This window comes from Blautia sp. LMAG:36 (genome assembly GCF_008680535.1).
Taxonomy (GTDB): Bacteria; Bacillota; Clostridia; order Lachnospirales; family Lachnospiraceae; genus Blautia_A; species Blautia_A fusiformis.
Window position 1 is genome coordinate 1 of the sequence record NZ_NALB01000003.1, and the last position, 57,671, is coordinate 57,671.

Genomic DNA, 57,671 nt, shown 5'->3' on the forward strand with positions numbered 1-57,671 from the left:
ACAGATGAAGATGGATATGAAGAATCTGGAAACTCAGATCAGACAGAAACAGCCGGAACTGGATGGTAAAATTGCAAAATTGCAGGCAAAAATAGAAAGAAATCTGGAATACCGGAAACGAGCATATGAACAGTTTATGGATGAAGTACTTTCCAAAGAGGAATATCTGGAATTAAAACAGATGTATGAAACAGAGAATCAGAAATATCAAAAAGAATTATCAGAACTGAACCATGAAGAGCAAAGGCAGCGGGCGGCGGTCAATGAAACAAAGATATGGTTGGAGCACTTTAATCGCAGAAGAATAACGGTAAAGCAGCTTACCAGAGAAGCGCTTGTGGAGTTAGTTGATAAAATTTATGTATATCCAGAGCAGAAAATAGATATATATTTTAAGTTTGCTTCAGTAGAGAGTTCACCAGATAGAATACTTGAGAAAGATGGGGTGATATGATGTATCAGATGGGTGTATATTGTCGTCTGTCGAAGGATGATGGAGAGAATAAAGTTAGTGAGAGTATTGAAAATCAGATGAAACTGATTCGTGAGTATGTGACTAAATCAGAGGATCTGGAAATCGCAGATATTTATATTGATGACGGTTATTCGGGGCTTTATTTTGCGAATAGACCGGAATTTCAGCGGATGATGGAGGATATCTACAAAGGGAAAATTCAAGGCGTTATTACGAAAGATATTTCCCGGCTTGGGCGTGAACATATTGAAACCAGTAACTATATTGAGCGTGTTTTTCCATCTTTGGGTGTGCGTTATATTGCAATTTTGGATGGCGTGGATTCTGTTCATCACAGTAATGAAGAATTGGCACAGTTTAAGACGTTGTTTAATGATATGTATAGTCGTGATATATCTAAGAAAATCAGAGGTGCATTGACCGCCCAGAAGAAACGGGGACAGTTTATGTCTGGGTTTGCCCCATATGGATATGTAAAAGATCCGGCAGATAAGCATCATTTTCTTGTAGATGAAGAAGCAGCTAAAGTGGTACGGAGAATCTTTTATATGAGTTTGGAAGGATATTCCAGGGATGGTATTGCAAAGAAACTGAATCAGGAAGGAATTCTGACACCGTCAGAGTATAAGAGAAAGGTGCAGGGATTGAAATATGCCAATGCATTAGAAAAAGCGGGTGCAAAGGGCTGGGCATATCCTACGATCAATGTAATTTTGCGAAACAGAGTTTATACAGGGGCTATGGTACAGCATAAATCAGAAAAGATATCCTATAAAGTGGAAAAGTATCAATATATTCCAGAGGAACAGCAGTATATTGTGGAAGGAATGCACGAAGCAATTATTAGCAAAGATACTTTTGAGCAGGTACAGGAACTTATGAAGAAAAGAACACGGACACCGGGATTTAATAGCGAAGTGAGAAAGGTAAATCCATACGCAGGAATTATTGTTTGTGGAGATTGCGGATATAATTTCCAGAGGGTTACTTGTCGGGACGGTTATGAGTGCGGTACCTATCACAAAAAAGGAAACACAGTTTGTTATTCTCATTTCATTAAAAAAGAAGTATTGGATTCTATTGTAAAAAATGAAATCCAAAGACAAGCGGAACTGGCACTGAAAGAAAGTGATAAGGATGAAATATTAAAAGTAGCAGATAGGAAGAAGGAGGTGCAGAGACGATGTGCAGAAGCAGACCAGCAGATTGAACGGTTACAAAAAGAACTTGCGGCTGTCCAAAAGTATAAAAAGAAAACTTACGAAAATTATGTAGATGGTGTTCTGGATAAAGAAGAATATCTCTCCTATAAGGCAGAATATGAAAAGCAGGATAAAGATATCAGGGCGAAGATTCAGTTGGCAGAACAAGAGAAAGACAGCTTTGGAGAGGCAGAAGAATCTTATGAAAACTGGATAGAGAAATTTATCAAGTATGGAACATTATCCGAAGTGACAAGAGAAATTGTGACAGAATTGATTGAAAAAATTGTTGTGAATGGAGATAAGAGCATTGATATTGTATTTAAGTATCAGTCGCCTTATCCGGTAGAAAAACAGGCAGTGTAAAGACTGCAAATTTTTTTACAGTAATTTTCCCCTAGTTATAATGAACACACAGAGGGGATTCTCTTCTGGAAAACTATATTGATACAGTTGCGGCCATGGGGCGGACTGTGATCGTTACAGGAACCGGAAATAACGGCAGCCAGCCCTGGCATGCAGGAGGAATCCTGCAGCAGGGGAAAACAGAAGAAATCCAGTTGGCGGTGGGAGCTTTTGAGCCCACATTAAATGTACAGTTATGGAAGGATTATGAAGATGAGATGGAAATTTATCTGGAAAGTCCGTCCGGAGAACGGATCGGTCCATTATATGAAAGGCTGGGTCCACAGCGGCATCTGCTGGAAAATACAGAGCTTTTGATCTATTATGGAAAACCCGGTCCCTATCAGCTGTCCCAGGAAATCTACATAGATTTCATTCCTGAGGGTAATTATGTGGATAGCGGTGTCTGGAAAGTTCTTTTAAGTGGAAAACGTGTGCGCTCCGGACAGTATTTCCTCTGGCTGCCGGGTGGAAATGTACTGAATCGCGGAACCGGGTTTTATTCTCCGCGGGCTGTGGGAACTTTGACGATTCCTTCCACTGCCGGAAAAGTTATTTCTGTTGGAGCTTATGATTCCAGACAGAATGCCTACGCAGATTTTTCCGGAAGGGGAAGTCAGTTCCTGCCGATCCGGAAGCCTGACCTCGCAGCTCCCGGTGTATCCATCTCCGCCCCGGTTCCCGGCGGAGGCTACGCCACTGTCACCGGAACCTCCTTTGCGGCACCCTTTGTCAGCGGAAGCGCAGCTCTGCTTATGGAATGGGGGATCGTGAAAGGAAATGATCCGTTTCTTTATGGGGAAAAGGTGAAGGCGTATCTGAGGAAAGGCGCACAGAGTGTGGGCGGATATGAGGAATATCCGAATGTGGAGGTGGGATGGGGACGGTTGTGTCTGGCAGAGAGTATCCCATACGGTATATCCTGAACATATAGAAACGGACAGGATTTTCAGATACGAGCCTTATGATCCTGACATTGATATGAAGATGAATTCAGTTACTGTCAGAGATGCTAGTGCAAATGGCGAAGCATTCACGCATAATGTAGATAAACAAAAACACAAATATAAAAAGAAGGAGGATTGGGTATGGGATTATTTGATAAGAAGATCTGTGATATCTGCGGAGAGAAAATAGGTTTATTAGGCAACAGAAAACTGGATGACGGAAATCTGTGTAAGGATTGTGCAAAAAAATTGTCACCATGGTTTGAAGACCGGCGGCACAGTACGGTAGAGGATATAAAACGTCAACTGGAATATCGTGAAAAAAACAAAAAAGCCGTAATGGATTTTTGTATAACACGTCAGATCAATACCAGAAATTACAATGTTTTTATTGATGACAATAAGGGGAATTTTACTGTTGCACGGAAGCTGGATGTCAATGAAAATCCGGATATAGTTCCTTTATCCGCTGTTGTGCAGTGCAGAGTTGATGTAGAGCGACAGCAGAACGAGGAAACATATACAACAAAGGATGGAGAAACCGTAAGCTATCAGCCACCGGTATATAAGTATGAATTTGATTATACTATGCGTATTAAAGTAAAAACTCCATGGTTTGATGATATGGATTTTCGTTTGAATACTTTTTCCATAAGCAGCGATAACAGAGGTGAATTGATGGAAGTGGAGCAGACAGGTCATCAGATCATAGCCGCCCTGACACCAAATGCGGCTGGAATGCAGCAGCCCGGAATGAACATGAACAGCGGAATGCAGCAGTCCGGGATGTACATGAACAATGGAATGCAGCAGTCCGGAATGAACATGAACAATGGAATGCAGCAGCCCGGGATGAACATGAACAGCGGAATGCAGCAGTCCGGGATGTACATGAACAATGGAATGCAGCAGTCCGGAATGAACATGAACAGTGGAATGCAGCAGCCTGGGATGAATATGAACAACGGAATGCAGCAATCTGGAATGCAGATGAACAACGGAATGCAGCAGCCCGGCAGTTTATGGAAATGTCAGTGCGGTGCAGAGAATACCGGAAGGTTCTGCGAATACTGTGGCCAGCCAAGACCATTTTGAGTGATGATAGACAGAGTGGACAGAATTGTTCACTCTGTTTGTGATAACAGGGGTTGAGAATGGATGATTTCTCTGAAAACTATATAATAAAATAGAGTTTTATAGTATACTTATCACAGAGGTGTATTAATGAGAGAGGAATTTTCATGACATACAATAAAAAAAGGGCACTGTCGTATGGAGGAATCCTGATAAGTGTATTTCTGGCGTATTTCTGCAGGCTGGGAAGACCGGAAAATGTTTTTATGAGAAATCTCGCAGATCAGTGTCGTAACTGTATTTATCTGGGAATGTATTGTGCCTGGGTGATTTATCTGGAAAAGCATGTAGTGCATAGAAAAACGCGCAGATGTCTGACTGCAATTGGCTGTCTGATGGTCTTCTGGTTTTTTGTACGGACAGTAAAATTTCATATTTTTCATGATCCGCTTGGAGAACATATCTGCTGGTATCTGTATTATATCCCGATGATCCTGATCCCGGTCCTTGGACTGGCAGCAGCGATGTTTCTAGGGGAAAAGGATGGAGAGAAAACAGTCAGAAAAATTATTGCCTTGCTTGCTTTTGCGGTGGTTTTGATTATCAGTGTTTTTACAAATGATCTGCATCAGCTGGTGTTTCGGTTTTCCGGGCGGCCGCCGCTTTCAGATAGAGATTACAGCTATGGTATTCTTTTTATAGTAATCCAGGGATGGATCATATTTTGCCTGATATGGATGGAAATCATGCTGATCAGAAAAAGCAGGATTCCGGGAAGAAAGCAATTTTGGCTGCCGGTTATTCCGGGAATATTGCTTCTGGGATGGAATATCGGGAATTTACTCCGTCTGCCTCTGATCAAAACAATTGCCGGAGATATGACAGCGGTATGCTGCCTTTTGATGGCGGCAATTTACCAGGGATGTATATTATGCGGCCTGATACAGACGAACAATCGATATTTTGAATTATTCCAGACCTCCGGAGGACTGGATGCAGAGATTACGGATGATTCCTTTCAGCGTTATTATCATTCCGGTGATTTTCCTGAGCTGTCACCGGAACTGCGTAAAATTGTAATAAACAGATCAGCTGTACAGGAACAGGGAATCCGGATCAACCATATTCCTATAAGAGGAGGACATTTGTTCTGGTCAGAAGATATTTCGGTGCTTCTGGATCAGTATCAGGATATCCGGGAACAGCAGGAGGAGCTGACTGCCAGAAATCGTCTGCTGCAGAAAACCTATCAGAAAGAAGCTGAGCGGAGAAAAACAGAAGAACAGAACCGACTGCTGAACATGATACAGAATCAGACAGCCGGGCAGCTGGAATTGCTGTCACAGCTGATGGATGAGCTGGAAAGAACGGAGTCAAGGGAACACTATGACCGGATCCTGGGAAAAATCGTGGTTGTTGGTACATATTTAAAAAGAAGAAAAAATCTGGTATTGACACAATATGCATCAGACGGAAATCTGCTTACAATGGAGGATCTCAGACAGAGTCTTGCGGAATCTTGTGACAGCTTAAAATTATGTAAGATCCGGGCAGCTTATTATGTCGAAAATGGTGAAGTGCAGCTGAAGGCAGATGATATACTAAAATGCTATGATACCTTTGAATGGCTTGTGGAACGATTGTTTGATACAATGCAGTCTGTTTTTTACCGTGTGTCGCAGATCGATGATGCTTTGCGGATCTCGGTTCATATTGTAGCAGAAGCAGATCTTCGGGGATTAATGTCAGAAAGACCGGAATTAAATGTGCAGCAGGAAGATGAAAACGAATGGTTTATCGGATGTATCGTATTCAGAAAGAGAGGCGGAAGATGACTGATTTTGCGGAATGCAGTATGGCAATGCAGGATTTTTTGATGATCCTTCTTGAAATCTGCCTGATTCTGGAATTGATCCTTCTGTTGATCAGGATAACCTGTTTTTACGGGAAAAAGAAAATTATAACAGCAGTGACTGTTTTTGCAGTTTCTTTTATGCTTATGGGGTTCCTGATGAATGATCACAGATATTGCCAGGGGGAAAGCGCATATCAGCTAATGCTCCGGATGTGTCCGGTCAGTGTTTTGATGGCAGCGATGGTGGTATTGTTGCTTTATCTTTGCTGGGCAATCTGGAGAGAGAGACGCAGATATCACCATTCTCTGTCTTACTGGTCTGTGAATGAAGCTGTTGATGATGTTCCCTGTGGGGTGTGTTTTTCGGATCCTCTTGGAAGGATCGTTTTATGCAACACCAAGATGCATGAACTGAGCAGGATAATGATAGGCTCCTATCTGCAGGATTATGAGGCATTGCGGAAAGTAATAAATGGAGGATCCGAAGCAGAGGGACTTCGCAGATTAAACAGTGACAGTAATGTATTTTATTTTCCGGATGATTCCGTCTGGATGTTTCAGGAATATCGTCTGCAGGAGCCGGATTGTGCAGGATATCTGCAGACAGTGGCAGTTAATGTATCAGAAATTTATTACAATGGTGAAAAGATCAGAGCAAATAATGAAAAGCTGGAAATCCTGAATCATAAGCTAGAGGAAATGTATGAAAAAATCGGAGATAAAATAAGAGAGCAGGAGACACTTGCCATGAAAATGCAGGTTCATGACAATTTTGGCCGAAGCCTTCTGTCAATACGCAGGATATTGGAAAGAAAAGAAAATCAGGATAAAATGGATGAACAGCTATCTGCATTAAAGCATCTGGTCTATATTCTTACAGATTCTTCTGTTGAGAATATGGAAGAATTATGCGCGGATACGATCAGGCATGCAGAAGAACTTGGAATTTATGTTCAGATCAGCGGGAATTTTCCTCAACATCCCTCCTACAGGCTGCTGACAGACAGAGCGATCCGTGAATGTGTGACAAATTGTGCCAGACATGCCCATGGAAGTACAGTTCTGGTGAAGATAGAAAAAGGTGCAAATGAATACAGCATCCGGATAACGAATGATGGAGATGCACCTGAAAAAAATGCAGAAGAAGGTGGTGGTCTGTCTGCACTGAGAAAAGCTGCGGAGTCAGAGAAATGTATTATGCAGGTTTCTTTTTCGCCGGAGTTTTGTCTGGTGTTGAAAATGCCACTGACAGAAAGGATGGGAGTCTATGGTACGGATACTGATAGTAGAAGATCAGAGGATCATGCAGAAGTATTTTGAAAGTATTATTATGCGGGAACCGGAATTCCGACATGTCCAGACAGTTTCGGATGCCTGTGAAGCTGTAAAGATCTGCTCTTACTCGGCAATTGATCTTGTGCTTATGGATGTGCAGACATTTCATAATCATGATGGGCTGAGTGCCGGAAAGATCATCAGGGAAAAATATCCATATACAAAGGTATTGGTTGTTACTTCGCTGATCGATCCCAAGGTGCTGGAAAGAGCAAAGAGCGGATGTGCAGACAGTCTATGGTATAAGGATCACGGTGAAGAGGAAATACGGAGTGTGATCTACAGAACGTTAAATGGGGAGCATGTATTTCCGGATGTGGCACCGGAGGTGGAACTTAACTGGATCACAAGCGGTGATATCAGTCCCAGACAGCTGGAGATGCTGCGCCTGTATATTCACGGGATGTCATATTCCGAGATCGCAAGGAAAATGGACTGTTCTGCTTCTGGGGTGAGATGGAATTTTCAGGAAATGATCGCCAAGGCGGGATACAGCTGCAAAGAGGATCTGATAGCAGCTGCACTGGAAAGTAAACTGATCGTAACCACACTGAAATAGAAGATCCACAGAATGCAGAAACATATTCGGACAGAGGGAGTTTGGCGTGAGCTGACGGAGCATTCACAAATATAGCATAAGATTTTGAATAATAGGAAAGAGGAAATAGACATGAGCGATTTTTTGACAGAAAAAAATAAAAAAACAGGAATACTTGGGAAACTGAAATGGGTTCTTTGTGGCTTTTTTATACTTTTTTCCCTGGGAGCTATTGGCGCATCGGAGAAGTATATTGGTGAAGGGCGCTGGGGAATGGCAGCAACAGAGATCATACTTGGATTGCTGTTTCTGTATCCAACCTTCCGGGAAATTCAAAAAGCATTAAAGAAGAAAAAAGCTGGAGAAATTGCCTGCTGGTTTGAATCCTATGCCCAGAATACTGTCTCATTTGAAAAGTTTGAGCAGGAACTGGGAAAAGGTGCAGTGAAAAAGCTGGAAAAATTTATTGCGGGGGGATATATCCGGAATATCCAGATAGACAGAGAAGGAAATTATATTATGATCACTGCACCGAACAGACGCGTAAATGAGAAGATCTATATTACAGTTACCTGCCCCAGCTGCGGTGCAAAGAATCAGGTAATAAAAGGTCGTCTGAGCACCTGTGAATATTGCGGACAGCGTCTTACCCCATGACAAAAGACACCTGTCGGATCTGCCCTGTTAAAGATAAAATCCTTGTGCAATATGCTCAATGCATAAAAAGGATATTTTATAAACAAAATTATATAAGTTGCATATAACTAACGCATGCAGCATAACAGAAGTTGTACAAATATCCGTACATCCATAGACGATTGGGATGAAATCATAGAATAAATTTATAAAAATAGCTAATAAAACTGGATAATATGTTCAAATTATGGTACATTTATTGTAGCGGTCAGAGGAAATACTGCGGCCTTTTTTGGGACCGGGATTTTCGAAGGGCTGAACAAATGACAAAGAACTTATTTATTTGGTTTTATTGTTTCTTTCCTGGGAGTGCAGAGAAGGAGGGAACGGATAAGAGCAGATAATCATAAGGATATAATCTTTATAAGGAAGGTGAGCAATTGGAAAACTATACTAAGTACAAGCTGAAAAGCAGTGATGAGCTTGCATCAGTGCTGAACGGCAGGGACAATCTGTTTGTAATCGCCTGTAACAAGTGTTTCAAGGAATTTGAGACCGTTGACGAACCGGATTGCGAGGAATTCCTGAAATTTGCTGCGGAGCAGGGAAAAACCGTCACAGGCAGTGCGAAATTCGATTTTCTGTGCAACAAGATGCACACAGAAAGAAAATTACAGGATCTGCTGCCGGAAGGTACAGAGAATGTAGTTGTGATCTCCTGTGGTCTTGGTATCCAGACTGTTGCAGATCTGACCGGTAAGCCGGTGATCGCAGCAAGTAATACCCTTAACTACAGAGGCCATCACGGCATGGCACTTACCAAAAAGAGCTGTGATGCATGTGCACAGTGCTATCTGAACATTACCGGAGGCGTCTGTCCTATCGTCGACTGTTCCAAGAGTCTTGTGAATGGACAGTGCGGCGGAGCAAAGAACGGGAAATGTGAAGTGGATCCTAACAAGGACTGCGCATGGGAGAAGATCTACCAGAGACTGGCAAAACAGGGTCGTCTGGAAGAGTTCCTGAATCAGCCGGTACAGGTACGTGATTACTCCAAGGTTAACTTTAAGGTGATCAATGATTACGTGAAGTCTATCAGAGAGGATAGACTGAACGGATACTATGGTGGCGTTCATCCGTCAGAGCATAAGGAATTCAGCGAGCATATCGATCTGAAGAAATTCCCGGATCCGAAGACGGTTGTGATCTCCATGTCCCAGCATCTTGGTGCACCTGCCAACCCGATCGTGGAAGTAGGCGACACAGTAAAGGTTGGACAGAAGATCGGAGAAGCTGCCGGATTTATCAGCGCACCGGTACATTCTAGTGTAAGCGGAACCGTAGTTGCTGTTGAGCCACGTATGCATGGTACAAGAGGCAGTGAGGTGATGGCAGTTGTCATCGAATCCGACGGAAAAAATACTCTGCACGAATCCGTACAGCCACATAAAGCCCTGGACGAACTTACACCGGATGAGATCATTGAGATCGTAAAAGAAGCCGGAATCGTTGGTATGGGTGGTGCAGGTTTCCCGACCTGTGTCAAGCTGAAACCTGCAAAACCGGTTGATACCATCCTTCTCAACGGATGTGAGTGTGAGCCATATTTAACAGCAGACCATAAGGTTCTCCTTGAGTTTGCTGATGATATTATTTTCGGTCTGAAAGCGATCCTTAAGACAACAGGTGCTGAGAAGGGCATCATTGTCATCGAGGATAACAAGCAGGATGCGATCGAATTAATGCAGGAAAAAGTTGCCGATATCGGAAATATGGAAGTTTTTGTTGCAAGAACCAAATACCCGCAGGGTGCTGAGAAAACTCTCATCAAGCGTGTCATGGGCAGAAAGGTTCCAAGCGGCGGCCTTCCGGCAGATGTTGGCGTTATCGTAGATAATATCAGTACTGTAAAAGCGATCTCCGATGCGATCCAGAAGGGTATGCCGCTGATCGAGCGTGTTGCAACCGTAACAGGCGAGAAGATCAAGAATCCTGGCAACTTTATCATCAAGATCGGTACCAGCGTAAAAGAGCTGATCGATTACTGCGGTGGATTTACAGATGACGATGTTCTGGTCAAGATGGGCGGACCTATGATGGGATTCCCTCTGAACACTCTGGAGGTACCTATGATGAAGGGCTCCAACGGTATCATCGTCATTGATACAGACGAGACCAAAGAGCAGCCATGTATCAAGTGCGGACGCTGTGTGGACGTATGTCCGATGGAACTTTCTCCTCTGTATTTCGTAAAATATGCGAAAGAAGAGAACTGGCAGGGCATGAAGGACATGAATGTCATGGACTGTGTTGAGTGCAGATGCTGTCAGTATATCTGTTCTTCCAAGATTCCGATCATTAACAGTATCAAAGCCGGAAAAAATGCAGTAAGGGGGATGAAGTGATATGTTGATTACCCAGTTAAAAGCAAAAGAAACTATCGTATCACTGGCAGCCGGAAAGAAAGTTTTTATCATCAACTGCCATGGATGCAAGGAAGTTCGTTTTCCGGAAAAAGAAGCTGTTGAACTTCAGAAGGAGCTTTCCGCTGAAGGAAATGTGACAGGGATCATGACAACGGATTATATCTGTAATCCGGAAAATATGCAGTTACGTCTTCAGAAACACATGGATAAGATCAGAGAAGCGGATCTGGTCCTGGTATTCTCCTGTGGTGTTGGTGTACAGACCATCGCAGAATATCTGGAAGACAAGATGGTATGCGCAGCCTGCGATACATACCCGGTACCTGGTTTCCAGGGTGTAACACCGTTAGAATATAAATGTGACCAGTGTGGTGAGTGTTATCTGAACCTTACCGGCGGGATCTGCCCGATCACAGCATGCTCCAAGAGTCTTGTCAACGGCCAGTGCGGCGGTTCCAAGAATGGTAAATGCGAAGTGGACAGTGATATGGAGTGTGGATGGGAGCGCATCTACAGACGTCTGAAAGAGATCGGACGCCTTGACGCACTGAAATGCCCGACACAGATCCATAATTTCGCTACAGATGATGAAGTGAAATAATAAGCAAAGATTTATTAAGAAGCCAAATTAAATTATGATACGGTTTACCGGAAATATTCCGTAATGTATGCTGCAGAGCAGGTGGACCGTACCCCAAATTTTAAATGATTGGAGCAAATATAATATGAAAATGAAAGAATTATTCGACCGTGGTGAATTTGTAGTTTCTGCAGAAGTAGGACCGCCAAAAGGGATCCATGTAGATGAACTGGTAGAAGAAGCCAAAACTTATCTCAAAGGCGTTCATGCAGTCAATGTAACAGATAACCAGTCTTCTGTAATGCGTCTTGGATCTCTTGCAATGTGTAAAGTCCTCAAAGATGCAGGCATGGACCCGATCTTCCAGCTGGCATGCCGTGACAGAAACCGTATCGCACTGGAGTCTGATCTTTTAAGTGCAGCTATGCTTGGTATCGAGAATATCCTCTGCCTCACAGGTGACCACACAAAGATGGGCGACCATCCGCAGGCAAAACCGGTATTTGACCTTGATTCTGTATCTCTTCTTCATACAGTACAGCTTCTTGAGTCCGGTGTAGACCTTGGTGGAAACCAGCTCGTTGGTGAGCCTCCGAAATTCTCCAAGGGTGCCGTTGTATCTCCATGCAGCGATTCCGTTGACGCTCAGCTTGCAAAGATGGAAAGAAAGGTTGCTGCAGGTGCAGACTACTTCCAGACACAGGCTGTATTTGAGCCGGAGAAATTCATCAAATTTATGGAAAAAGCAAAACAGTTCGGAAAACCGGTACAGGTTGGTATCATCATTCCGAAGTCTGCTGGAATGGCTAAGTTCATGAACAACAACGTTGCCGGCATTCATGTTCCGGATGAGATGATCGAGGAGCTGAAAGCTGACAAAGAGAAGACAAAAGCTGGTATCACAGGTGTTGAGATCGCTGCACGTATCATCAAAGAGTGTAAGCCATACTGCCAGGGTGTACATATCATGGCACTTGGATGGGAATCCAAGATCCCGGCACTTCTTGAGCAGGCTGAGATCTGATCAGAACGATTGCTTTATAAAAAATAACCAGAAAAGCTGTCCGGAACCGGATGCAGGAGATGCACACCGACCGGGCAGCTTTTGTGTAAGAAAAAGCTTCTCTATACGGAAAAACTCTTCGGGAAGCCTGCGGGATCCACAGCGGAAGAATTCTAGATTAAGAGGTAAAGAGACGATGGAAAGTATTATTATCGGGATCGCCGGAGGATCTGGTTCCGGCAAATCTACATTTACAAACAGACTGAAGAAGCATTTCGGAGACGATGTGGTGGTGATCTATCATGATAATTACTACCGCAGACAGGACGGAATTCCTTTTGAAGAACGTGTGAAGGTGAATTACGATCACCCGGATTCACTGGAAACCGATCTTCTGGTCGAGCATCTCAAAGAACTCAAGGAGGGCAAAACCATCCAATGTCCGGTATACGATTACAGTCAGCACAACCGATCCGACAAAGTGCTGAAGATCGAACCAAGACCGGTCATTCTGGTAGAGGGAATCCTGCTTCTTGCAGATCCCCGTATCCGAGATCTTCTGGATATCAAGGTTTATGTGGAAGCAGATGCAGATGAGAGGATCTTAAGACGGATCTCCAGAGATGTGGAGGAACGTGGACGGGATTTAAACGGAATCATCGATCAGTATCTTACCACAGTAAAACCGATGCATTATCTGTATGTGGAGCCTACACGGGCGAAAGCAGATATTGTGATCAACAGCGGTAAGAATAATGTGGCCTTTGATCTGTTTGTGTCAAAGATCGGGCAGCTGCTGAAAGAACTGAAAAAATAATAAGTAAAATAAAAAAAAGCATGTCATACCTTAGGACAGAGCGGATCAAGTTATATCCGTCTGGCTGTGTATGACATGCTTTTTTGAGCGGTTCAGGTGAAGCTGCCTGTATTCACACGCTCTGTATAAATTTTTCTACATAATATAAAGCTGCACCAATGGCAGGTGTATACTGTCCGTGGGTACCGACCAGAATCTGATCTTTATCCAGGGTAAAGGGTGCGCCTGTGTTGATGTGTTCCAGCAGATAAGTGATGTCTTCTTCCGTAAAATAAGGTGCCAGATATCCGCTGATGATGATCGGCGCATCGATGATCAGGTTCAGGTTTTTCATGGCAAATGCCAGATGGTTCAGGTAATCTTCCCAGTGCTCAGCAAGCCGGGGAGATTTTTTTTCGCGGAGCAGCGGGAAAAATTCCTTCACAGGCATCCCCGCAGACTGTTCCAGAGCATTGGCAGAGCAGTAGGTCTCCAGACAGCCACGGTTTCCACAGTAACATAAAGGACCGTCCGGGTTCACGCACATATGCTCAAGTGTTCCGCTGTGCATGGAGCTTCCCTGATGGATCTGATGGTTGGTGATAATGGCACCGCCCAGGTTTCGGTTCAGAAGGAACACGACAGCACTGTCAAGCTCCGGGTGATTCCACAGCTCCAGAAAAGCGGCGGATTTGGAATCGTGTTCCAGATGGCAGGGGTAAGGAAGATGCCGGGAAAAATCCTCCAGCTTCATGCCGGTATTGTTCATGATGTTTCCATAGATCACAGTGGAATTATCCGGAGAAGTGATCCCCTGTGTGGCGATGGAAACGCCCAGAATCTTTTCTTCCGGATAGTGATTCTCTGCGATGAATTCCCGTATTTTATTGGTCAGCTGTCTGTAATACTCTTCTGTGTTGGAATAGGGAAGAGTAATGGTTTCTGTATAAAAAGCATTTCCATATAAGTCGATGGCTGTGATATGGAACATGTTTTTCAGGATCCCGATGCCAATGGAAATTCGAAAATCCGAGGCAATCTGGATGGCCTGTGCCTTCCTTCCGCCCGTGGAATCAAAATATCCGTTTCTGTCAATAAGCCCTTCTTTTTCCAGCAGGTTCAGGTTCTGGCTTACTGTGGAAAGCCCCATCTGAAGGTCCTGGACGATCTGCATTTTGGAAGTCTGGTGTGTTTGGTATATATATTGGTAAACCTTGGAGCGGTTTATTTTCTTTAAATTGATGGTGGTTAATCCTTTTTCACTCATGAGATTCTCCTGATAAAAGTAATTATAGATATGTTTAAGTCTCAAATGTATTTTAGTATAAATTTGCAGGAAATGCAATGTCAGCGCATGAAGCAGAGCAGAACAAAAGTTTTTTCGAGGAATAATAAGTAACGGTATATGGATTGGCAAAGAATATATGTCTTGTGCATAAGTAAAAGTAAACAAAAATATAAGAGCAAAATTAGGTGTTTTGTCAATGGATTTTTTGAAAAAATAGTTCTATACTCTACTTACAGTTAAGACATAAGCATAAGTAAAAACTCAAATGATAACGAAATAGAAGAAAACAGGGAGGTTCAAGATTATGAAATTAACAAGAAATGGAATCAAGGAACGTGAAGCATGGAAGAAAGCAGGCATCGATCTTCCGGGATACGATGTAGAGGCTGTGACTGAGAAAGCGAAGAAGGAGCCTGGCTGGGTACATTTCGGAATCGGAAATATTTTTCGTGTATTTATCGGCGGCATCGCAGATGGTCTTCTGGAAGAGGGAGTTCTTGACAGAGGTATCACATGTGTAGAGACCTTTGATTATGACGTAGTGGATAAAATTTACGCGCCATATGACAACCTTGGCTTAAATGTCATCCTTCACGGTGATGGAACCCGTGAGTACAAAGTTCTCGGGGCACTTGCAGAAGCAGTGAAAGCACAGTCCTCTGATGCAGTACAGTGGAATCGCCTGAAGGAGATCTTCACAGCTAAGTCCCTGCAGCTGGTTTCCTTCACTATTACAGAGAAGGGCTATGCACTCCAGAAAGCAGACGGAACATGGTTCCCGTTTGTGGAAGCAGATATTAAAAACGGTCCGGATAAGGCAACCGGAGCTATGGCAGTTCTTGTGGCTATGCTGAATGAAAGATATAAAGCAGGGAAATATCCGATCGCCCTGGTATCCATGGACAACTGCTCACAGAACGGCGCCAAGCTTCGTGAGTCCGTGCTGACTATGACAGAGGAATGGCATAAAGCGGGCTTCGTAGATGATGGCTTCGTAGATTATGTAACGGACGAGAAGGTGGTTGCATTCCCGTGGACCATGATCGACAAGATCACACCTCGACCAAGCGAGCAGATCGCAGCAGACCTTGAGAAGCTTGGCGTTGAAGACATGCAGCCGGTGATCACAGGAAAGAAGACATACATAGCACCATTTGTTAATGCTGAGAAGCCACAGTATCTTGTTATCGAGGACAGCTTCCCTAACGGACGCCCTGCTCTGGAAAAAGGCTTCGGCGTATACATAGCGGACAGAAATACCGTCAATCTCTCCGAGAGAATGAAAGTAACCGTCTGCCTGAATCCGGTACATTCCGCAACCGGCCCTCTTGGTGTGGTACTTGGATATGATCTCTTTGCACATATGCTGAACACCAACGAAGATATGATGAAAATGGCCCGTATGGTTGCTTATGACGAGGGACTTCCGGTAGTTGCAGATCCTGGAATCCTTTCCCCACAGGCATTTGTGGATGAGCTTTTCAATGATCGTTTCCCGAATGAGTATCTTGGAGATACCAACCTTCGTCTGGCTGTAGATGTGTCCCAGATGGTAGGTATCCGTTTCGGTGAGACTGTAAAAGCATATGTGAAGAAATTTGGAGATGCTTCCAGGCTGACAGCAATCCCGCTTGGAATCGCAGGATGGCTGAGATACATGCTGGCTGTAGATGACGAAGGAAACAAATTTGAGCTTGCACCGGACCCGATGAATGAGGAAATCACAGAGCAGCTTGGCGATATCGTGATCGGAAAACCGGAAACCTTCAAGGATCAGCTGAAGCCGATCCTTTCCAATGAGAGATTGTTCTTCACAGACCTTTATAAAGATGGTGTCGGAGAGAAGATCGAGGATATGTTCCGTGAGATGATCGCAGGACCCGGAGCTGTAAAGGCAACTATTCATAAATATGTAAAATGAAACATCAGAGTTCAAAAGTCAGACAGCAATCCGTAAGTAGTGAATAAAGAGAAATGAGGTAAATGGAAAGATGACAGAACCGGTATTTGCGGCAGATCCGTTAAGACTGTTGATCGCGGCAGCAGCAGGGATTTTATTATTATTGTTACTTATCATAAAATTTAAGATTCACCCGGTTTTATCCCTGTTGATCGCTGCACTGGTTATCGGGCTTGGTGCCGGAATGCCGGTTCCAACGCTGGTAAGCACTGTGGAAAACGGCGCAGGAGAAACCTTACAGGGAATTATACTCCTGATCGGACTGGGCTCTCTGTTCGGCGGGATATTGGAAGTGTCCGGCGGCGCACAGTGCGTTGCCCAGACACTGATAAACAAATTTGGTGAAAAAAAGGCAGGAATCGCTCTTGGAATCACAGGGCTTGTGGTTGGAACCACCGTGTTTTTTGAGGCTGGCGTTGTGATTCTGATCCCTCTGGCATTCGGACTTGCGAAGAAAACAAAGAAATCGACTTTATATTATGTAATCCCGCTTCTTGCGGGCCTTGCCACCGGTTTTGCATTCATTCCGCCATCAGCAGGATCTGTTCTAGTGGCAAATATGCTGAATGTGGATCTCGGAGTAATGATCGCGGTAGGTGTGCCGGTAGGTATTTTATCTCTGATCTTTGCAGGAATTTTATGGTCCAAATTTATCGGCAAAAAGATCAATACAGGGTTGCCTTCCAATATCCAGGAGGTACGTGAGGAAGAAGAAGCCAGGCTGCCGAAGTTTTCTACAGTATTATGTATCATTCTTGTTCCGCTGGTATTGATCCTGTGCAATACAGTTTCTGAATATATTCCGGGACTTGATGTGGTCCGGCCGGTTCTGCAGTTTCTGGGAACACCTTTTGTGGCACTGATCATAGCAGTATTGCTTGCCATGTATTTTCTCGGAAAGAAGCAGGGCTATAATGGAGAGCAGCTTAAGAAAATCCTGGATCGTTCTCTGAAGCCTACCGGACAGATCCTTCTGGTCATCACTGGTGGAGGTATCATCCGCTGGGTTCTTCAGGACTGCGGTATGGGAAACATTATAGGACCTGCCCTGGAAAAAAGTGGACTTCCGCTTGTACTGGTCGCATTTCTTATTGCAGCTCTGATCCGCGCATCTGTTGGTGCGGCAGTTGTGGCTATGACAATGGCAGCAGGAATTATGGCTGCTATGCCCGGAGTTGCAGACCTGTCACCGGTTTATCTGGCAGCAATGGTCTGTGCCATCAACGGCGGTGCAACGGCATTCAGCCATGTAAATGATTCCGGATTCTGGCTGGTAGGTTCTCTTCTGGAGATTGATGAAAAAACAACCCTGAAATCCTGGACAATGATGGAAACTATCGTAGGAGTAACAGGCCTGGTTTGTGCTGTTGTGATCAGCCTGTTTGCATAGGAGAGTGGACAAAAATGATAGTAAAAGTAATTTTAGGCACAATGCAGAATGCAAGAAAGTTGGTAAGTATTGCAGAATCCATCCCATGTGATGTAGAATTATGTTACGGCCGTTATGTTGTAAATGCAAAGTCTATGCTTGGTGTCTTAAGTATGCCTGAGTTTGATGGGGGAGAGCTTCATATACATACAGATAATGAGAAAGAATGTGAAAAAATCCTTTTTCAGCTGCTTGATCAGAACCTTCTTGTGGACACAGGAGATGCTGTGAAAAGATCCATCTATGATATTACAACTTTTGGTGAGATCCTGATCGATTTTACTTCCCGGGATATTAATGAGGACGGACAGATGCTGTATGCCAGAAATCCGGGCGGTGCACCAGCCAATGTTGCAGTTGCAGCCAGCAGACTGGGAGCTCATACTGCATTTATCGGTAAAGCAGGAAAAGACATGCACGGAAAGTTCCTGAAATCTGTTCTTGAGAAAGAAAACGTGGATACCAAGGGTATGCTTCTGGACGAAAATTATTTTACTACCATGGCTTTTGTGGAAGTCAGGGAGACCGGAGAGAGGACTTTCTCTTTTGCAAGAAAACCGGGAGCGGATACGAAGATCCAGAAGGAAGAAGTGGACGTGGATGTGTTGGATCATACCCATATTTTTCATGTTGGATCATTGTCCCTGACGGATCAGCCTGCAAGAGATACCACGTTTTATGCGGTAAAAAGAGCGAAAAACAAGGGCAGCGTGATTTCTTACGATCCCAATTACCGTGCATCTCTGTGGCCGGATGAAAAAACTGCCAAAAAACATATGAGAAGTCTGGTACCCTATGTGGATCTCATGAAGATTTCAGATGAGGAAACCGAGCTTCTGACAGATCATAAGGATGTCCGGGAAGCAGCGAAGATACTGTATGAGCAGGGCGTGAAAGTCGTGGCAGTTACTCTTGGCGGTGAAGGAGCTTATATTTACAGCAAAGATGGAGGCTATATGGTGCCGGGATTTTCAGTGAAACAGATTGCGGATACGAACGGAGCCGGTGATTCCTTCTGGGGAGGATTCCTGTATAAGGTCAGCACATCGGAGAAACAGCCGGACGAGCTGACACAGGAGGATCTGAAGGAATTTGCACGTTTCGGTAATGCGGTGGCCAGTCTATGCGTGGAGAAAAAAGGTGCGATCCCGGCAATGCCGGAGCTTGCACAGGTGGAACGCAGAATTGCAGAGGAATCGTATTCATAAACCTGTAGCAGAGTTATATCTAAATTGCGAAGCGATTGTGTTTATGAGCATGTCAGATTTATGAAAGGATGGGGTTTTGAAATGAATTTAAAAGATCAGATGAACGGAATTCAGCACGTAGGTGTGCCGACCAATGACATTGAGACAACCATTAAATTTTATGAAGCACTGGGATTTGAGATCGCTTTTCAGACAGTGAACGAGGCTGCCAATGAGAAGGTTGCTTTCCTGAAGCTTGGAAATCTTGTGATCGAGACGTACGAGAACAAAGCTGCAAAAATGGAATCCGGTGCCATCGACCATGTTGCCATTGATGTGAAGGATGTGGAGAAAGTCCACGAGCTGGTAACAGCAGCCGGACTGAATACTACCAATGATGAAGTCCATTTCCTGCCGTTCTGGGAGAATGGTGTGAAGTTCTTTACTATCGAAGGACCGAATAAGGAGAAAGTGGAGTTCAGCCAGTACTTATAAGAAGTAAATAAAGTTGTGCTCATGGGTGTGAAACAGAGTATAATGCAGATGTTTATTTTGTGTTGCATACAGCCTGTCAGATATCAGATGAATTAAAGATCATCGTATGTCTGACGGGCTGTTTTATGTATCAGAAAGAATTTACGCACGGCAAAGATATCTGACGCAGGATTTCACATTCTGATGGGCTGGATTAAGATGCATTATTTTAGAGGAGTGCTATAGGGACATGGGAAAATTTCTTGCATGAAATGGATAATGAGACTACAATGAAATGCAGACGTGCTATAGAAGATCAGGATCAGCAGTAGATGAGATGATTCCTGAAGAATGAAAACGGGAAATGGATTTCGGATATCCGTTCACGTATAATGGAGAATTATGAAAATACATTACAGAATCAAAAATAATACAATAGAAATCATCCGTTGTTACGGTACCGATGACCGGATCGTGCTTCCGGAAGAGATCAATGGTCTTCCGGTAGTCAGTGCGGCGCCGTATGCGTTTTCCGTACACAAGGATGGAGAAGAAGAGGCGGAAGTCTGGGAGAATGAAGATACATTTTCGTTTGGAGAAGAGAGGCTTCTTGCCGGCGAAGAAGTGCAGGAGATCGTTTTCCCAGATACGCTGAAGGAAATCGGAAGATATATTTTTTATGGATGCAAAAAACTGGAGCGGCTGGAGTTTTCGGATACGCTGATGCAGGTGGGAACCGGGGCGTTTACGGGCTGCAGCGGGCTGAAGGAGCTTGTGATCCATCAGAAAAAGGGAATCAAATCCTGTGCGAAGGAGATTCTTGGGGAGTTATGGCAGAAGATCGATGTGGATTTTCTGTACGAAAATGGCGAGGCAAGTGGAAAACGTGCGCATATGGTTTTTCCGGAGCATTATGATGAGGCGGTGGAGAATACGCCTGCGAGAATTTTGTTTACGGAGTATCATGGCTCAGGGACCAATTACCGGCAATGCTTCTATAATAAAGAACTGGATTTCGCGGAGTATGACAGCCTGTTTGATATGGCAGTGGTGATGGATAAGCTGGAGGTCCTGGTGGATATGAGCTTCGGGCGGCTTCGTTATCCGTGGCAGCTGAGCGAAAAGGCGAAGAAGCAGTATGAGGATTATATCCGGGGAAATCTTAAGGATATCGGGGAATATCTGGTGGAGAGCGGAAACTTAAATGGTTTGGAACTGCTTTCCCGGGAAAAAATCTGGAACAGAGAGGGCCTGGAACACAGTATTGATGTGGCTTCCGGAAAGAAGGATATGGAGATTTCCGCGTTTTTGATGAATGAGCGCAGCCGGATGCTGGAGGAAGAACAGAAGGTGGCCGGGGAGACAGAAGATGATGGGCGGCCAGCGAGACGGAGGAAGAAATTTCAGCTGTAAGTTGGAAGAGCCTGATGACAAATTGAGGAGGTCTTGCGTAGAATGGCATGCGAACATTTCTTTATGCAGAAAAATTAAGTTTATAGAGTGTCTGAGAGAATATGAGAAAAATAAGCTACAAGTGAATTATGAGATTATGTGTAAACAATAATGGTAAATTAATGAAAAAAGAACTGCAACAGCAGATCAGAGGAGGTGGAAATCCTGAAAGGCATAGAAACAACTGAAAACAATAAAAATAACTTCCTGCCCGGTCAGGGATCCAATTCCCAGGAGGCAGCCCAGCGTCTCCAGGATATCGGTAGCAGCATCCTTCGGGCGGCAAGAGACGAGCTGTATCTTGGCATGCGTTTTCTGGACGTGGCGCTGAGCAGCTTTATTTATCGGATGGATGGCTCGGTCAGTCCATTTGGAACAGACGGGGCTGTGATGTACTTCCATCCGGCACAGCTTGGCGGGCTTTATAAAGAAAACAGGATTCTTGTGAATCGAGGATATCTCCATATGGTATTTCACTGCATTTTCCGGCACTTTGGGAAGCCGGGAATAGAGAAGCGTTTGTGGAATTTAAGCTGCGATATTGCAGTGGAGCATATGATCGACGGGATCTACCACCGCTCAGTCCGATATTCCAGAAGTCTTCTCCGGAGGGAAACCTACCGTCTTCTGGAAAAGGAAAAGAAGACGCTGAATGCAGAGAGAATCTACAAGATTCTGAAAGAAGAATTTCTGAAGGAAAAAGAACTGGCACAGCTTGAAAAAGAGTTCTACGTGGACGACCATAAATACTGGGCAAACCAGCAGCCCGACCGGAAATCCAATCCCCTGATGAGCAAAAAATGGGGAGATATCAGCGATGGGATCGAAACAGACCTTGGAACTTTTTCCAGAGAGTCAGGAGAGCAGGACGGAGATTTTCTGGACCAGCTGAAAATAGAGAACCGGGAACGATATGATTATCGGGAATTTCTGCGGAAGTTTGCAGTATTTCGGGAAGAACTGACTGTAGATCCGGACAGCTTTGATTATAATTTTTATACCTACGGTCTTTCCCTTTACGGGAATATGCCGCTGATCGAACCCCTGGAAACCAGAGAAGTGAAAAAAGTTTCGGAATTTGTCATCGTGATCGATACCTCCATGTCCTGTTCCGGGGAACTGGTGCGGAGATTTCTGGAGGAAACTTACGGAATTTTAAGTGACAGCGGAAATTTTTTCCGAAAGGTAAATATACACATTATCCAGTGTGACGAGAAGGTGCATTCAGATGTGAAGATCACCGGCAGAGAAGAACTGCAGGATTACATGGATAGTCTGGAACTTTACGGCGATGGGGGCACAGATTTTCGCCCGGCTTTTGCTTATGTGGAAGAGCTGATGGAAAAACGTGAGTTTGAAAATCTTAAAGGCCTGGTGTATTTTACAGACGGATACGGGCTTTTTCCGGCAAAGATGCCGCCATACCGGACAGCATTTGTATTTATGGAGCAGGAGCCTGAGGATGTGGATATCCCGGCCTGGGCCATGAAGCTGGTGATCACGGAGGAAGAATTGTAAACAATTATGTCCATATCTTATGTCATGAATCTGATATTTTAATCTTTTATTTTGTATATTGCTATCTGCATATCAGTTATAGTGTAGAAAATAGGTAACAACAGACAATGTTACGGAAAATATACAGAACAGGAGATTGTATGGCATGAGATATGGGTATTTTGATGAAGAAAAAAAGGAATATGTGATTACCAGGCCGGACACACCTGCTCCGTGGGTGAATTATTTGGGATCGCCGGAATACGGAGCAATCGTTTCCAATAATGCAGGGGGATACAGCTTTGCAAAATCCGGGGCGAACGGCAGAATCCTGAGATATATTTTTAATCAGTTTGATCAGCCGGGAAGATATATTTATCTCAGGGATAATGACACAAAAGATTATTGGTCAGCATCTTGGCAGCCGGTTGGCAAAGATCTCAGTGAGTATAAAAGTGAATGTCATCATGGCACAGCCTATACTAAAATGATGGCAGATTACAGCGAGATACATTCAGAGGTGAGATACTATGTACCGCTTGGGCAGTCCTACGAGGTATGGAATTTGAAAGTTACCAACTGCTCAGACAGAAAACGTGAGATCAGTGTGACTGGATATGCAGAGTTTACAAATAACAGCAATTATGAACAGGATCAGGTGAATCTGCAGTATTCCCAGTATATTACAAGAACAGTATTCTGTGGAGATCGTGTACGTCAGATGATCCATGCGAATCTGGACGGCCTTAAGGATGGGGAAGAGGTTGATAACAAGAACGTGTTCAACCGATTCTTCGGCCTGGCTGGAGAGAAGGTTTCTTCCTGGTGTGGTGACAGGGAAAAATTCCTTGGAAGATATCACGGATACAACAATCCGGCAGGGGTTGAAGCCGGTGTATTATGTAATGAGGGAAATTATAATGAAAACAGCTGTGGAGCTCTTTCAACTGTAATTACTCTGGAACCGGGAGAAAGTCGGGAAATGGCTTTTCTGGCAGGAATGAAGGAGGATAATGAAGCAGCGGAGATTATAGCACATTATGCAGACTGTGAAAAAACATGCGCGGTGGAGCTTGAAGAACTGATCAGTTACTGGCACGGACAGCTTGCACATTTTCAGATCAGAACACCAAGTCCGGAATTCGATACCATGATCAATACATGGAACGCATATAACTGTTTTATGACATTTATCTGGTCACGTGCAGCATCTTTTACTTATTGTGGACTTCGTAACGGATATGGATACCGTGATACTGTACAGGATATCCAGGGTGTGATCCATCTTGCACCCAAAATGGCACTGGATAAGATCCGTTTCATGCTGTCAGCACAGGTAGATAACGGCGGCGGTCTTCCACTTGTGAAATTCACACATAATCCGGGACATGAGGATACACCGGATGATGCGTCCTATGTACAGGAAACCGGTCATCCGGCATACCGCGCAGATGATGCACTCTGGCTGTTCCCTACTGTATACAAATATATTTCAGAGACTGGAAATTTTGCATTCATCGATGAAGTGATCCCGTTTGCAAACAAGGATGAAGGAACTGTATACGAGCATCTGAAAAGAGCTATTGACTTCTCCATGAACCATCTTGGCAGACATGGAATGCCGGCCGGACTTTATGCAGACTGGAATGATTGTCTGAGACTTGGAAAGGATGGGGAATCTACTTTCGTTGCATTACAGTTCTATTATGCAATGACTATCCTGAAAGAGTTTGCAAAGTACAAAAAAGATGAAAAATATATAAAATACCTGGAAGAAAAACAAGAGCAGCTTGGAAAATTGATCCAGGAACTCTGTTGGAATGAAGATCGTTTTATCCGTGGGTTTACGGAGCGGGGAGAGGTTATCGGAAAGAGAACTGACCCGGAGGCAAATATGTGGCTGAATCCACAGAGCTGGGCTGTGATCAGCGGCCTTGCAACAGAGCGGCAGGCAGATCTGGCCCTTCAAATGGTTTATGAAAGATTGAATACAGAATACGGTGCAATCCTTATGGATCCTCCATATCATGCAAATGCTTTCGACGGAGCACTTGCGGTTATCTACAATGCAGGAACAAAGGAAAATGCGGGAATCTTTTCACAGTCACAGGGATGGCTCATTCTGGCAGAAGCACTTTGCGGACATGGTGAGCGTGCATTTAATTATTTCCTGGAGAATGCTCCGGCAGCGCAGAATGACAGGGCTGAGATCAGACAGCTGGAGCCATACTGCTATGGACAGTTTACAGAAGGAAAAGCAAGCCCGAATTTCGGACGATCTCATGTGCATTGGCTGACAGGAACAGCATCTACTGTGATGGTAGGATGTGTAGAAGGAATTCTTGGCATGCGTCCGGATTTCTATGGCTTACGTATAGCACCATCGATTCCAAAAGAATGGGAGAAGTTTGAGATAAGCAAGGATTTCCGTGGATGTCATCTCCATATCACTGTGAAGAATCCGGGACATGTGGAAGCCGGATGTAAAAAACTCTATGTAAATGGAGAAGAACTTCCGGGTAATTATATTCCGCAGGAGAAACTTACCGGTGAGACAGAAATTGAATTCTATATGTCATGACATAATGGATATAAATTGCGAGGAGATCACATTTATGAATACAAAGTAAAATGGAATATAAATACCGTTTTATTTTGGCAGGAAGGAGATCACAGAATGAAATATATAAAATTTCAGGATAAAAATGGAAGCTTTTCCATAGAAAATCCGGAGAATTACAGCGGTTTATATATACCTCTGGCCGGAGAAAACGGATTGAAATCCGCGATCACCCCTTCTCTGGGAGGAGACAGCAAACTGGATCAGAATCATTTTCTGCTGGAACCGGTAAGCATTGAGAATCTTCATAATAATCGAAACACCAGAAATTTCTGGTGCAAGATAAAAGGAAAAGGTTACTGGTCAGCATGCGGAGTTTCGGCAGAACAGGAATTTCAGAAATATACTGATAAACAGGATAAAAGCAGCCTGGAAGCCGGATTTATGTGGCAGAAGCTGCACAGAACTTCTGAGAAATACGGACTTCAGTCAGAGATTTTGTCTTTTGTGACAGTGAAAGGTGATGCGGAGGTCCATCTTGTAAAGATTACCAATATTGAAGAGGAAGAACAGGAGATCACATCGGTTGCTGTAATACCTGTATATGGAAGAAGTGCAGACAATCTCAGAGATCACAGGCATGTGACTTCCCTTTTGCATAGGATAAGAACAACGGAGTACGGTGTTGAAGTAAAACCGGTGCTTTCTTTTGATGAAAGAGGTCATCAGAAGAATAATACTGCATATTTTGTATATGGATCTGAAGGCGAGGGAACGGAACCGGAAAGCTTTTATCCTGATGTGGAAATGTTTATCGGAGAAGGCGGTTCTTTCCTGATTCCGGAGGTGGTCAGAGAAGAGAAAAAAGGTGTTCCGGCAGGAACAGAAATTGAAGGAAAGGAAGCTGTCGGTGGTATTCGTTTTGCATCCAGGGTTCTGAGACCACATGAAACAGCTGTATATGTTGTGACAGCGGGAATATCTGAAAAAAATCAGCTGCCGGAGGAGACTGCACGGTTTTACAGAACTGAAAAACAGGTTGCAAGAGAATTTGAACATGTAAAAAAACACTGGACAGAAAAAGTGAATGTTTCTTTTGAGACAGGTGATGAGGACAGAGATAATTATCTGAAATGGATCTGTTTCCAGCCGATATTAAGAAGAATTTACGGTTGTTCATTCCTCCCGTATCATGATTATGGAAAAGGTGGAAGAGGCTGGCGTGATCTTTGGCAAGACTGTCTGGCACTTCTGATCATGGATCCTTCTGTTGTACGTCAGATGATCGTCGATAATTACGGTGGAGTACGCATCGATGGAACCAATGCCACGATCATCGGAAACAGACAGGGTGAATTTATCGCAGACCGCAACAACATTGCCCGCGTGTGGATGGATCATGCTTTCTGGCCATTTGTGACAACGCAGCTTTATATGGATCAGACCGGGGATATGAATGTCCTTTTTGAGAAGATTCCATATTTCAAGGATCTTCAGACAAAAAGAGGAACTGCGCATGATGAAAAATGGAGCAGTGCCTATGGAGAAAATCAGAAAACAGAATCCGGTGAGATTTATTACGGAACGGTTCTGGAACACATTTTGCTGGAAAATCTCTGTGCTTTTTATGATGTAGGAGAGCACAACGAGATGAAACTTCACGGGGCAGACTGGAACGATGCCATGGATATGGCATGGGAAAATGGTGAGAGTGTGGCATTTACCTGTGCATATGCTGGAAATATGAAGAACATCGCAGAATATCTGAGAAAACTTCAGGAAAAGGAAATGTTTGACAGGATTGAAGTTGCGGAAGAAATGGAAATCCTGTTTACCGGAGACCGTGAGCTTTATGAAAGCCCGGAGAAAAAGCAGCAGCTTCTGAGACAGTACACAGAAAAATGTGCACATGATATCAGCGGAAATACTATTGTGATCCGTCTGGACCAGCTTAGCCGGAATCTGGATGAAAAGGCAGATTGGATGATGGAAAACATCCGCAGAAGAGAATGGGTAAAAGACGGAGAAAACGGCTGGTTCAACGGATATTATGATGATCATAAACGTCCTGTGGAAAGGGCAGAAAACAGCCAGGTACGTATGATGCTTACCAGTCAGGTATTTGCGATCATGAGTAAAACCGCACAGAAAGATCAGATTGAGTCTATCTGTAAAAGTGCGGATAAATATCTTTTTGACCGTCAGGCAGGAGGATATCGCCTGAATACCAATTTCCATGAAGAAAAATTTGATTTGGGAAGAATGTTCGGGTTTGCTTATGGAGAAAAGGAAAACGGAGCGGTATTTTCCCATATGGCTGTTATGTATGGCAATGCACTGTATAAAAACGGCTATGCAAAAGAAGGACATAAGGTTCTGGAAACGCTTCTGGACGCTGCCATGGATTTTGAGAACAGCAGGATGTATCCTGGAATTCCGGAATATTTTGATAATCAGGGAAGAGGATTGTATGCATATCTTACCGGTGCTGCAAGCTGGTATATGCTGACTATGATCACAGAGGTATTTGGCGTCAGAGGAGATCTTGGAGATCTGGTGATCGCGCCGGCACTGATGCCGGAGCAGTATAATGAGAATGGACAGGCATCTCTTACTATGGAATTTGCCGGAAGAAAGCTGGAGATCTGTATCTGCAATCCGGAGAAAAAACTTCCTTCAGAATATAAAATAAAAACAGTATGGTGTGATGAAAAGGAAATGAAAAACGAACAGAGTACCTGTGTACGTATAGATCGGGAACTGCTCGAAAAGCTTTCTGTAAAAGAAACACACAGGATCAAAGTGGAACTGATGTAACAGAAATCGGTTATACATAATTGTTAAATTACAGAAACAGAAGTATCAATAGGAAAACGGCATCCCACAGTTGTAAAAAGCTGCGGGATGTCGTTTTTGATGCTGATAAAAAATATCAGCCATAATAATAAGGATGTTTACCACATGGATTTGTAATATTTGTCACGGTACTTCTTTGGGGTAAGGCCGGTGAAGTTTTCAAAGATCTGGATAAAATGACTCTGTGAAGAGAAATTCAGATAATTGGCAATATCAACGACTGTTTTATCAGAGTATCGGAGCAGGTGAGTGGCTTTTTCGATTTTTTTCTCGCGAATGTAATCACTTATGGATACTCCAAGATTCTGTTTGAATACTCTGGACAGATAACTGGGAGAGAGTCCGGTATGTTCTGACAGATCCTGAATGGTGATACGCTCCTTAATGTGACCGTAAATATAGTCCACGCATTGCATGACCGGTCTGGAAAGAATAGAGCTTTTTTTCTGGAGGATCATTTTTCCGGTAAAATCTCTGGCCATAATATGATGCAGATCTGCAATCTGGCGTACAGTGGTGCAGGAATCCATTTTCAGAATGTAAAAATCGCTGAGACGATATGCCTGTTCAGGCTCCAGTCCACCGTCAATACAGTAACGGGTGAGCATGGCAGTAGTGACAACGAAATGATACTTCAGGTTGGTCAGAGGATTTTTGGAGAGGATACCGGTTCCCTTCAGATGAAGAAAAGAGTCTTCCTCGCAGTTTTTGTTTACAGCTTCCATATCACCGGCTCTTACGGCATTGTAAAAAGAATATTCCACAGAGGGAGAGCGATGAAGAGCTTCCGGTTCTGTATCTTTTAGCTCATTAGTAATCCAGTCTTGGGAAATGGACATATTGATATCCTCCTTATATGTTGATGTTTAAGGAATGTGTTGGTTTTTTATATTATGACATGAATCTGACATTTTGTTAAGATTAATAATATAATCGCAGATAAAAAAATGGTATATTTTCATCATCAAAGGTAAAGCATCGGGGATGCTACAGAAAAAGGAGGATTTATACTATGAAAAAAAGAGCGGTATCTATGATCCTTGCAGCAGCAATGGTTTGTGGAATGATGGCAGCAAATGTAAGCTGTGTATCTGCAAAAGGATCGGATGAGGGAAAAGTGATCAATATTTATTCCTGGAATGATGAGTTCCGTCAGAGACTGGAAGCTATTTATCCGGAAGTAGAGTCCACTTCCAAAGATGGTACAGTTACAAAACTGAAAGATGGTACAGAGATCCACTGGATCGTAAATCCGAACCAGGATGGCGTATATCAGCAGAAACTGGATGAGGCACTTCTCAACCAGGCTGATGCAAGTGCAGATGATAAGGTAGACATGTTCCTTTCTGAGACAGATTATGTATTCAAATATACAGACAAAGATGCAGATGTTGCAATGCCTCTTACTGATCTTGGCATTGATCCGGACAAGGATCTTGCAGATCAGTATGATTTCACGAAAACAACAGCTTCTGATGCGGATGGAGTACAGAGAGGCGCCACATGGCAGTGCTGCCCGGGTGTCCTTGTATATCGTCGTGACATTGCGAAAGATGTTTTCGGTACTGATGACCCGAAAGAAGTTGGCGAGAAGATGAAAGACTGGGATACAGCTAAAGAAACAGCAGCTCAGCTGAAAGAAAAAGGATATTATACATTTGCTTCTTATGCAGACACTTTTCGTTTATATGGAAACAGCATTGAGAATCCGTGGGTAGAGTCCGGTGATTCTGTGATCAAAGTAGATTCAAAGATCATGGACTGGGTAAAAGATCATGGACTGGGTAAAAGATTCCAAAGAGTGGCTGGATGCAGGTTATCTTAACAAAACTGTAAAAGGTCAGTGGAACGATGACTGGAACAAGGCAATGAGTTCTGAGTCCAAGGTATTCGCATTCCTCTTCCCGGCATGGGGTATCGACTTTACTCTGAAACCAAACTGGGATGGAGCAGAAGGTGACTGGGCTGTTACAAATCCTCCGCAGGAATACAACTGGGGTGGCTCTTACATTCAGGCTGCAACAGGAACAGATAATCCGGAACATGTCAAAGATATTATCCTGGCAATGACGGGAAATCAGGATAATCTTCTTAAGATTTCCAAAGAATACTCTGATTTTACAAATACAAAATCCGGTATGAAAGATGCAGCTACAAATGCAGATTTCGCATCTGATTTCCTTGGTGGACAGAACCCGTTTGAGTATTTTGCACCGGTTGCAGAGAATATCAAGATCGCACCGCTTTCCGCATATGACCAGGGTTGTGTAGAGCTGATCCAGAACGCTTTCAGTGATTACTTCCAGGGTAAAGTAGACTTTGACAAAGCAAAATCCAACTTTGAGACAGCTATTCAGGAGCGTTATCCGGAAATCACAGAGATCCAGTGGCCGGAATAAATACCACATGAGGATAATTGTTGATGCTGCAGGATCTTTGGATCCTGCAGCTTGCTGGAAAGGAAGAGCATTATGAAGAAAAAGAGCGTTAATTACGGAAAATGGGGATACATATTTATTCTTCCGTTTTTTGTGATCTATTTTATCTTTTCGCTGATTCCGCTGTTTGATACAGTGAGATACAGCTTTTTTGAATATTTCCGTTCTGGAATCAAGCAGATTGGTCCTAATTTTGTAGGACTTGCCAATTATGTCAGTCTTCTGCATTCTGACATGCTGAAATACGGACTGAATACACTGATCCTTTGGGTGATCGGATTTGTTCCGCAGATCGTTGTTGCACTGGTGCTTGCATGCTGGTTTACTGATGCCAGGCTGAAGCTTCATGGCAAGCAGTTTTTTAAGGTTGTAATTTATCTGCCGAACCTGATCATGGCATCAGCATTTGCACTTCTGTTTTTTACCATGTTTTCCACAAACGGACCTGTAAACTCCATTTTGTGTTCACTGGGCTGGATAAAGGAACCGATTGATTTTCTGGGCTCTGTTCTGGGAACAAGATCATTGGTAGGTTTCATGAATTTCCTGATGTGGTTCGGAAACACGACCATCATGCTGATGGCAGCAGTAATGGGAATCAGTATGGATATTTTTGAAGCATCGGATCTGGACGGATGCAACAGCATTCAGCGTTTCGTCTATATTACGCTTCCACTGATTCGTCCGATTCTTTCCTATACTCTGATCACTTCCATCATCGGTGGCCTTCAGATGTTTGATGTACCGCAGATCCTCACAAACGGACAGGGTAATCCGGACAGAACATCCATGACACTGATTATGTTCCTGAACAGCCATCTGAAGAGCAAGAATTATGGTATGGCCGGAGCATTGTCTGTATACCTGTTTATTATCAGTGCAATCCTCTGCTTCTTTGTATATCGTATGACTAACGACAATGATCCGGACGGATCTAAGAAAGCAGCGAAAAAGAGAGCAAGAGCAGAAAGGAGAAAAACAAAATGATGAAAGATAAGACAGCCAGCAGGATCAGAAGTATCGTGGCACATGTGGTACTTATTATTCTTTCCTTTATGTGTCTCTTTTTCTTTTATGTACTGATCGTGAATGCGTCTCATTCTCATGCAGAGCTTCAGAAGGGATTTTCTGCTCTTCCTGGAAAATATTTCTGGAAAAACCTGATGAATGTTGCAAATGACGGAAGCTTTCCGATGTTCAGGGGAATTCTTAACAGTATTATCGTGTCCGGATGCAGTGCAGTATTATGTACATATTTTTCCTCACTGACAGCATATGGTCTTTATGCCTATGATTTCAAGGCAAGGAATATAGCGTTTACATTTATCATGGCGATCCTCGTCATGCCGACACAGGTAACTGCAATGGGCTTCCTTCGTCTGATCACAAAGATGGGATTATATGATTCCCTGCTTCCGTTGATTATTCCGTCTGTTGCGTCACCGGCCGTATTCTATTTTATGTACAGCTATCTGCAGTCCTCACTGCCGATGTCACTGGTAGAAGCAGCCAGAATTGACGGCTCCGGAGAATTCCGTACTTTCAACAGTATTGTCCTGCCAATCATGAAGCCGGCAATCGCTGTACAGGCGATTTTTACATTTGTAGGCTCCTGGAACAATTATTTCGTTCCTGCTCTGGTTATCCAGTCTAAAAGCAAGATGACTGTTCCAATCCTGATTGCAACACTTCGTGGAGCAGATTATATGAATTTTGATATGGGTAAGATTTACATGATGATCACAGTTGCCATTGTGCCGATCATTATCGTATATCTCCTTCTTTCCAAGTTTATCATCGCAGGAGTGACACTTGGAGGCGTAAAAGAATAACAAAAGGTAGCAGGTAAGATATGACAGTTAAGAAATGGAAACACAGCGGAACAAAGAAACACAGCATGTCAGACCGTGAAATACGAAACGGTCTTCTTTCGGAAAAAGCAGCAGAGGAGGGTATTGTACTGCTGAAAAATGATAAAAAAATACTCCCTCTGAATATTTCCACGAAAATAGGTTTATACGGCGCCGGTGCGGGAAAGACAGTGAAAGGCGGAACAGGTTCCGGTGATGTGAATAACAGAAGTAACATTTCTATTTATCAGGGACTGAAAGAAAACGGTATTCAGATCGTAAGCGAGAAATGGCTGGCCAATTATGAGTCAATATACGCAGAAGCACGCCGGGCATGGAAAGAAAAAATACTGGAAGAAGCAAAGTTTGTGGAAAATCCTTTTGATGCCTATGCGGAAAATCCCTTTGCAATGCCGGAAGGCCGTGCAGTCACAGCAGAAGATACTGTCGATGCCCAGACAGCAATCTATGTGGTAAGCAGGATTTCCGGTGAGGGAAAGGATAGGCGCAGGGTCGAGGGAGATTATTATCTGAGCAGACGGGAGCGGGAGGATATCCGGTTCCTTGATGCACAGAAGATTCCTACAGTACTTATCCTGAATTCCGGCGGTCCGGTAGAACTGACAGATATTCTGGAAGAAACAGAAAATATCTGTGCTGTCCTGAATATTTCCCAGCTTGGACAAAGAGGCGGACTTGCCCTCGCCAATGTCCTTCTGGGAAAGGTAACTCCAGGCGGCAAGCTGACTGCAACATGGGCCAGAAGGTATGAGGATTATCCGTGTGCAGAGGAATACAGCTATCTTAATGGCAAGCTTGAAAGAGAAGAGTACAAGGAAGGAATTTATACAGGATATCGTTATTTTGATACTTTTGGTGTAAAACCGCTGTTTCCGTTTGGATATGGACTTTCTTACACAGAAATGCAGATACGCTTCCATGGGATGAAAACATCAGGGGATGGCGTTGAAGTTGAAACAGAGGTAACGAATACAGGAGAAACTTTTTCGGGAAAAGAGGTCGTGCAGGTCTATGTGTCTCTTCCACAGGATGAATCAGGGAAGGAATACCGTCGGCTGGCTGGCTTTGCAAAAACAAAACTTCTGAAGCCGGGGGAAAAAGAACTGCTGAAAATCAGGATCGACAGAAAGACACTGGCATATTTTTCCGAAGAGCAGCATGCCTGGATTGCTGAAAAAGGTTATTATGCTGTCTGGGTCGGAAACAGCATTGCATCGCTTACGCTGGCTGCAATGCTTGAAGTGCCGGAGAGTGTGATCCTGGATAAAACGAATATCCTTGAGAATCAGACTGATATTACTGAAGAAGTTTATGACCGCCAGAATCTTTCTGCCAGAACTCTGAAATGGAAAGAGAAGGCAGAGAATGAGAAGATTGGAAGATATATCTATTATCCTGAACCAGAGAAGAGAACAGAATGCACCTGCCAACCGGAAAATAAGATTCCTGCAAAGGATCTGCTCCCGCTGTTTTATGGGAATATTGCTGGAATCTCCAGTAATCTGGGGGCGGCAGGAATCCGTGTTCCTGGCTCTGCCGGTGAGACCACGGCTGCTCTTTATGAGCAATATGGCGTTTCCCCACTGATCATGGCCGATGGGCCGGCAGGACTGAGACTTCAGCAGAATTATGAAGTAGACAGAGAAACAGACACAGTATATGGAATCGGTGTCCTTGGATCTCTGGAAAACGGATACCTGAGAACAGATGAGACTCACGAAAACGCAGACAGATATTATCAGTTCTGTACGGCATTTCCGGTTGGAACTGCACTGGCTCAGACCTGGGATACTGCCCTTGTGGAAAAAGTTGGAATAGCAGTGGCAGAAGAAATGGAGGAATTCCACATAGATCTCTGGTTAGCACCTGGTCTTAATATTCAGAGAAACCCTCTGTGCGGCAGAAATTTTGAGTATTATTCCGAAGATCCGCTGCTTTCCGGAACCATGGCAGCAGCCATGACAAAAGGAGTGCAGAGCAGACCTGGCTGCGGTGTTACCGTTAAGCATTTTGCCTGCAACAATCAGGAAGATAATCGTATGGGCGTAGATGCACAGGTATCAGAACGTGCCCTGAGGGAAATTTACCTGCGTGGTTTTGAGATTGCAGTTAAAGAGAGCAGACCAGTGGCAATCATGTCTTCCTATAATTTACTGAATGGTGTCCATGCTGCAAACAGTGTTGATCTCTGTACAGCCATTGCCCGAAAAGAATGGGGATTTGACGGTGTGATCATGTCAGACTGGAATACAACGGTTCCGGAAGATGGAAGTATTCCGTGGAAATGCGTGACAGCAGGAAATGATATTATCATGCCTGGTAATGCAGCCGACGCAGAAAATATCCGAAAAGCTTTTGAAGACGGAAAGCTTTCGGAAGAAGTTGTCAGAATGTGTGCGGGACGTATTCTGAACCTGATACACACACTGACAGCAGAATAAAAAAAATTATATAGTAGTGAAAAACTTGCCTGAATTCAATTTTCGATTTATCATTGGATTCAGGCATATTTTTTGCAGATGTCGCGCAAGGCAACCCGTTTTAGGCGGAGGATCCTGCAGGCAGTTTTTTATATGCCGTGAAAAGGAGAATACCATGAACATAAAACGAGCAAAGCAGGAGATCAGAGATTCCATAGAAGCATATCTTTCAAAGGACGAATTCGGTGAGTACCGGATCCCGGCGATCCGACAGAGACCGATCCTTCTTATGGGCCCTCCGGGAATCGGAAAGACACAGATTATGGAACAGATAGCAAGGGAATGCGGGATTGCTCTTGTTTCCTATACCATTACCCACCACACCAGGCAGAGTGCTGTGGGACTTCCTTTTATTATAAAAAAGAATTATGGTGAGGAAGAATTTTCTGTCACGGAATATACCATGAGTGAGATCATTTCATCCGTTTACGACAAAATGGAAAAAACAGGTCTGAAAGAAGGCATCCTGTTCATTGATGAGATCAACTGCGTATCTGAAACACTGGCACCGATGATGCTGCAGTTCCTTCAGGGAAAAACCTTCGGAAACCAGAAGGTGCCGGAAGGCTGGGTAATCGTCACAGCAGGCAACCCGCCGGAATATAACAAATCCGTCCGGGAATTCGATGTGGTCACTCTGGACCGTATCAAGAAGATTGATGTGGAGGCAGACTTTGATGTATGGAAGGAATACGCCTACCAGCAGGGAATTCATCCGGCGGTGATCTCCTATCTGGAGCTTCGCAGAAAAAATTTCTACAGGGTGGAGAATACCGTAGACGGAAAGATCTTTGCCACAGCCAGAGGCTGGGAGGATCTTTCCCGTCTGATCCAGGTTTATGAGATCCTTGGAAAAACCGTAGACCGTGAGGTGGTCAGCCAGTACATCCAGCACAGGATGATCGCGAAGGACTTCGCCAGCTATCTGGCTCTTTATTATAAGTACAGAACGGATTATAAAGTGGAGGACATCCTGAAAGGAAAGTGGGATTCCATTACTCTGGGTAAGATCCGCACAGCCTCTCTGGACGAGCATTTGAGCATTGTAAGCCTTCTCAACGGAAAGCTCAGCGAGCTTTTTACAGAATGCTATCTTACCGATGCCTATCTCACGAAACTGTATGATTATATGGTGTACTTCAGAGAAGATCAGGACAGCCTCACAGCAAAAAATCTCATGGAAAAAGCAGAGGCGGATCTTGAAAAGGACAAAAAGAGTGAGCTTCTTACAAAACAGCAGGAGCGTATACAGAAACGTGTTGTGTCATTTTTTGAAAATGCGTCCGGATCGAAATCAACCTCGGGATCAATTGGATCGAAATCAACCGGATCAGATAAAACCAGATCAGGCTCATATCCGGCAGGAGGCAGAAGTGCTGCAGCAGAATCGAAAGATCCATCGTCAAACAGGAACTATGAGTTTGTGAAAGTCCTCTTCGAATCCGAAACCGAAGCCTACGAAAACCGAACCGACGAAATATCTCTTACTCTTCAGAACGTCTTCGACTTCATGGAAGCTGCTTTTGGGGACAGCCAGGAAATGGTGGCATTTATCACAGAACTGAATGCCAACTATTATAGTCTCTGGTTCATTCGGGAGAACGGTTCTGACCAGTATTACAGGCATAATAAAGGTCTTCTTTTTGACGACCGCCAGAAAATGCTTCTGGGCCAGATGGAGGAAGTGGAAAACATTCTCAATAATGGAATAAAATAATATGTCTTACCAATTTATTATTTACTATTGATTAAATTGGGGAATTATCGTATAATATTTACTATAAAAGTCCGGAAAATAGAGAGGGCAAATAGTCAAAATGCACAGACTGGCTGAATGGCTGCAGAGCGATCATCTGGTGCAGAACTGCATGATGACTGAGAATGGTAAATATCCACTTGTCTATATTCCGGGATTTTTATGTAAAGGAAGGCAACACAATAATAAAGGAAGGCGGCCGAAACGGACGACATGTTTACAAAGATTACAGAAGAACGAGCATTTGACGGAATATTAGTGCAGATCATAGAAAATATCCGGCGGGGAGAACTGAAGCCGGGGGACACTTTACCTGCGGAACGTGTTATGGCAGAATCCCTGGGAGTTTCCAGACCTGCTGTCCGTGAAGTCCTGCGGGCACTGGAGCTGATGGGAATTGTCACAACGGTCCGCGGCGGAGCCAACTATATTACCGAGAATATGGATCAGTGGCTTTCTGCACCACTGGCCCTTCTTTTTCAGCTGAATAACAGCCATGTACAGCAGGTACAGGAACTTCGTTCTGCGCTGGAGCAGGAGGCTGCGCTTCTTGCAGCCGGGAATTGTACGGAGAAGGATGCATTAGATCTGCGTTCCATCCTGGCACAGCTGGAGAGCTCAGAGGACGAGAAAGCCCGTGCAGGTCTTGATAAGAAGCTTCATACGAAAATCGGCAGGATCGCAGGGAATCCTATGATCTATAATGTTCTGGATGCGGCAGCGCAGCTGACAGAGGAGATCATTTCCGGTACCCGAGCTTATATTATGCAGAAACATAATTCTGCTCTTGAGGTGGATGACCAGCACAGAAGATTGGTGGAAGCCATTATTTCCGGAGACCGGAACCAGGCGGAGAGGCTGATGCGCGAACATATGGAAACCATTGAGAAATATATAATGGAGATCGCACAGCAGCAGGGCGAGAACAGCCTTGTATTTCATCGCTGATCCACTTGAAATAAATAAAATTTCAGTAAAAATCCCGTTAATCTGGTAAGACCACTATTGATTTTGGTAAGACCGAGTGCTATAATAGGGGATGTATTGGTAATACCAAAAAAGTTTGATATTATGGCAGCATCCTGAAGGCTTCATGAGACGAGACAACATAAGACGAGACAACATAAGACGAGACAGCTTGAGACGAGACAACATGAGACGAGACAACGTAAGATGAGACAGCATGAGGCAGGACAGCGTAAGACGAGACAGCACAGGATGAAGGTTACTGTACCCCTGCAGTATTATATAAAGTATGCTGCGGGTCACAGCGTGGGCAGTAACCTGCCGGAAATATCAGGAGAAAGGACTTGCGATTATGGGATATGTAAAATGGAGTTATGACACACTGAACCATTTCTGCGGAGACGTTTTCAAAGCGTTTGGCTTTTCTGAGGAAGAAGGAAATATCATTAAAGATGTTCTTCTGACTGCTGATCTGTATGGGATCGAGAGCCACGGAATGCAGAGGATGGTTCGTTACCATAAAGGAATCGAGAAGGGGACTATTCATCCCCAGGCGAAACCGGAAGTTGTTTTTGAAACACCGATTTCTGCTGTGATAGACGGACATAACGGAATGGGCCAGCTGATCAGCCATTTTGCCATGGAAAAGGCAATTGAGAAGGCAAAGACAACTGGTGTGGGAATCGTAAGTGTACGAAATTCCAATCATTTCGGTATTGCAGGATATTATGCGAACATGGCCTGCCATGAAGGCCTTCTTGGAATGGCATGTACCAACTCCGAGGCGATCATGGTACCGACTTTTGGAAGAAAGGCTATGCTGGGCTCCAACCCGATCGCAGTCGCTATGCCTGCAGACCCGTATCCGTTTTTCTTTGACTGTTCCACAACAGTTGTAACCAGGGGTAAACTGGAAATGTATAATAAGATGGGCAAGCCTCTTCCGGATGGCTGGGCACTTGACAAAAACGGTCATGCCAGCAATAATGCACCGGATGTACTTGCAAACATCGTAGCCAAGAAGGGCGGCGGAATCATGCCTCTTGGTGGAAACGAGGAAGTCAGCGGAAGCCATAAGGGATATGGCTATGGAATGCTCTGTGAGCTGTTCAGCTCTATTCTTTCCATGGGCGTTACCTCCGATAAATGCTGTACATTCCCGGATAAGACCGGTATCTGCCATGGATTTATGGCGATCAACCCGGCGGCATTCGGAGATCCGGATGCGATCCGCAAGCATTTTTCAGAATATCTTGAGGCACTTCGGGAGAGTCCGAAGGCAGACGGTCAGGACAGGATCTATACACACGGCGAGAAAGAGGTAGCTGCTGAAAAAGACAGAAAAGAGAATGGCATTCCGGTCAACGACAATACCATGGTAGAGCTTGCTGATCTCTGCAGTTATCTGAAGCTTGATTTTGGCTCTTATTTTGAAGGCTATGAGCTTCCGAAGGACAGTAAATTCTTCAATGGTAATTATTAATTCAGGTAATCCTTTTGAAATGAAATATATCATAATTATCCAAGGAGGAAAAGAAAATGGATTATGCAAAAGAGTCATTAAGACTGCACGGAGATTGGAAAGGTAAGATCGAGGTTGTTACAAGAGTGCCGGTTGAGAATAAAGACGACCTTTCTCTTGCATATACACCAGGTGTAGCTCAGCCTTGCCTTGAGATCCAGAAAGATATCAATAAATCCTACGAGCTTACAAGAAGATGGAATATGTGTCTTGTTGTAACAGACGGTTCCGCAGTTCTTGGTCTTGGTGACATCGGACCGGAAGCCGGTATGCCTGTAATGGAAGGTAAATGTGTACTGTTCAAGGCATTCGGCGATGTAGACGCATTCCCGCTTTGCATTAAGAGCCATGATGTAGACGAGATCGTAAATACTATTTACATGATCTCCGGATCCTTCGGTGGTGTTAACCTTGAGGATATCTCCGCTCCGAGATGCTTTGAGATCGAGAAAAAACTGAAAGAGAAATGTGATATTCCGATCTTCCACGATGATCAGCACGGAACTGCAGTTATCACACTTGCAGGTTTGACAAACGCTCTGAAGGTTGTCGGAAAGAAGAAAGAGGATGTTCGTATCGTTATGAACGGTGCAGGTGCAGCTGCTATCTCTATCTGCAGACTTCTTCTGAAAGCAGGCTTCAAGGATGTTACACTCTGCGATAGAAAGGGTGCCATCTATGAGGGACGTACAGAAGGAATGAACCCGGTTAAGGAAGAGATGAGCAAGCTCACAAACCTTCAGAAGAAACAGGGATCTCTTGCAGAGATGCTGGTTGGCGCGGATGTATTTATCGGTGTTTCCGCTCCTGGAGCAGTGACAACAGAGATGGTTAAGACCATGAACAAAGATGCCATCATCTTCGCATGCGCAAACCCGACACCGGAGATCTTCCCGGATGATGCAAAAGCAGGCGGAGCAAAGGTTATCTCCACAGGAAGAAGTGACTTCCCGAACCAGATCAACAACGTTCTTGCATTCCCTGGAATCTTCCGTGGTGCATTTGATGTAAGAGCAAGTGATATCAACGATGAGATGAAGATTGCAGCTTCCAAGGCTCTTGCAGATCTGATCACAGATGAGGAGCTTTCTCCGGAGTATATCATTCCGAAGGCATTTGACAAGAGAGTCGGACCGGCTGTCGCAAAAGCAGTAGCAGAGGCAGCAAAAGCAACAGGCGTAGCACGTATCTGATCTTAAGCGCCTGATACGAACCAAAACAGCCCTTCATTAAGAAGAATATATCAGACACCCGTACTCTGTAACCCGGTACGGGTGTCTTTTTGTTTCCCGGCAGGTGGTATTACCCTTTGACAAATGTCCTCGCAGTGAGTACAATAGCAAAAGAATATGATAGGAGGTTAAGCACAGCATGAAACCATGGGAAGCTAATATACGAAAAGTAGTGCCGTATACTCCTGGCGAGCAGCCAAATGAGAGCGGCATGATCAAACTGAATACAAACGAGAATCCATATTCACCGGCTCCTGGTGTGGAGAAGGCGCTGAAGGCCCTTGATGCCGATACCCTGAGACTTTATCCGGATCCGACAGCAGGAGACCTGGTACACAGTATTGCCGCGTTCTACGGACTGAAGGATGAGCAGGTATTTACAGGCGTTGGTTCCGATGACGTACTGGCTATGTGTTTTCTCACATTTTTTAATTCAGAGAAACCGATCCTGTTCCCGGATATCACCTATTCCTTCTATGATGTATGGGCAGATCTTTTAAGGATCCCATATGAGCGCCCGGTATTAGATGAGGAGTTCCATATCCGTAAAGAAGATTATTTCCGTGAAAACGGCGGAATCGTATTCCCTAACCCCAATGCACCGACCGGCGTGGAAATGCCTCTTTCCGAGATCGAGGAGATCGTGGCAAAGAATCCGGAGAGTATCGTGATCGTAGATGAGGCGTACGTGGATTTCGGAGCAGCATCCGCACTGCCGTTGATCGAAAAATATGATAATTTGCTTGTTGTGCAGACCTTCTCCAAGTCCAGATCCCTGGCAGGAATGCGTATCGGATATGCCTTCGGAAATACGGAGCTGATCAAATATCTCAATGATGTGAAATATTCCTTTAACTCCTATACCATGGATCGTACTACCATCGCAGCTGGTGTGGCATCTATGGAGGATAAGGCATATTTTGAGGAATGCTGCCATAAGATCATTACAACAAGAGAGTGGACAAAGGCAGAGCTCAGGAAGCTTGGATTTTCCTTCCAGGATTCCAGATCCAACTTTATCTTTGCCACACATGAGAGCTGTCCGGCCAAAGAGCTTTTCGCAGCACTGAGGGAGAAACATATCTATGTAAGATATTTCCCGAAGGACAGGATCGACAATCATCTCCGTATCACCATCGGTACCGATGAGGAGATGAAAAAGCTGGTAGAATTCTTGACGGAATATCTGCAGAAATAACAATTAAGGAGGTACTATGGAAGTACTGGTACAATGGTTTTCACACCACCTTGCACAGTTTATCTCTCCCGAGGGAGCTGTGTTCATCATTTCTATGATCCCGATACTGGAGCTTCGAGGCGGCCTTCTGGCAGCTTCTTTGCTGAAGATATCGGCTGCGAAGGCACTGCCGATCTGTATCGTGGGAAATATTATTCCGATTCCGTTTATCCTGCTTTTTATCCGGCAGATTTTTAAATGGATGAAAAAAACAAAGACATTCAGAGGTCTGATCACAAAGCTGGAAAATAGAGCTATGGGAAAGAGTGACCAGATCAAGAGGTATGAATTTCTTGGACTTTTGCTGTTTGTGGGAATCCCTCTTCCGGGCACAGGAGCCTGGACAGGTGCACTGATCGCCTCTCTTCTTGAGGTGGATATCAAAAAATCCTCCATTGCGATCCTGTGCGGACTTTTTATGGCAAGTGCCATTATGTATATTGTTTCTTATGGAATTGTAGGAAATGTAGTGCATTGATCGATCACAGAGAAGGAATGGCTTTTTGATCGAGATCGGATTGAAAATAAAAAAATCCCTTACCGGATCTGTAAAATGATATGTGTTCTGTATTCCGGAAACATATCAGAGATCGGTAAGGGATTTTTTATGTGTTTTTACATATCAGGCAGAGGTATACCGAGAAGATCCTTACATAAGTCTGCGCTTCAGCATGTCCGCGTTTAAAGCGTATTTCAGAGCTGTATCCCTGGTGATACGGCCTTTTTTATATAATTCCAGAAGGCTCTGGTCCATAGAACGCATCTGCTCCTGACCGGATGTGGAGATCACGCCTTCGATCTGGTGTACTTTATTGTCGCGGATCATATTGCGGATGGCAGGAGTCAGGCGCATGATCTCGAAAACAGGAATGTTGCGTCCGTCCACATCCGGGATCAGCTGCTGGGAGATCACAGCCTGAAGGACCATGGAAAGCTGGAGGGCAATCTGATGCTGCTGGGATGGCTCAAACACGTCCATGATGCGTTCGATGGTGTTGGCTGCTCCCAGAGTATGCAGGCTGGAAAGGACAAGATGACCGGTTTCCGCAGCGGTCATGGCAGTCTGGATGGTTTCATGATCACGCATCTCTCCAAGAAGGATCACATCCGGGCTCTGGCGTAGTGTGGCACGAAGAGAAGTCAGATAGCTTTCGGTGTCGGTACAGATCTCGCGCTGGCTGACGATACAGCGATCATGGCGGTGGAGATATTCCAGAGGATCCTCCAGAGTGATGATATGGCCTTCCCGGGTATGGTTGATCCGGTCGATCAGACAGGCCATGGTGGTGGATTTACCGCTTCCGGCAGAACCGGTAACAAGGACCATGCCACGGGTATATTCGGAGATGTTCATCACATCCTCGGGAATGGAAAGCTCTGCAGGATCCGGCAGCCGGAAGGCGATCACGCGGATCACGGCAGCCAGGGAACCACGCTGCTTGTAGGCATTGACGCGAAATCTGGAAACACCGGGAATGGAAAAAGAAAAGTCATCATCACCGGTTTCCATAAGACGGGATATATCGCGGTTTTCCGCAAGGCCGTAAATGGTGCGGAGTAAATTTTCTGTCTGATCAGGCATCAATCTGTCACCACGGTCCAAAAGATGACCGTCGATCTTTTCTGCCAGGGGGCGGCCTGCGATGATAAAGATATCAGAGACACGCCGGTTGGCAGCTTCTGCCAAAAATTCAGGAATAGGGGTATCCATAGGTTTATTCTCCTTTAAATACATTCTGGTGGTTGTCAGGTTGCCAGGATCCGGTAAGCTCTGTGTTCCATTGCAGGATCTGATAAGCGGAAGAGCTTTTTTCCTGCGGGTAAAAAATCTCAAGCACTACAGAAAGCTGTTGTGTCTCGGAAATTCCAACGGAGAAGGAAAGGGTGTGGCTGTGGGAATCCCAGCTGAGATCGTCTCTTGTGTCCGCAAGCTTTTGTATCATGGAAAAATATCTGGTCTCATCGGAAGCTTTTTCCCTGTATTGCTCCAGATCATCACGGATTTCTGAAACGGTTTCCGTGGCGCTTGCGCAGCCGGTGTAATAATTTTCGGTCTGTTCCATAGAATGTCTGGCTGTGTTAAGACTGGATCTGGAGCTTCCAAGAGTAAGCAGAGCAAGTACACAGAGACACAGCACAGAGAAGATAAGAAACAGGGAAGGAATGCCGACAGTTACAAAAGACGTATGCTTCTGTTTCAATGTACAGCCTCCCTTCTGTAGTCATCGACAGGAAAACGCAGGGTGATCCGGTAAAGCTCACTGCAGTTGGAAAGCTGCCGGAAAGAAAGCTCGCCGGATTTTTCTGAAGAAGAAATATCTGTTTCCAGGATCATTTCACAGGCGGCTTCTCCGGAAGAGCAGCTCTGCCAGTTACGGTCATAATACCAGATCAGGTTGGTGTTCTTTTTGATGCCCCCCGGAAGCAGAGAGAGGAACTGTTCATCGGTTCCGTCAGTGCCTTCCAGTATCTCGCCCACGGAGGTTGTGAGAGCCTGGATCTGGTTCCACTGTTCTGCCTGGAGCCGGTTTTTCCGTGCTGCCGCGAAGATCTGGATGCAGGCAGCTGAGGAAAGTGACAGAAACAAAAGGGCAAGGATCATTTCCATCAGAAAAAGGCTGGTACCGGAATTATGTCTTGATTCTTTCATGATGCCTCCTTTTTGTCAATGCGATGAAGCAGGAATTCCGAGCGGACTCCCGTGGTACTTTCCAGGGAAAAGTGGTAAAAACCATTTTCCATTTCCGAAAACCGGAAATCGGAAAGCTGTGAGATGACGGTTCCTGCATCGGAACTGGCCTGAGAGCCTTTTGCAGTGAAAAGCTCCATCAGACTGTCATTCTTCAGGTAAATATACGTGATATATTCTTTTCCTTTGATATCGTCCCGGAAACAAAGGGCAGGAATATCATCCAGGGAACCGGAAAAGATCTCATCGCCGCGGTCGTGCTGCCGGAATTTGGTAGTCAGATAAGTTGCTGCGGTCCCAAGCTCGGAATCGGAGTCAGTCTGTTTCACAGTCTGCTGGTAAATCCGGGCGGAAAACAGCAGCATCAGTATAAGGAACAGAACAAAAACACCGAAAAGAAGAAGCGAAAAAAGAGAAGAAACGGAATGTCCGGTGTTCTTCCGGTGATTCATGAGGCATTCCCTCCTTTCGCACTGCCGGACAGAGCGATCACGCTGATAGACGGCAGGAGATTGGAACCATTAGGAACATACTCTACTACGAATTTGGTTTTGTCATAAGTGATATGATAATCCGAGAGAAGCTGGGACAGGCTTTCGGGATATGTGCCTGTGAGGGCATAGGTGCGGATGGCACCGTTTTTCAGTGCCTGTTCCAGAGCATCCTGTTCTTTGTGTACGGCCTGGTCGGAGGTGCTGCTGACACCTGCCACAAACAAGGTGCAGGATAAAACCAGAAGCAGCGCCGGAAAGAGAAGAAAAAATGCTCTGAGAAATTTTGTTCTGCGGCTTTCAAAAAGTTCCATGTGGTCACCACCTTACATTGCAAAATCTGAGAGAATCCCCAGAAGCGGCATCATGACGGATAAAAGGACCAGCCCCACAAGAAGAGACAGCAGGATCACGATGGTAGGCTCCACAATGGAGACTGCCTGTGAGATCAGATCTATGGATCTTTCGGTGTACTGCCGGGAAAGCCTGCGGAAGGTTTCGTCACTGGAACCGGAATAGAAGGATATCGTGATGAGACGGCCTTCCATGCCGCCGAACAGACCGGATTCTGTAAGAGCCTTGGAAAAAGTTTCTCCGCTATCCAGGATAGAGGAAGCCTTCCGGAGTCTTTCGAGTATCACCGGCTGTGAGATCAGATCCTTTGTAAGCTCCAGGCTGGTTTCCGGGGAAAGTCCGCTCCGAAGCCCCAGGGAAAGGCCCTGGGCCAGACGACTGTAATCCATGGCAACCGGGATCTCACGGAAAAACGGGAGATGGATGGCCATTTTTCGCAGCAGGCTGTGACCTTTTTCCGTAAGACTGAAAAACAGGATGCAGCCAATGAGGGCTGCGGCGAGGATCAGAAAAACAGAGGAATACCGGCTGATCACGTTGCCTGCATTCAGAAGTCCCCGGGAAACCCCGTTCATTTCCATTCCCATCTGGTTAAATACCTGTTGAAATACCGGCAGGACTTTTATCAGAAGGACCAGGATCACAACAGCCATCATGCCAAGCATGAGCAGCGGGTAAGTGACTGCAGACCGTATCTGTCCTGAGATTTCTTCCTCCTGTTCATAGTGGGAACTGAGACTTTCCATGATCTCATCCAGGCAGCCGGTTTCCTCACCGGTCCGGACATAGGCGGTCATGGATGTGGGAAAGATCCCGGATTCGTCAAGAGCCCGGGAAAGAGAACCGTTTTCTTCCACGGAACGGATCAGGGGTGTGAGGATCTGCCGGTCTGCATCGGTCTTGCTTTCGTCACAGAGGATGTGAAGTCCTTCAGCTGTGGATATGCCGGAATGCAGAAGCATTCCCATCTGCCCGCAGAAACTGGATAATTCCCGGGCTGTCAGTTTGTTTTTCATAATAAGGTCTCCTTTAGTGGGTCAGCGCGTGAACTGTACCGTATAATTGCTTTCATCACCGATATATTCCTGAATCGCTTCATCACCATCACTGTTGGCGTCAAAGGTGGGATCCATCAGCTTCCAGGTGTCGCCGTCAAAAGATACTGCCTTTGTCACCCAGCCTCTGCCACGGATATAAACATCGATCCATGCATGCTTTACATCACCGGAATAGCCGATCTGAAGCTTGCAGGGAATGTCCTGGCTACGGAGCATTGCAGTAGTCAGTGCAGCGTAATCAAAACAGATCCCCGTGCCGGTGCTTAAAGTATCATCTACATCAGGAAGATAACCGGCTTCGACAGAATCAGCTTTGTCATAATCGTAGGAAATATGACTGGTAACATATGTATAGAAGGTTTTCAGGATGTCGATATCGGTCATGTCTTCTTTGACAAGAGAGGCTGCCAGTTTGCAGGTTTTACTTTTGGAAGAAAAGTCCACGTACTGGTTTGGATACAGAAACGGAAGAAATTCATTCTGAAGCTTTATTGTGAGCGTTTCCGTGTAAAGGGCGGCATACTGGTTTCCATCAACCTGCTGATAGCAGGTGATGAGATACTCACCGGAGCCTTCGGAAAAAGGAAGTACCGTCTGTTCATCAGGTTCCAGAAAATAGGAATAGACCACACCGGAGGGAGCAGTAAGCTGAATGTTCATGCGGGAATCATCGGAATCGGATTCTGCAGTCAGATACCCCTGATCCTGATTGGAAATATCCAGGATCAGAGGGGAACTGCCCAGTGTTTTTTTGCCGGGGGCCTCCGGGGTGAGGACTCTGGCCGGAGAATATACCGGAGGTTCTTCATCGGAGGAAGGAGAATTTCCACAGCCTGCCAGCAGGATTCCGAAAAGCAGCCATACAAAAAAGAGACGGACTGGTAAAAATTTTGACATTGTTTCCGTTCTCCTGTTATATCATGCTTTCTTTTTGAACAGTATAGCAGATTCCGTGAAAAAAAGACAGGAGTAGGGCTCAAAATGCAGTGGAAAATGTTGACATTTCAGGGAAAAAAACATATACTATGCATATAAAGGCAAACCTGTTGAAAGACAGGGACGCAAAGCCATGGGTCTAAGGTCCGAAGGATGACTATGACAGCCGGTTGCCGCATTAAATTCCGATTTAATGACGTATTCAGATAACATCTATGAACAAGAATCTGTGTGTTAATGCGGCCGTTTATTTCGTTAGAATAAGCGGTTTTTTGATGCCTAAAATCCGGTTTAGGTTGGAAACTGAAACGTCGGCTTTCAGAAAGGTGTGAATGATATGAAAAGAACAGATATCCGTAAAATTTTTACAGGCAGGAAAAAAGCTTTAGCAGGATGCCTTGCAGCTGTTATTGTACTGGCAGGTGGCTTTAATGTCTGGCAGTCGTCACAGGTTCCGGAATTTCCGGATTTTACAGATCCGGTAGTGGAGACTACCATCACAGAGGACGACACTCCACTTGCTTCAAAACCGAAGGTGACTACCAAAACGACTTCAAATACCAAGACAACCAGAAAAAAAGTTAAGCTGAAAAAAGCGGCGACCAAGACTTATACCAAGAAGCTTCCGACTACCAATAAGAAGAGTACGACCACAAAGAAAACAAACAGAAATACAACCGTAAAAACATTAAAGACAGTTAAGACTGCAACAACACAGAAATACACAAAGAAATCAAAAACAGCCGTTCAGACACGGAAAGTAACTACAACCATTCAGACGACCACAACAGTCATGGCGGCTTCAGCTACTGCCGGCAAAGCGAATGCAGCTTCCACAAAAAAAGTAGAAAGCATCAGCATGGACAGCAAATATTCAGTAAGCAATATTGCTTCCATTGCACCGAAGATGGACAGCAGGGTGCTCAAAGCCTACAAGAAGCTTGGATTTACTGTAACGATCGATCCGTCTGTTAACTACGGAGGTTGCTTTAACGCACATTCAAGAAGCATCATCCTTCGTTTTGAGAATGAGACAATCTACCATGAGCTGGGACATTTCCTTGCTTTTGTTGCGGGAAACGTAGACAGAACAAGTGATTTTGCCGCAGTTTATAACAGCGAAAAATCCAAATTTACAGGTATTAACAGAAGCTATGCAACGCAGAACAGTTCAGAATATTTTGCAGAATCAGTGCTTGAGTATGTAACAAGTCCGTCAACACTTAAGAGACAGAGACCAAAAACGTATGCAGCGATCGTGGCGGCTCTGAATAAAATTACCGATGAACGTATCCAGAGGGTCATGGATATATACGGACCGTTCTGGAGCTAAAAAAGAAGCATACAGGAATGTTGGATCTGTCCGGGAAGAGATCTCCCGGGCAGATTTTTTTCTTTTTTGTGAGAAAAGTATAAAAAAAATGTCGATAAATATTTCTTGCAATAGACTCTATAAGGTGTGTATAATGAAACATAAGCTGAAAACATGCTTTCATTCAAAAAAAGTGCAGCCATGTCAGGTTGTATCTGATTCCATAAACAACAAATATATAATTTATCAGATTTAAGAATAGAGGATTTAATATGAGAGAAAAGTATGAATCATTATCTCTGGCGGTGCTGAAGGATCTGGCAAAGGCGAGAGGGATGAAGGGAATTTCTACTCTGAGAAAACCGGCACTGATCGAGCGGATGCTGGAGGAGGACGTCAAAGAGTCCGACAGAGGAAATCCCGAAGAAGTACACAAAAGTACACCGGCAGAAAATACTGTAAAAGAAAAAAGCTATGATTCGGAAAAAACAGAATATCGTACCCGTCCGGCAGGGGAAGGACTTCAGGAGCAGCGGAAGGAATATCGTAGTGATAAGAATGAGCAGGAACACAGAAACACAAATATCCGCAGAGAGTACAACCGTGAATATAACCGGGAAGCTACAAGGGAGAACGGGAATGTCCCGTCAGAATCCACCCAGCTGGACAGTGGCGAAAAGGCTAACGGGATCCTGGAGGTCCTTCCGGATGGATATGGCTTTATCCGATGTGAGAATTATATGCCGGGTGAGAACGACATTTATGTTTCTCCTTCCCAGATCCGCCGCTTTAATTTAAAGACAGGTGATATCATCCAGGGAAATATTCGTATCAAGACCCAGGGAGAGAAGTTCAGTGCCCTTCTCTACGTATCTTCCATTAACGGTTTCCATCCGAGTGAGGGACAGAGACGGTATAATTTTGAAGATATGACACCGATCTTTCCGAATGAGAGACTTGTCATGGAGCGTGCAGGCGGTACAACGGCCATGCGTATCGTGGATCTGATCAGTCCTATAGGAAAGGGCCAGCGAGGAATGATCGTATCTCCGCCAAAGGCAGGTAAGACAACCCTTCTGAAAGATGTTGCCAAGTCTATCCTCAGGAATAACAGAGATATGCATCTGATCATTCTTCTGATCGATGAGCGCCCTGAGGAGGTTACCGATATCAGAGAGGCGATCCAGGGACCGAATGTGGAAGTGATCTATTCTACATTTGATGAGCTTCCGGAACATCATAAGAGAGTTTCCGAGATGGTTGTGGAGCGTGCGCGCCGTCTTGTAGAGCATAAACAGGATGTGATCATTCTTCTGGATTCGATCACACGACTTGCTAGAGCCTATAATCTGATCATCCCGCCAAGCGGAAGAACCTTATCCGGTGGTCTTGACCCGGCGGCTCTCCATATGCCCAAAAGATTTTTTGGCGCAGCCCGTAATATGCGCGAGGGCGGAAGCCTGACGATTCTGGCAACCGCACTTGTGGATACCGGAAGCAAGATGGACGATGTTATTTATGAGGAGTTCAAGGGAACCGGTAATATGGAACTTGTCCTGGATCGTAAATTACAGGAGAAACGGGTATTCCCGGCCATTGATATCCAGAAATCCGGAACCAGAAGAGAGGATCTGCTTCTCAGCAAGGATGAACAGGAAGCGGTTTATATTATGCGAAAAGCTCTCAACGGAATGAAAGCGGATGAGGCAGTAGAACAGATCCTGAATACCTTTGCCAGAACCAGGAACAATGCAGAACTGGTACAGACTGTAAAGAAACAGAAATTTTTATAAAGTCCTTGCATTTTACGGAAAGCTATGTTATACTTAGCAAGCTGTTTAAAATGGAATTCGTCAATTGAATACGAATAATATTAAATATATAGAGAGGTGAAAATCATGAGAGAAGGAATCCATCCGAACTACTATCAGGCAACTGTAACCTGCAACTGCGGAAACACTTTCGTAACAGGTTCTACTAAAGAGGACATCCATGTTGAGATCTGTTCCAAATGCCATCCGTTCTATACAGGACAGCAGAAGGCTACACAGGCTCGTGGACGTATCGATAAGTTCAACAAGAAATACGGCCTGAATAAGTAATTATTGCGAATACAGGAAATGAGAAGGTTGAGGTTGGGAAATCTCAACCTTTCTTTAACTGAAAAATTTTAAATTTGCACAGGAGAGAATGAATGAGATCATCGAATATCGGCGGACAGGCGGTCATGGAAGGCATCATGATGCGCCACAAGGACAAATATTCTATCGCAGTGCGCCGCCCGGACCAGGAGATCGAGCTGAAAGTAGAGGATTATAAATGTATCTTCGGAAATCACGCATTTCTGAAGAAACCGATCATCCGTGGTGTGGTAAGCTTTGTGGATTCTCTTGTGGTAGGCACGAAATGCCTGATGTATTCTGCGGAGATCGCAGGAGACGAGGAAGATGAGGAAACAGCCAGGAAGAATGAGCAGCTTACAGAAGAAGAGCGTTCTGCAAAGAAAGCCAAAGAGGATAAGCAGTTCAAGTGGCTTCTTTACATTACGGTAGCTATCTCCATGGTGGTTTCTGTGGCTGCTTTTATGTTTCTTCCGTATGTACTGGCCAGTCTGATCCGAGGGGTAGGTGCTTCGGAATTTCTGGTCACCATAGTGGAAGCCTTTGTGAAGCTGGCACTGTTTATGGGATATATGTTCCTGATCTCCAGAATGAAGGATATCCAGAGGACATTTATGTATCACGGTGCGGAGCACAAATGTATCAACTGTGTGGAGCATGGTCTGCCTCTGACGGTAGAGAATGTGTTAAAGAGTTCCAGGTTTCATAAGCGCTGTGGAACAAGCTTTCTGTTTCTGGTCATGCTGGTAAGTATTGTGCTGCATTTTGTGTTTGTGGCGGTGCCGTTTTACTGGGTGAGACTGCTGGGAAGACTTCTCATGGTACCGGTAGTTGCGGGGATTTCCTTTGAGATCATCCAGTGGGCAGGAAGAACAGACAGTAAATTTGCGGACATTATGAGTAAACCAGGTCTTGCCATGCAGAAATTCACCACAAAGGAGCCTGCTGCAGATATGGCAGAGGTAGCCATTAAAGCAGTTGAGGCTGTTTTTGATTGGAGAGCTTATCTGAAAGAGGAATTTGACCTGGACATCCCATATGAGACAGAGGAGACAGAAAATGCAGACTCTTGAGTCCCTTCTGAAAAAAGGTACAACAATACTGAAAGATAACGGATTGGAAGAAGCCGGGCTGGATGCCTGGCTCCTTCTGGAATTTAAGACCGGAAAGAATCGGGCATATTATTTTGCGCATGGAGATGAACCGGTGTCTGATGAGACCGCAGCAGAGTATCTTACGCTGATCGACAGGCGGGCAGGACATATTCCTGTACAGCAGCTGACTCATCAGGCTTTTTTTATGGGCTATGAGTTTTATGTAAACGAAAACGTGCTGATCCCGAGACAGGATACGGAGACTCTGGTGGAAGAGGCATTGAAACACCTTGGGGATGTGGAAAAACCGGAGATCCTGGATATGTGTACCGGCTCCGGCTGCATCCTGCTCAGCCTTCTTCTGGAACGGCAGGATGCCTGTGGGACCGGTGTGGATGTTTCACCGGAAGCACTGGAAGTGGCAAAAAAGAATGCAGGTATTCTAAAGGTGGAGAACCGGGCGGATTTTGTGGAAAGCGATCTGTTCTCAGCACCGTATTTTTGTGAAAAAGGTGGAAAAGATAGTGGGAAATATGATATCCTTATTTCAAACCCGCCTTATATCGCAACAGAAGAAATTGAAACACTGATGGAAGAAGTCCGCCTTCATGATCCGAGGAAGGCCCTTGACGGAATGGAAGACGGGCTTTATTTTTACAGAAAGATCACAGCAGAGGCCGGAAGGTACCTGAAACCAGGCGGATGGCTTCTGTATGAAATCGGCTGCACCCAGGGTGAGGCAGTCAGTACAATGATGAAAGCAGCCGGGTTTACCGGGGTTCAGATCGTAAAGGATCTGCCGGGCCTTGACCGTGTGGTGCTTGGACAGAAACAGGAGGAAATACATGTTTGATAAACTGGATGATCTGCTGGTACGTTTTGAAGAGCTTCTCAATGAGCTGGGAGAACCGGGAGTAACCGACGATCCGGCACATTTTCAGAAGCTGATGAAGGAGCAGAGCGACCTGCAGCCAATCGTTGACGCATATAAAGAATATAAGAAAAATAAGGAAACCATCGAGGACAGTCTTTCCATGCTGGAGAGCGAGAAGGACGAAGAGATGCGTGAAATGCTGAAGGAAGAGCTTTCCGATGCAAAAAAGAGAGTGGAGGAGCTGGAGCATGAACTGAAGATCCTTCTTCTTCCGAAGGACCCTAACGACAGCAAGAACGTTATCGTTGAGATCCGTGGAGGTGCAGGTGGTGATGAGGCAGCACTTTTTGCAGCAGAGATTTATCGTATGTATGTGAAATACGCGGAGTCCCGCCGCTGGAAAACCGAGATGCTCAGCCTCAATGAGAACGGCATCGGCGGCTTTAAGGAGGTTACCTTCATGATCAAGGGTGAGGGTGCATATTCCAGACTGAAATACGAAAGCGGTGTTCACCGTGTACAGCGAGTACCGGAGACAGAGTCCGGCGGAAGGATCCATACCTCTACCTGTACGGTAGCGATCATGCCGGAGGCAGAAGAAATTGATTTCCATCTGGATCTCAATGAGTGTAAATTCGATGTGTTCCGTGCATCCGGAAACGGTGGTCAGTGTGTCAACACCACAGACTCCGCAGTACGTCTTACTCATATCCCTACAGGAATCGTGATTTCCTGCCAGGATGAGAAGTCTCAGCTTAAGAACAAGGATAAAGCACTTCGTGTGCTCCGTTCCCGTCTGTATGAGATGGAGCTTGCCAAGCAGCATGACGCTGAGGCAGAGGCAAGGAGAAGCCAGATCGGTACAGGTGACCGCTCCGAGAAGATCCGTACCTACAACTTCCCTCAGGGACGTGTAACAGACCACAGGATCAAGCTTACCCTTCACCGTCTGGAAAATATCCTTAACGGAGACCTAGATGAGATTATTGACAGTCTGATCGCAGCAGACCAGGCAGTAAAGCTGACAAAGCTGAATGAACAGGAGTAAGCGCTGATTACAGCTACAGAGTTCAAAAAATTATAATAAATCAGGAGGAAACGAAAATGAAAAAGACAGCACTGGTGATCATGGCAGCCGGTATCGGCAGCCGTTTTGGAAAAGGAATCAAGCAGCTTGCACCGGTAGGCCCGAAGGGCGAGATCATTATGGACTATTCCATCCATGATGCACTGGAGGCAGGATTCAACAAGGTCGTATTTATCATCCGCAAAGACCTTGAAGATGAATTCAAAAAAGTGATCGGAGACCGTATCTCCAACATTACAGAAGTTGCTTATGCATTCCAGGAGATCGACGATCTTCCGGGCAATTTTACAAAACCGGCGGACCGTACCAAGCCATGGGGAACCGGACACGCTGTACTGGCAGCAAAGAAAGTCCTTTCCGAGCCATTCGCTGTGATCAATGCAGATGACTACTACGGAAAAGAAGCCTACGTAAAGGTGCATGACTACCTGGTACAGGATCATCCGCAGGATGGCCCGATGCACATCTGCATGGCAGGTTTCCGCCTTGGAAATACATTAAGTGACAACGGAAGCGTCACAAGAGGAGTGTGCCATATTGAGGACGGCAAGCTTGTGGGCGTTACAGAGACACATAACATCTTCAAGACAGCAGACGGCGCAGAGACAAGAAATGACGATGGTACAGCAGAAACACTGGATACAAAGAACCTTGTTTCCATGAATATGTGGGGACTGACACCGGAATTTATGGAGATCCTTGAGAAAGGCTTCGTTGAGTTCCTTGGTGGGATCAAAGAGGGAGACATCAAAAAAGAGTATCTTCTTCCTGAGCTTATCGACCAGCTGATCCATTCCGGAAAAGCAGCGGTAGATGTTCTTGAGACAAAGGACGAGTGGTTCGGTGTTACTTATCAGGAGGATAAGGCATCTGTACAGGCTGCATTCAAAAAACTTACAGATGACGGCGTTTATCCGGAAGGACTGTATCAGTAATAAAGGAGAACATTATGGGTAAATATTTCGGAACAGATGGTTTTCGTGGTGAAGCAAATGTAAAACTTACAGCAGATCATGCATTTCGCGTGGGACGTTATCTCGGCTGGTATTACGGCAGAGATCACAAGGCGAAGATCGTGATCGGCAAGGATACAAGAAGAAGCAGTTACATGTTTGAGTATGCCCTTGCGGCAGGACTTACCGCATCCGGAGCAGATGCCTATCTGCTTCATGTGACCACAACTCCAAGTGTATCCTATGTGGTACGTACAGAAGATTTTGACTGCGGTATCATGATTTCCGCAAGCCATAATCCGTTTAATGATAATGGAATCAAGGTCCTTAATGAGAACGGACAGAAGATTTCCGCAGATATTGAAGCACGTATCGAGGCATATCTGGACGGCGAGATCGAGGAGCTTCCGCTGGCAACCGGAGAAGATATCGGCTGTACTGTGGATTTTGCATCCGGAAGAAACCGTTATATCGGACATCTGATCTCTATCCCATGCCATGATTTCAAAAATATCAAGGTTGGGCTGGATTGCTCCAACGGAAGCTCATCCGCCATTGCCAAGAGCGTTTTTGACGCACTTCGTGCAAAAACCTATGTGATCAACAATGAGCCAAACGGAACCAACATCAACCGTGGCTGCGGTTCCACACACATTGAAGTTCTGAGACAGTTCGTGGTAGATAAAGGTCTGGATATCGGTTTTGCATACGATGGTGACGCAGACCGCTGTATCGCCGTAGACCACCGCGGAAACATCATTGACGGTGATAAGATCATGTATGTGTGCGGCAAATATTTAAGAGAGAAAGGCCAGCTCAACGGAAATACAGTTGTAACAACCGTTATGTCCAATCTTGGTCTTTACAAGTCTCTGGAGCGTGAAGGCATCGACTATGAGCAGACTGCAGTTGGTGATAAATACGTTGCCGAGAACATGATGGAAAACAATTACAGTATCGGTGGTGAACAGTCCGGACATATCATCTTCAGCCGCTATTCCGCTACCGGTGACGGGATCCTGACTTCTCTTATGATCATGGAGGCATGTGTGGATCAGAAGGCCACACTCTGCGACCTTGCAAAGGAGATGAAGGTTTATCCGCAGCTTCTCCGGAATGTGCGTGTTTCCGACAAGAAAACAGCACTGGAGAACGAAAAGGTAAAAGCAGCCATTGAGGCAGCCGCAGAGGCACTTGGTGATGACGGACGTATCCTGGTACGTGAGAGTGGTACAGAGCCGCTGATCCGTGTTATGGTAGAAGCGGGAACGGATGATCTCTGCCATAAATATGTAGATAGTGTTGTTGATGTGATGGAAGCCGAAGGGCTTGTTGTAGAATAAGGAATTCCATGAAAAAAACAAAGACCGTATTGATTCTTGCAGCCGTTACAGGAGTCTTGCTTCTGGGCGGCTGTGGCAGTGAAAAAACAAAAATATATGAACAGGCCGGAAAGGATCTTTCCCAGGGAAGCTACAAGTATGCCCTGGAGGAGTACCAGAGCTCTATCCAGAACGGAGTGAAGCTGGCACAGTCCTATCGCGGGGCAGGTATCGCAAGCTTGCGTCTTGGCAAATATGAGGATGCGGTGAATAGCTTCACGGAAGCTCTGAACTGCGATAAAGTAAGCAAAAGCCTTCGTAAGGATATCCTGTCCTACCGGGCTACTGCAGAGCTGAAGTCTGGAAAATACGAGGATGCCATGGCAGACTGCCAGACACTTGGAGAAGATTTTTCCATGGATGCAGGCAGTTATTTCCTCACCGGAAAGGTTGCCCTTGCCATGGATTCCTACGAAGAAGCCGCATCTAACTTCAAACAGGCCTATGGAGAAGATTCCACCTATGATATGGCGATCGAGATCTATGAGGCATATCTGGACAAGGATATGGAAGCGGACGGGACCAGATATCTGGAAGCTGCTCTTTCTTCTGAGGCCAAGGATGCCCAGGACCACTGTGACAGAGGCCGTGTCTACTATTATATGGAAGACTACAGCAACGCAAAAAAAGAGCTTCTGGAAGCAACCAAGAAGGATAATACGGAAGCATTGCTTCTTCTGGGAATGGTATATCTTGCCCAGGATGATGTGGAAAATGCCCAGGCAATGTACAAGCAGTATATTTCCGCAGTGGGTGATTCCGCCAAGGGCTATAATGGTCTGGCACTGTGCGATATCCGAAGCGGAGATTATGATTCCGCTCTTGATAACATCACAAAAGGCCTTCCGACAGCTACCACAGACGAGATGCAGAGTCTTCTGTTCAATGAGATCGTAGCCTATGAAAAAAAGCTGGATTTTGCTACTGCACTGACCAAGGTCCAGGAATATATTGAGATGTTCCCTGAAGATTCCGCTGCAAAAAAAGAGCGGGCTTTCCTGAAAACCAGAACGTCTTCGGAGGGCTGATATGGAATATTTTGAGGAAATACAGGACAGGGTTATCCTGATCGGTGTCCAGGCAGATCGGGGGGATGACATGGAGGAATCCCTGGATGAGCTTGGAGAACTTGCGGCTACGGCAGGTGCGGCGGTTGCAGGCAGGATCATTCAGAATCGTGAGGCCGTACATCCGGGTACCTATATCGGAAAAGGCAAGATCGAAGAGGTAAAAGGTCTTCTCTATGCCCTGGATGCCAATGGTGTGATCTGTGACGATGAGCTTTCTCCTGCCCAGATGAATAATCTGGAGCGGGAGCTGGAGTGCAAGGTTATGGATCGTACCCTGCTGATCCTTGACATTTTTGCGAAGCGTGCCGTCACAAGTGAAGGCAAGATCCAGGTAGAGCTTGCACAGCTTCGTTACCGGTCTGCACGTCTTGTGGGACTACGTTCTTCTCTTTCGCGACTTGGAGGAGGAATCGGAACCAGAGGCCCTGGTGAGAAAAAGCTGGAGACAGACCGTCGTCTGATCCGGAACAGGATTTCCGCACTGAAGCAGGAGCTTTCCCAGGTGGAAAAGCACAGAGAGCTGATCCGTTCCAGAAGAGCTGTGGGAAATCTGAAGACAGCAGCCATTGTCGGTTATACCAATGCAGGAAAGTCAACGCTTCTGAATACACTGACAGGCGCCTCGGTGCTTTCGGAGGATAAGCTGTTTGCCACACTGGATCCGACTACCCGTCTTCTGACGCTGGATGACGGACAGCAGCTTCTTCTTACGGATACCGTAGGCTTTATCCGCAAGCTTCCGCACAATCTGGTGGAAGCCTTCAAGAGTACTCT

Annotated in this window: 48 protein-coding genes, 2 pseudogenes and 1 riboswitch (1 of these 51 running past the window's edge); of the genes and pseudogenes, 41 read left to right on the forward strand and 9 right to left on the reverse strand. The window is 45.0% G+C overall.

Annotated features, from left to right (window positions below; genetic code table 11):
* The 12 genes from CCC17_RS00255 to udk form a co-directional block, all read left to right on the forward strand.
* Positions 1 to 454, forward strand: a 454-nt coding sequence (locus CCC17_RS00255; protein ID WP_287082286.1) for a DUF4368 domain-containing protein, incomplete at its 5' end; no start/stop codon positions are given.
* Positions 451 to 2,043 carry a recombinase family protein gene (locus tag CCC17_RS00260; protein ID WP_005428244.1) on the forward strand — a complete coding sequence of 531 codons (1,593 nt, stop codon included), beginning with the start codon at positions 451 to 453 and terminating at the stop codon, positions 2,041 to 2,043. The genes CCC17_RS00255 and CCC17_RS00260, both read left to right, overlap by 4 nt.
* A 107-nt stretch (positions 2,044 to 2,150) precedes the next feature.
* Positions 2,151 to 3,008 carry a S8 family serine peptidase gene (locus CCC17_RS00265; protein WP_265190862.1) on the forward strand — a complete coding sequence of 286 codons (858 nt, stop codon included), beginning with the start codon at positions 2,151 to 2,153 and terminating at the stop codon, positions 3,006 to 3,008.
* Positions 3,009 to 3,170: 162 nt separating this feature from the next.
* On the forward strand, positions 3,171 to 4,124 hold the full coding sequence (locus tag CCC17_RS00270) for a DUF4428 domain-containing protein (protein ID WP_287082287.1): 954 nt from the start codon (positions 3,171 to 3,173) through the stop codon (positions 4,122 to 4,124).
* 146 nt (positions 4,125 to 4,270) lie between these two features.
* A complete protein-coding gene (locus CCC17_RS00275; RefSeq protein ID WP_287082289.1) occupies positions 4,271 to 5,938 on the forward strand; it encodes a histidine kinase N-terminal 7TM domain-containing protein in 1,668 nt (555 codons plus the stop codon).
* On the forward strand, positions 5,935 to 7,278 hold the full coding sequence (locus CCC17_RS00280; protein ID WP_242872554.1) for an ATP-binding protein: 1,344 nt from the start codon (positions 5,935 to 5,937) through the stop codon (positions 7,276 to 7,278). Before CCC17_RS00275 ends, CCC17_RS00280 begins: the two co-directional genes overlap by 4 nt.
* The gene (locus CCC17_RS00285) at positions 7,226 to 7,852 is read left to right on the forward strand and encodes a response regulator transcription factor (RefSeq protein WP_022426201.1); all 627 of its coding nucleotides are present in this window, start codon (positions 7,226 to 7,228) and stop codon (positions 7,850 to 7,852) included. Before CCC17_RS00280 ends, CCC17_RS00285 begins: the two co-directional genes overlap by 53 nt.
* 111 nt (positions 7,853 to 7,963) lie before the next feature.
* Positions 7,964 to 8,488, forward strand: coding sequence for a hypothetical protein (locus tag CCC17_RS00290; RefSeq protein WP_022426202.1), 525 nt, complete (start codon positions 7,964 to 7,966; stop codon positions 8,486 to 8,488).
* Positions 8,489 to 8,907: 419 nt separating this feature from the next.
* Positions 8,908 to 10,872, forward strand: coding sequence for an electron transport complex subunit RsxC (rsxC, locus tag CCC17_RS00295; RefSeq protein WP_173740535.1), 1,965 nt, complete (start codon positions 8,908 to 8,910; stop codon positions 10,870 to 10,872).
* Between the two features lies 1 nt (position 10,873).
* Positions 10,874 to 11,494, forward strand: coding sequence for a methylenetetrahydrofolate reductase C-terminal domain-containing protein (locus tag CCC17_RS00300; protein ID WP_021976351.1), 621 nt, complete (start codon positions 10,874 to 10,876; stop codon positions 11,492 to 11,494).
* 124 nt (positions 11,495 to 11,618) lie between these two features.
* Positions 11,619 to 12,497 carry a methylenetetrahydrofolate reductase gene (locus CCC17_RS00305; protein WP_015526188.1) on the forward strand — a complete coding sequence of 293 codons (879 nt, stop codon included), beginning with the start codon at positions 11,619 to 11,621 and terminating at the stop codon, positions 12,495 to 12,497.
* Between the two features lie 175 nt (positions 12,498 to 12,672).
* Positions 12,673 to 13,293, forward strand: coding sequence for a uridine kinase (gene udk / locus CCC17_RS00310; protein ID WP_021976352.1), 621 nt, complete (start codon positions 12,673 to 12,675; stop codon positions 13,291 to 13,293).
* A gap of 112 nt (positions 13,294 to 13,405) precedes the next feature.
* Here udk and CCC17_RS00315 read toward each other — a convergent pair whose 3' ends face one another.
* A complete protein-coding gene (locus CCC17_RS00315) occupies positions 13,406 to 14,539 on the reverse strand; it encodes an ROK family transcriptional regulator (RefSeq protein WP_287082290.1) in 1,134 nt (377 codons plus the stop codon).
* Positions 14,540 to 14,864: 325 nt separating this feature from the next.
* Here CCC17_RS00315 and CCC17_RS00320 point away from each other — a divergent pair, with 325 nt between their 5' ends.
* The 9 genes and pseudogenes from CCC17_RS00320 (at position 14,865) to CCC17_RS00355 (ending at position 27,936) form a co-directional block, all read left to right on the forward strand.
* Complete coding sequence (locus CCC17_RS00320) at positions 14,865 to 16,481, forward strand: mannitol dehydrogenase family protein (RefSeq protein WP_287082292.1); 1,617 nt, start codon at positions 14,865 to 14,867, stop codon at positions 16,479 to 16,481.
* Between the two features lie 70 nt (positions 16,482 to 16,551).
* Complete coding sequence (locus CCC17_RS00325) at positions 16,552 to 17,910, forward strand: GntP family permease (protein WP_287082293.1); 1,359 nt, start codon at positions 16,552 to 16,554, stop codon at positions 17,908 to 17,910.
* Between the two features lie 41 nt (positions 17,911 to 17,951).
* Positions 17,952 to 18,110 (forward strand): annotated as a pseudogene (locus CCC17_RS15150) (HPr family phosphocarrier protein); the annotation flags it as partial.
* Positions 18,111 to 18,188: 78 nt separating this feature from the next.
* A complete protein-coding gene (locus tag CCC17_RS00330) occupies positions 18,189 to 19,157 on the forward strand; it encodes a carbohydrate kinase family protein (protein ID WP_287082551.1) in 969 nt (322 codons plus the stop codon).
* An 81-nt stretch (positions 19,158 to 19,238) separates the two neighbouring features.
* Positions 19,239 to 19,631 (forward strand): VOC family protein, encoded by a 393-nt coding sequence (locus CCC17_RS00335; RefSeq protein ID WP_118623640.1) that lies wholly within the window; start codon positions 19,239 to 19,241, stop codon positions 19,629 to 19,631.
* A 381-nt stretch (positions 19,632 to 20,012) separates the two neighbouring features.
* On the forward strand, positions 20,013 to 21,023 hold the full coding sequence (locus tag CCC17_RS00340; RefSeq protein ID WP_287082294.1) for a leucine-rich repeat domain-containing protein: 1,011 nt from the start codon (positions 20,013 to 20,015) through the stop codon (positions 21,021 to 21,023).
* Between the two features lie 246 nt (positions 21,024 to 21,269).
* Positions 21,270 to 22,580 carry a vWA domain-containing protein gene (locus CCC17_RS00345; protein WP_287082553.1) on the forward strand — a complete coding sequence of 437 codons (1,311 nt, stop codon included), beginning with the start codon at positions 21,270 to 21,272 and terminating at the stop codon, positions 22,578 to 22,580.
* Positions 22,581 to 22,725: 145 nt separating this feature from the next.
* Entirely contained in the window at positions 22,726 to 25,140 is a 2,415-nt protein-coding gene (locus CCC17_RS00350) for a GH36-type glycosyl hydrolase domain-containing protein (protein WP_287082296.1), read from the forward strand.
* Between the two features lie 96 nt (positions 25,141 to 25,236).
* Positions 25,237 to 27,936, forward strand: a complete 2,700-nt coding sequence (locus CCC17_RS00355; protein WP_287082297.1) for a GH36-type glycosyl hydrolase domain-containing protein — start codon at positions 25,237 to 25,239, stop codon at positions 27,934 to 27,936.
* Between the two features lie 137 nt (positions 27,937 to 28,073).
* Here the strand turns inward: CCC17_RS00355 and CCC17_RS00360 are convergent, their stop codons facing one another.
* Positions 28,074 to 28,814, reverse strand: coding sequence for an AraC family transcriptional regulator (locus CCC17_RS00360; RefSeq protein WP_287082298.1), 741 nt, complete (start codon positions 28,812 to 28,814; stop codon positions 28,074 to 28,076).
* A gap of 173 nt (positions 28,815 to 28,987) precedes the next feature.
* Here CCC17_RS00360 and CCC17_RS14960 point away from each other — a divergent pair.
* From CCC17_RS14960 to CCC17_RS00410, 10 genes and pseudogenes are all read left to right on the forward strand, one after another.
* Positions 28,988 to 30,374 (forward strand): annotated as a pseudogene (locus CCC17_RS14960) (carbohydrate ABC transporter substrate-binding protein).
* 72 nt (positions 30,375 to 30,446) lie between these two features.
* The gene (locus CCC17_RS00370) at positions 30,447 to 31,400 is read left to right on the forward strand and encodes a carbohydrate ABC transporter permease (protein ID WP_110102965.1); all 954 of its coding nucleotides are present in this window, start codon (positions 30,447 to 30,449) and stop codon (positions 31,398 to 31,400) included.
* Positions 31,400 to 32,245: a carbohydrate ABC transporter permease gene (locus tag CCC17_RS00375; protein ID WP_173756838.1), complete on the forward strand. Its 846-nt coding sequence runs from the start codon at positions 31,400 to 31,402 to the stop codon at positions 32,243 to 32,245. Before CCC17_RS00370 ends, CCC17_RS00375 begins: the two co-directional genes overlap by 1 nt.
* 20 nt (positions 32,246 to 32,265) lie before the next feature.
* Complete coding sequence (locus CCC17_RS00380) at positions 32,266 to 34,725, forward strand: glycoside hydrolase family 3 protein (protein WP_287082299.1); 2,460 nt, start codon at positions 32,266 to 32,268, stop codon at positions 34,723 to 34,725.
* Between the two features lie 154 nt (positions 34,726 to 34,879).
* Positions 34,880 to 36,481 (forward strand): ATP-binding protein, encoded by a 1,602-nt coding sequence (locus tag CCC17_RS00385; RefSeq protein ID WP_287082300.1) that lies wholly within the window; start codon positions 34,880 to 34,882, stop codon positions 36,479 to 36,481.
* A 252-nt stretch (positions 36,482 to 36,733) separates the two neighbouring features.
* A complete protein-coding gene (locus CCC17_RS00390) occupies positions 36,734 to 37,468 on the forward strand; it encodes a FadR/GntR family transcriptional regulator (protein ID WP_287082302.1) in 735 nt (244 codons plus the stop codon).
* Between the two features lie 307 nt (positions 37,469 to 37,775).
* A complete protein-coding gene (locus tag CCC17_RS00395) occupies positions 37,776 to 38,969 on the forward strand; it encodes an Ldh family oxidoreductase (RefSeq protein ID WP_330577260.1) in 1,194 nt (397 codons plus the stop codon).
* Between the two features lie 56 nt (positions 38,970 to 39,025).
* The gene (locus tag CCC17_RS00400; protein ID WP_015526165.1) at positions 39,026 to 40,201 is read left to right on the forward strand and encodes an NAD(P)-dependent malic enzyme; all 1,176 of its coding nucleotides are present in this window, start codon (positions 39,026 to 39,028) and stop codon (positions 40,199 to 40,201) included.
* A 178-nt stretch (positions 40,202 to 40,379) separates the two neighbouring features.
* The gene (gene hisC, locus CCC17_RS00405; RefSeq protein ID WP_287082304.1) at positions 40,380 to 41,438 is read left to right on the forward strand and encodes a histidinol-phosphate transaminase; all 1,059 of its coding nucleotides are present in this window, start codon (positions 40,380 to 40,382) and stop codon (positions 41,436 to 41,438) included.
* Between the two features lie 16 nt (positions 41,439 to 41,454).
* A complete protein-coding gene (locus CCC17_RS00410) occupies positions 41,455 to 41,955 on the forward strand; it encodes a COG2426 family protein (protein WP_059086725.1) in 501 nt (166 codons plus the stop codon).
* Between the two features lie 171 nt (positions 41,956 to 42,126).
* On the opposite strand, the gene CCC17_RS00415 is transcribed toward CCC17_RS00410, so the two are convergent.
* From CCC17_RS00415 to CCC17_RS00445, 7 genes are read right to left on the reverse strand one after another with little or no spacing between them, the layout of a single operon-like run.
* Positions 42,127 to 43,188 carry a type IV pilus twitching motility protein PilT gene (locus CCC17_RS00415; RefSeq protein WP_022426849.1) on the reverse strand — a complete coding sequence of 354 codons (1,062 nt, stop codon included), beginning with the start codon at positions 43,186 to 43,188 and terminating at the stop codon, positions 42,127 to 42,129.
* A 4-nt stretch (positions 43,189 to 43,192) separates the two neighbouring features.
* Entirely contained in the window at positions 43,193 to 43,678 is a 486-nt protein-coding gene (locus tag CCC17_RS00420; protein WP_287082306.1) for a hypothetical protein, read from the reverse strand.
* Positions 43,675 to 44,127: a hypothetical protein gene (locus CCC17_RS00425; RefSeq protein ID WP_015526159.1), complete on the reverse strand. Its 453-nt coding sequence runs from the start codon at positions 44,125 to 44,127 to the stop codon at positions 43,675 to 43,677. Before CCC17_RS00425 ends, CCC17_RS00420 begins: the two co-directional genes overlap by 4 nt.
* On the reverse strand, positions 44,124 to 44,618 hold the full coding sequence (locus CCC17_RS00430) for a DUF4860 domain-containing protein (protein ID WP_015526158.1): 495 nt from the start codon (positions 44,616 to 44,618) through the stop codon (positions 44,124 to 44,126). The genes CCC17_RS00425 and CCC17_RS00430 overlap by 4 nt, the downstream gene beginning before the upstream one ends.
* Positions 44,615 to 44,971: a hypothetical protein gene (locus CCC17_RS00435; protein WP_118752737.1), complete on the reverse strand. Its 357-nt coding sequence runs from the start codon at positions 44,969 to 44,971 to the stop codon at positions 44,615 to 44,617. The genes CCC17_RS00430 and CCC17_RS00435 overlap by 4 nt, the downstream gene beginning before the upstream one ends.
* A 12-nt stretch (positions 44,972 to 44,983) precedes the next feature.
* Positions 44,984 to 46,027: a type II secretion system F family protein gene (locus CCC17_RS00440; protein WP_287082308.1), complete on the reverse strand. Its 1,044-nt coding sequence runs from the start codon at positions 46,025 to 46,027 to the stop codon at positions 44,984 to 44,986.
* 21 nt (positions 46,028 to 46,048) lie between these two features.
* Positions 46,049 to 46,966: a transglutaminase-like domain-containing protein gene (locus CCC17_RS00445; RefSeq protein ID WP_021652106.1), complete on the reverse strand. Its 918-nt coding sequence runs from the start codon at positions 46,964 to 46,966 to the stop codon at positions 46,049 to 46,051.
* A 129-nt stretch (positions 46,967 to 47,095) separates the two neighbouring features.
* Positions 47,096 to 47,183, forward strand: a riboswitch (cyclic di-GMP riboswitch).
* A 159-nt stretch (positions 47,184 to 47,342) separates the two neighbouring features.
* Between CCC17_RS00445 and CCC17_RS00450 the strand changes: the two genes are divergently transcribed.
* The 10 genes from CCC17_RS00450 to hflX form a co-directional block, all read left to right on the forward strand.
* Complete coding sequence (locus tag CCC17_RS00450) at positions 47,343 to 48,338, forward strand: anthrax toxin lethal factor-related metalloendopeptidase (RefSeq protein ID WP_237972185.1); 996 nt, start codon at positions 47,343 to 47,345, stop codon at positions 48,336 to 48,338.
* Between the two features lie 251 nt (positions 48,339 to 48,589).
* Positions 48,590 to 50,110 carry a transcription termination factor Rho gene (gene rho / locus CCC17_RS00455; RefSeq protein WP_173741329.1) on the forward strand — a complete coding sequence of 507 codons (1,521 nt, stop codon included), beginning with the start codon at positions 48,590 to 48,592 and terminating at the stop codon, positions 50,108 to 50,110.
* Positions 50,111 to 50,215: 105 nt separating this feature from the next.
* On the forward strand, positions 50,216 to 50,419 hold the full coding sequence (gene rpmE / locus CCC17_RS00460) for a 50S ribosomal protein L31 (RefSeq protein WP_015526151.1): 204 nt from the start codon (positions 50,216 to 50,218) through the stop codon (positions 50,417 to 50,419).
* A 92-nt stretch (positions 50,420 to 50,511) separates the two neighbouring features.
* Positions 50,512 to 51,510, forward strand: a complete 999-nt coding sequence (locus CCC17_RS00465) for a DUF1385 domain-containing protein (RefSeq protein ID WP_129974728.1) — start codon at positions 50,512 to 50,514, stop codon at positions 51,508 to 51,510.
* Positions 51,497 to 52,384 carry a peptide chain release factor N(5)-glutamine methyltransferase gene (gene prmC, locus CCC17_RS00470; protein WP_022426857.1) on the forward strand — a complete coding sequence of 296 codons (888 nt, stop codon included), beginning with the start codon at positions 51,497 to 51,499 and terminating at the stop codon, positions 52,382 to 52,384. Before CCC17_RS00465 ends, prmC begins: the two co-directional genes overlap by 14 nt.
* Positions 52,377 to 53,453, forward strand: coding sequence for a peptide chain release factor 1 (gene prfA, locus CCC17_RS00475; RefSeq protein WP_015526148.1), 1,077 nt, complete (start codon positions 52,377 to 52,379; stop codon positions 53,451 to 53,453). Before prmC ends, prfA begins: the two co-directional genes overlap by 8 nt.
* Before the next feature lie 56 nt (positions 53,454 to 53,509).
* The gene (locus CCC17_RS00480) at positions 53,510 to 54,427 is read left to right on the forward strand and encodes a nucleotidyltransferase family protein (RefSeq protein WP_287082310.1); all 918 of its coding nucleotides are present in this window, start codon (positions 53,510 to 53,512) and stop codon (positions 54,425 to 54,427) included.
* Between the two features lie 14 nt (positions 54,428 to 54,441).
* The gene (gene glmM, locus CCC17_RS00485; protein WP_015526146.1) at positions 54,442 to 55,788 is read left to right on the forward strand and encodes a phosphoglucosamine mutase; all 1,347 of its coding nucleotides are present in this window, start codon (positions 54,442 to 54,444) and stop codon (positions 55,786 to 55,788) included.
* Positions 55,789 to 55,796: 8 nt separating this feature from the next.
* Complete coding sequence (locus CCC17_RS00490; RefSeq protein WP_287082312.1) at positions 55,797 to 56,855, forward strand: tetratricopeptide repeat protein; 1,059 nt, start codon at positions 55,797 to 55,799, stop codon at positions 56,853 to 56,855.
* 1 nt (position 56,856) lies between these two features.
* On the forward strand, positions 56,857 to 57,671 hold the 5' portion of the coding sequence (gene hflX / locus CCC17_RS00495) for a GTPase HflX (RefSeq protein WP_287082313.1). It continues 421 nt past the right edge of the window; the window shows 815 of its 1,236 coding nt (coding positions 1-815); the start codon lies at positions 56,857 to 56,859; its stop codon lies off the right edge, out of view.

Excerpts from the sequence above, each read along its gene's own strand:
- rpmE (WP_015526151.1), top strand. The coding sequence starts at position 50,216 with ATGAGAGAAGGAATCCATCCGAACTACTATCAGGCAACTGTAACCTGC.
- CCC17_RS00425 (WP_015526159.1), bottom strand. The coding sequence starts at position 44,127 with ATGAAAGAATCAAGACATAATTCCGGTACCAGCCTTTTTCTGATGGAA.
- CCC17_RS00300 (WP_021976351.1), top strand. The coding sequence starts at position 10,874 with ATGTTGATTACCCAGTTAAAAGCAAAAGAAACTATCGTATCACTGGCA.
- CCC17_RS00465 (WP_129974728.1), top strand. The coding sequence starts at position 50,512 with ATGAGATCATCGAATATCGGCGGACAGGCGGTCATGGAAGGCATCATG.
- hisC (WP_287082304.1), top strand. The coding sequence starts at position 40,380 with ATGAAACCATGGGAAGCTAATATACGAAAAGTAGTGCCGTATACTCCT.
- CCC17_RS00325 (WP_287082293.1), top strand. The coding sequence starts at position 16,552 with ATGACAGAACCGGTATTTGCGGCAGATCCGTTAAGACTGTTGATCGCG.
- CCC17_RS00375 (WP_173756838.1), top strand. The coding sequence starts at position 31,400 with ATGAAAGATAAGACAGCCAGCAGGATCAGAAGTATCGTGGCACATGTG.
- CCC17_RS00410 (WP_059086725.1), top strand. The coding sequence starts at position 41,455 with ATGGAAGTACTGGTACAATGGTTTTCACACCACCTTGCACAGTTTATC.
- CCC17_RS00435 (WP_118752737.1), bottom strand. The coding sequence starts at position 44,971 with ATGGAACTTTTTGAAAGCCGCAGAACAAAATTTCTCAGAGCATTTTTT.
- CCC17_RS00305 (WP_015526188.1), top strand. The coding sequence starts at position 11,619 with ATGAAAATGAAAGAATTATTCGACCGTGGTGAATTTGTAGTTTCTGCA.
- CCC17_RS00370 (WP_110102965.1), top strand. The coding sequence starts at position 30,447 with ATGAAGAAAAAGAGCGTTAATTACGGAAAATGGGGATACATATTTATT.
- CCC17_RS00385 (WP_287082300.1), top strand. The coding sequence starts at position 34,880 with ATGAACATAAAACGAGCAAAGCAGGAGATCAGAGATTCCATAGAAGCA.
- CCC17_RS00290 (WP_022426202.1), top strand. The coding sequence starts at position 7,964 with ATGAGCGATTTTTTGACAGAAAAAAATAAAAAAACAGGAATACTTGGG.
- CCC17_RS00360 (WP_287082298.1), bottom strand. The coding sequence starts at position 28,814 with ATGTCCATTTCCCAAGACTGGATTACTAATGAGCTAAAAGATACAGAA.
- CCC17_RS00280 (WP_242872554.1), top strand. The coding sequence starts at position 5,935 with ATGACTGATTTTGCGGAATGCAGTATGGCAATGCAGGATTTTTTGATG.
- CCC17_RS00260 (WP_005428244.1), top strand. The coding sequence starts at position 451 with ATGATGTATCAGATGGGTGTATATTGTCGTCTGTCGAAGGATGATGGA.
- CCC17_RS00445 (WP_021652106.1), bottom strand. The coding sequence starts at position 46,966 with ATGTCAAAATTTTTACCAGTCCGTCTCTTTTTTGTATGGCTGCTTTTC.
- CCC17_RS00355 (WP_287082297.1), top strand. The coding sequence starts at position 25,237 with ATGAAATATATAAAATTTCAGGATAAAAATGGAAGCTTTTCCATAGAA.
- udk (WP_021976352.1), top strand. The coding sequence starts at position 12,673 with ATGGAAAGTATTATTATCGGGATCGCCGGAGGATCTGGTTCCGGCAAA.
- CCC17_RS00490 (WP_287082312.1), top strand. The coding sequence starts at position 55,797 with ATGAAAAAAACAAAGACCGTATTGATTCTTGCAGCCGTTACAGGAGTC.
- CCC17_RS00320 (WP_287082292.1), top strand. The coding sequence starts at position 14,865 with ATGAAATTAACAAGAAATGGAATCAAGGAACGTGAAGCATGGAAGAAA.
- CCC17_RS00415 (WP_022426849.1), bottom strand. The coding sequence starts at position 43,188 with ATGGATACCCCTATTCCTGAATTTTTGGCAGAAGCTGCCAACCGGCGT.
- glmM (WP_015526146.1), top strand. The coding sequence starts at position 54,442 with ATGGGTAAATATTTCGGAACAGATGGTTTTCGTGGTGAAGCAAATGTA.
- CCC17_RS00340 (WP_287082294.1), top strand. The coding sequence starts at position 20,013 with ATGAAAATACATTACAGAATCAAAAATAATACAATAGAAATCATCCGT.
- CCC17_RS00480 (WP_287082310.1), top strand. The coding sequence starts at position 53,510 with ATGAAAAAGACAGCACTGGTGATCATGGCAGCCGGTATCGGCAGCCGT.
- CCC17_RS00400 (WP_015526165.1), top strand. The coding sequence starts at position 39,026 with ATGGATTATGCAAAAGAGTCATTAAGACTGCACGGAGATTGGAAAGGT.
- CCC17_RS00350 (WP_287082296.1), top strand. The coding sequence starts at position 22,726 with ATGAGATATGGGTATTTTGATGAAGAAAAAAAGGAATATGTGATTACC.
- CCC17_RS00285 (WP_022426201.1), top strand. The coding sequence starts at position 7,226 with ATGGTACGGATACTGATAGTAGAAGATCAGAGGATCATGCAGAAGTAT.
- CCC17_RS00380 (WP_287082299.1), top strand. The coding sequence starts at position 32,266 with ATGACAGTTAAGAAATGGAAACACAGCGGAACAAAGAAACACAGCATG.
- rho (WP_173741329.1), top strand. The coding sequence starts at position 48,590 with ATGAGAGAAAAGTATGAATCATTATCTCTGGCGGTGCTGAAGGATCTG.
- CCC17_RS00270 (WP_287082287.1), top strand. The coding sequence starts at position 3,171 with ATGGGATTATTTGATAAGAAGATCTGTGATATCTGCGGAGAGAAAATA.
- CCC17_RS00440 (WP_287082308.1), bottom strand. The coding sequence starts at position 46,027 with ATGAAAAACAAACTGACAGCCCGGGAATTATCCAGTTTCTGCGGGCAG.
- CCC17_RS00275 (WP_287082289.1), top strand. The coding sequence starts at position 4,271 with ATGACATACAATAAAAAAAGGGCACTGTCGTATGGAGGAATCCTGATA.
- prmC (WP_022426857.1), top strand. The coding sequence starts at position 51,497 with ATGCAGACTCTTGAGTCCCTTCTGAAAAAAGGTACAACAATACTGAAA.
- CCC17_RS00430 (WP_015526158.1), bottom strand. The coding sequence starts at position 44,618 with ATGAATCACCGGAAGAACACCGGACATTCCGTTTCTTCTCTTTTTTCG.
- CCC17_RS00450 (WP_237972185.1), top strand. The coding sequence starts at position 47,343 with ATGAAAAGAACAGATATCCGTAAAATTTTTACAGGCAGGAAAAAAGCT.
- CCC17_RS00395 (WP_330577260.1), top strand. The coding sequence starts at position 37,776 with ATGCTGCGGGTCACAGCGTGGGCAGTAACCTGCCGGAAATATCAGGAG.
- prfA (WP_015526148.1), top strand. The coding sequence starts at position 52,377 with ATGTTTGATAAACTGGATGATCTGCTGGTACGTTTTGAAGAGCTTCTC.
- CCC17_RS00315 (WP_287082290.1), bottom strand. The coding sequence starts at position 14,539 with ATGAGTGAAAAAGGATTAACCACCATCAATTTAAAGAAAATAAACCGC.
- CCC17_RS00390 (WP_287082302.1), top strand. The coding sequence starts at position 36,734 with ATGTTTACAAAGATTACAGAAGAACGAGCATTTGACGGAATATTAGTG.
- CCC17_RS00335 (WP_118623640.1), top strand. The coding sequence starts at position 19,239 with ATGAATTTAAAAGATCAGATGAACGGAATTCAGCACGTAGGTGTGCCG.